Source organism: Scytonema sp. NUACC21 (assembly GCF_054684315.1).
Window position 1 is genome coordinate 1 of record NZ_BAAFZH010000095.1, and the last position, 57671, is coordinate 57671.

Annotated in this window: 55 protein-coding genes and 3 pseudogenes (1 of these 58 running past the window's edge); 43 read left to right on the forward strand and 15 right to left on the reverse strand. The window is 40.9% G+C overall.

Going from position 1 to position 57671, the window contains the following annotated elements:
* The 17 genes and pseudogenes from ACYRY3_RS27340 to ACYRY3_RS27420 all read left to right on the forward strand — a co-directional run.
* A pseudogene (locus ACYRY3_RS27340) lies at positions 1-288 on the forward strand (NAD-dependent epimerase); the annotation flags it as partial.
* A complete protein-coding gene (locus ACYRY3_RS27345) occupies positions 281-1477 on the forward strand; it encodes a DegT/DnrJ/EryC1/StrS family aminotransferase (RefSeq protein ID WP_460204788.1) in 1197 nt (398 codons plus the stop codon). The pseudogene ACYRY3_RS27340 and the gene ACYRY3_RS27345, both read left to right, overlap by 8 nt.
* A 26-nt stretch (positions 1478-1503) precedes the next feature.
* A complete protein-coding gene (locus ACYRY3_RS27350; protein WP_460204789.1) occupies positions 1504-3873 on the forward strand; it encodes a glycosyltransferase family protein in 2370 nt (789 codons plus the stop codon).
* A 2-nt stretch (positions 3874-3875) separates the two neighbouring features.
* On the forward strand, positions 3876-4769 hold the full coding sequence (locus ACYRY3_RS27355; RefSeq protein WP_460204790.1) for a glycosyltransferase family 2 protein: 894 nt from the start codon (positions 3876-3878) through the stop codon (positions 4767-4769).
* A gap of 50 nt (positions 4770-4819) precedes the next feature.
* Positions 4820-5779, forward strand: coding sequence for a glycosyltransferase family 2 protein (locus ACYRY3_RS27360; protein ID WP_460204791.1), 960 nt, complete (start codon positions 4820-4822; stop codon positions 5777-5779).
* A 217-nt stretch (positions 5780-5996) separates the two neighbouring features.
* Complete coding sequence (locus ACYRY3_RS27365) at positions 5997-6728, forward strand: FkbM family methyltransferase (protein ID WP_460204793.1); 732 nt, start codon at positions 5997-5999, stop codon at positions 6726-6728.
* A gap of 3 nt (positions 6729-6731) precedes the next feature.
* Positions 6732-7880 carry a glycosyltransferase family 4 protein gene (locus ACYRY3_RS27370; protein WP_460204794.1) on the forward strand — a complete coding sequence of 383 codons (1149 nt, stop codon included), beginning with the start codon at positions 6732-6734 and terminating at the stop codon, positions 7878-7880.
* 50 nt (positions 7881-7930) lie between these two features.
* Complete coding sequence (locus tag ACYRY3_RS27375; RefSeq protein WP_460204796.1) at positions 7931-9046, forward strand: glycosyltransferase family protein; 1116 nt, start codon at positions 7931-7933, stop codon at positions 9044-9046.
* A 16-nt stretch (positions 9047-9062) separates the two neighbouring features.
* On the forward strand, positions 9063-10742 hold the full coding sequence (locus ACYRY3_RS27380; protein ID WP_460204797.1) for a right-handed parallel beta-helix repeat-containing protein: 1680 nt from the start codon (positions 9063-9065) through the stop codon (positions 10740-10742).
* A gap of 32 nt (positions 10743-10774) precedes the next feature.
* Positions 10775-12004 carry a glycosyltransferase family 4 protein gene (locus ACYRY3_RS27385; protein ID WP_460204798.1) on the forward strand — a complete coding sequence of 410 codons (1230 nt, stop codon included), beginning with the start codon at positions 10775-10777 and terminating at the stop codon, positions 12002-12004.
* Positions 11991-13322 carry a hypothetical protein gene (locus tag ACYRY3_RS27390; protein WP_460204799.1) on the forward strand — a complete coding sequence of 444 codons (1332 nt, stop codon included), beginning with the start codon at positions 11991-11993 and terminating at the stop codon, positions 13320-13322. Before ACYRY3_RS27385 ends, ACYRY3_RS27390 begins: the two co-directional genes overlap by 14 nt.
* A gap of 42 nt (positions 13323-13364) precedes the next feature.
* Complete coding sequence (locus ACYRY3_RS27395) at positions 13365-14093, forward strand: class I SAM-dependent methyltransferase (protein ID WP_460204800.1); 729 nt, start codon at positions 13365-13367, stop codon at positions 14091-14093.
* 55 nt (positions 14094-14148) lie between these two features.
* Entirely contained in the window at positions 14149-15306 is a 1158-nt protein-coding gene (locus ACYRY3_RS27400; protein WP_460204801.1) for a glycosyltransferase family 4 protein, read from the forward strand.
* A 7-nt stretch (positions 15307-15313) separates the two neighbouring features.
* On the forward strand, positions 15314-16498 hold the full coding sequence (locus ACYRY3_RS27405) for a glycosyltransferase family 4 protein (protein WP_460204802.1): 1185 nt from the start codon (positions 15314-15316) through the stop codon (positions 16496-16498).
* A 417-nt stretch (positions 16499-16915) separates the two neighbouring features.
* Entirely contained in the window at positions 16916-18121 is a 1206-nt protein-coding gene (locus ACYRY3_RS27410; protein ID WP_460204803.1) for a glycosyltransferase, read from the forward strand.
* A gap of 46 nt (positions 18122-18167) precedes the next feature.
* Entirely contained in the window at positions 18168-18779 is a 612-nt protein-coding gene (locus tag ACYRY3_RS27415) for a YdcF family protein (protein WP_460204804.1), read from the forward strand.
* Positions 18751-18993: pseudogene (locus ACYRY3_RS27420) on the forward strand (LbetaH domain-containing protein); the annotation flags it as partial. The gene ACYRY3_RS27415 and the pseudogene ACYRY3_RS27420, both read left to right, overlap by 29 nt.
* Here ACYRY3_RS27420 and ACYRY3_RS27425 read toward each other — a convergent pair.
* Positions 18993-19106, reverse strand: a pseudogene (locus tag ACYRY3_RS27425) (NAD(P)-binding domain-containing protein); the annotation flags it as partial. The pseudogenes ACYRY3_RS27420 and ACYRY3_RS27425 sit on opposite strands and share 1 nt — an antisense overlap.
* 301 nt (positions 19107-19407) lie before the next feature.
* Positions 19408-20589: a class I SAM-dependent methyltransferase gene (locus ACYRY3_RS27430; protein WP_460204805.1), complete on the reverse strand. Its 1182-nt coding sequence runs from the start codon at positions 20587-20589 to the stop codon at positions 19408-19410.
* A gap of 75 nt (positions 20590-20664) precedes the next feature.
* Here ACYRY3_RS27430 and ACYRY3_RS27435 point away from each other — a divergent pair, with 75 nt between their 5' ends.
* Both ACYRY3_RS27435 and ACYRY3_RS27440 read left to right on the forward strand, forming a co-directional pair.
* Positions 20665-21129 (forward strand): EamA family transporter, encoded by a 465-nt coding sequence (locus tag ACYRY3_RS27435; RefSeq protein WP_460204806.1) that lies wholly within the window; start codon positions 20665-20667, stop codon positions 21127-21129.
* A 369-nt stretch (positions 21130-21498) separates the two neighbouring features.
* On the forward strand, positions 21499-21957 hold the full coding sequence (locus ACYRY3_RS27440; protein WP_460204808.1) for a hypothetical protein: 459 nt from the start codon (positions 21499-21501) through the stop codon (positions 21955-21957).
* Between the two features lie 250 nt (positions 21958-22207).
* Here ACYRY3_RS27440 and ACYRY3_RS27445 read toward each other — a convergent pair whose 3' ends face one another.
* The gene (locus ACYRY3_RS27445) at positions 22208-23392 is read right to left on the reverse strand and encodes an NAD(P)H-quinone oxidoreductase subunit H (protein ID WP_460204809.1); all 1185 of its coding nucleotides are present in this window, start codon (positions 23390-23392) and stop codon (positions 22208-22210) included.
* A 423-nt stretch (positions 23393-23815) separates the two neighbouring features.
* On the opposite strand from ACYRY3_RS27445, the gene rsmH reads away from it, so the two are divergent.
* Entirely contained in the window at positions 23816-24718 is a 903-nt protein-coding gene (gene rsmH / locus ACYRY3_RS27450) for a 16S rRNA (cytosine(1402)-N(4))-methyltransferase RsmH (RefSeq protein ID WP_460204811.1), read from the forward strand.
* Positions 24719-24922: 204 nt separating this feature from the next.
* Here rsmH and ACYRY3_RS27455 read toward each other — a convergent pair whose 3' ends face one another.
* A complete protein-coding gene (locus tag ACYRY3_RS27455) occupies positions 24923-26758 on the reverse strand; it encodes an ABC transporter ATP-binding protein (RefSeq protein WP_460204813.1) in 1836 nt (611 codons plus the stop codon).
* 144 nt (positions 26759-26902) lie between these two features.
* On the opposite strand from ACYRY3_RS27455, the gene ACYRY3_RS27460 reads away from it, so the two are divergent.
* Positions 26903-27346 (forward strand): retroviral-like aspartic protease family protein, encoded by a 444-nt coding sequence (locus ACYRY3_RS27460; RefSeq protein ID WP_460204815.1) that lies wholly within the window; start codon positions 26903-26905, stop codon positions 27344-27346.
* Between the two features lie 107 nt (positions 27347-27453).
* Here the strand turns inward: ACYRY3_RS27460 and ACYRY3_RS27465 are convergent, their stop codons facing one another.
* The gene (locus tag ACYRY3_RS27465) at positions 27454-27633 is read right to left on the reverse strand and encodes a hypothetical protein (protein ID WP_460204817.1); all 180 of its coding nucleotides are present in this window, start codon (positions 27631-27633) and stop codon (positions 27454-27456) included.
* 148 nt (positions 27634-27781) lie between these two features.
* On the opposite strand from ACYRY3_RS27465, the gene ACYRY3_RS27470 reads away from it, so the two are divergent.
* From ACYRY3_RS27470 to ACYRY3_RS27480, 3 genes are all read left to right on the forward strand, one after another.
* A complete protein-coding gene (locus ACYRY3_RS27470) occupies positions 27782-28621 on the forward strand; it encodes an alpha/beta fold hydrolase (RefSeq protein ID WP_460204979.1) in 840 nt (279 codons plus the stop codon).
* A gap of 162 nt (positions 28622-28783) precedes the next feature.
* On the forward strand, positions 28784-30517 hold the full coding sequence (locus tag ACYRY3_RS27475) for a serine/threonine protein kinase (RefSeq protein WP_460204981.1): 1734 nt from the start codon (positions 28784-28786) through the stop codon (positions 30515-30517).
* A gap of 399 nt (positions 30518-30916) precedes the next feature.
* On the forward strand, positions 30917-31849 hold the full coding sequence (locus ACYRY3_RS27480; protein ID WP_460204818.1) for a DUF4351 domain-containing protein: 933 nt from the start codon (positions 30917-30919) through the stop codon (positions 31847-31849).
* 111 nt (positions 31850-31960) lie between these two features.
* On the opposite strand, the gene ACYRY3_RS27485 is transcribed toward ACYRY3_RS27480, so the two are convergent.
* Positions 31961-33460, reverse strand: coding sequence for a glycosyl hydrolase family 57 (locus tag ACYRY3_RS27485; protein ID WP_460204819.1), 1500 nt, complete (start codon positions 33458-33460; stop codon positions 31961-31963).
* Positions 33461-33837: 377 nt separating this feature from the next.
* On the opposite strand from ACYRY3_RS27485, the gene ACYRY3_RS27490 reads away from it, so the two are divergent.
* Positions 33838-34353, forward strand: coding sequence for a hypothetical protein (locus tag ACYRY3_RS27490; RefSeq protein WP_460204821.1), 516 nt, complete (start codon positions 33838-33840; stop codon positions 34351-34353).
* 391 nt (positions 34354-34744) lie between these two features.
* The gene (locus ACYRY3_RS27495) at positions 34745-35101 is read left to right on the forward strand and encodes a Spx/MgsR family RNA polymerase-binding regulatory protein (protein ID WP_460204822.1); all 357 of its coding nucleotides are present in this window, start codon (positions 34745-34747) and stop codon (positions 35099-35101) included.
* Positions 35102-35113: 12 nt separating this feature from the next.
* Here ACYRY3_RS27495 and ACYRY3_RS27500 read toward each other — a convergent pair whose 3' ends face one another.
* Positions 35114-35839 (reverse strand): carbonic anhydrase, encoded by a 726-nt coding sequence (locus tag ACYRY3_RS27500; RefSeq protein ID WP_460204824.1) that lies wholly within the window; start codon positions 35837-35839, stop codon positions 35114-35116.
* A gap of 291 nt (positions 35840-36130) precedes the next feature.
* Positions 36131-37339 carry a NupC/NupG family nucleoside CNT transporter gene (locus ACYRY3_RS27505; protein WP_460204825.1) on the reverse strand — a complete coding sequence of 403 codons (1209 nt, stop codon included), beginning with the start codon at positions 37337-37339 and terminating at the stop codon, positions 36131-36133.
* A gap of 180 nt (positions 37340-37519) precedes the next feature.
* Here ACYRY3_RS27505 and ACYRY3_RS27510 point away from each other — a divergent pair, with 180 nt between their 5' ends.
* Positions 37520-37969: a nucleoside 2-deoxyribosyltransferase domain-containing protein gene (locus ACYRY3_RS27510; protein WP_460204826.1), complete on the forward strand. Its 450-nt coding sequence runs from the start codon at positions 37520-37522 to the stop codon at positions 37967-37969.
* Positions 37970-37985: 16 nt separating this feature from the next.
* Here ACYRY3_RS27510 and ACYRY3_RS27515 read toward each other — a convergent pair whose 3' ends face one another.
* Positions 37986-38453, reverse strand: a complete 468-nt coding sequence (locus ACYRY3_RS27515; RefSeq protein ID WP_460204827.1) for a hypothetical protein — start codon at positions 38451-38453, stop codon at positions 37986-37988.
* Positions 38454-39122: 669 nt separating this feature from the next.
* Between ACYRY3_RS27515 and ACYRY3_RS27520 the strand changes: the two genes are divergently transcribed.
* Together ACYRY3_RS27520 and ACYRY3_RS27525 are read left to right on the forward strand one after the other, a co-directional pair.
* Entirely contained in the window at positions 39123-40844 is a 1722-nt protein-coding gene (locus tag ACYRY3_RS27520) for a protein kinase domain-containing protein (protein WP_460204982.1), read from the forward strand.
* A 190-nt stretch (positions 40845-41034) separates the two neighbouring features.
* Positions 41035-41331 carry a Nif11-like leader peptide family natural product precursor gene (locus ACYRY3_RS27525; RefSeq protein WP_460204828.1) on the forward strand — a complete coding sequence of 99 codons (297 nt, stop codon included), beginning with the start codon at positions 41035-41037 and terminating at the stop codon, positions 41329-41331.
* A 218-nt stretch (positions 41332-41549) separates the two neighbouring features.
* Here the strand turns inward: ACYRY3_RS27525 and ACYRY3_RS27530 are convergent, their stop codons facing one another.
* A complete protein-coding gene (locus ACYRY3_RS27530; RefSeq protein ID WP_460204829.1) occupies positions 41550-42125 on the reverse strand; it encodes a DUF924 family protein in 576 nt (191 codons plus the stop codon).
* A gap of 5 nt (positions 42126-42130) precedes the next feature.
* Positions 42131-42688 (reverse strand): SRPBCC family protein, encoded by a 558-nt coding sequence (locus tag ACYRY3_RS27535; protein ID WP_460204831.1) that lies wholly within the window; start codon positions 42686-42688, stop codon positions 42131-42133.
* A 560-nt stretch (positions 42689-43248) separates the two neighbouring features.
* Here ACYRY3_RS27535 and ACYRY3_RS27540 point away from each other — a divergent pair.
* The 3 genes from ACYRY3_RS27540 (at position 43249) to ACYRY3_RS27550 (ending at position 47818) form a co-directional block, all read left to right on the forward strand.
* On the forward strand, positions 43249-43443 hold the full coding sequence (locus tag ACYRY3_RS27540) for a hypothetical protein (protein WP_460204832.1): 195 nt from the start codon (positions 43249-43251) through the stop codon (positions 43441-43443).
* A 435-nt stretch (positions 43444-43878) separates the two neighbouring features.
* Complete coding sequence (locus tag ACYRY3_RS27545) at positions 43879-46854, forward strand: response regulator (protein WP_460204833.1); 2976 nt, start codon at positions 43879-43881, stop codon at positions 46852-46854.
* A 412-nt stretch (positions 46855-47266) separates the two neighbouring features.
* The gene (locus tag ACYRY3_RS27550; protein WP_460204835.1) at positions 47267-47818 is read left to right on the forward strand and encodes a hypothetical protein; all 552 of its coding nucleotides are present in this window, start codon (positions 47267-47269) and stop codon (positions 47816-47818) included.
* 28 nt (positions 47819-47846) lie between these two features.
* Here the strand turns inward: ACYRY3_RS27550 and ACYRY3_RS27555 are convergent, their stop codons facing one another.
* Positions 47847-48149, reverse strand: coding sequence for an antibiotic biosynthesis monooxygenase family protein (locus ACYRY3_RS27555; protein ID WP_460204836.1), 303 nt, complete (start codon positions 48147-48149; stop codon positions 47847-47849).
* Positions 48150-48181: 32 nt separating this feature from the next.
* Between ACYRY3_RS27555 and ACYRY3_RS27560 the strand changes: the two genes are divergently transcribed.
* Both ACYRY3_RS27560 and ACYRY3_RS27565 read left to right on the forward strand, forming a co-directional pair.
* Entirely contained in the window at positions 48182-48370 is a 189-nt protein-coding gene (locus ACYRY3_RS27560; protein WP_460204837.1) for a hypothetical protein, read from the forward strand.
* Entirely contained in the window at positions 48309-48668 is a 360-nt protein-coding gene (locus ACYRY3_RS27565) for a hypothetical protein (protein ID WP_460204839.1), read from the forward strand. Before ACYRY3_RS27560 ends, ACYRY3_RS27565 begins: the two co-directional genes overlap by 62 nt.
* A gap of 37 nt (positions 48669-48705) precedes the next feature.
* Here the strand turns inward: ACYRY3_RS27565 and murG are convergent, their stop codons facing one another.
* Positions 48706-49779 (reverse strand): undecaprenyldiphospho-muramoylpentapeptide beta-N-acetylglucosaminyltransferase, encoded by a 1074-nt coding sequence (murG, locus tag ACYRY3_RS27570; RefSeq protein WP_460204841.1) that lies wholly within the window; start codon positions 49777-49779, stop codon positions 48706-48708.
* Between the two features lie 86 nt (positions 49780-49865).
* Between murG and ACYRY3_RS27575 the strand changes: the two genes are divergently transcribed.
* The 5 genes from ACYRY3_RS27575 (at position 49866) to ACYRY3_RS27595 (ending at position 53728) form a co-directional block, all read left to right on the forward strand.
* Positions 49866-50672, forward strand: coding sequence for a Cif family virulence factor (locus ACYRY3_RS27575; RefSeq protein ID WP_460204842.1), 807 nt, complete (start codon positions 49866-49868; stop codon positions 50670-50672).
* An 82-nt stretch (positions 50673-50754) separates the two neighbouring features.
* Entirely contained in the window at positions 50755-51525 is a 771-nt protein-coding gene (locus tag ACYRY3_RS27580) for an SDR family oxidoreductase (RefSeq protein ID WP_460204843.1), read from the forward strand.
* Between the two features lie 189 nt (positions 51526-51714).
* Positions 51715-52488 carry a ZIP family metal transporter gene (locus ACYRY3_RS27585; RefSeq protein WP_460204846.1) on the forward strand — a complete coding sequence of 258 codons (774 nt, stop codon included), beginning with the start codon at positions 51715-51717 and terminating at the stop codon, positions 52486-52488.
* A 101-nt stretch (positions 52489-52589) separates the two neighbouring features.
* The gene (locus ACYRY3_RS27590) at positions 52590-52991 is read left to right on the forward strand and encodes a VOC family protein (protein WP_460204847.1); all 402 of its coding nucleotides are present in this window, start codon (positions 52590-52592) and stop codon (positions 52989-52991) included.
* A 20-nt stretch (positions 52992-53011) separates the two neighbouring features.
* Positions 53012-53728, forward strand: coding sequence for an SDR family oxidoreductase (locus ACYRY3_RS27595; RefSeq protein WP_460204848.1), 717 nt, complete (start codon positions 53012-53014; stop codon positions 53726-53728).
* A 447-nt stretch (positions 53729-54175) separates the two neighbouring features.
* On the opposite strand, the gene ACYRY3_RS27600 is transcribed toward ACYRY3_RS27595, so the two are convergent.
* The gene (locus tag ACYRY3_RS27600; protein WP_460204849.1) at positions 54176-54874 is read right to left on the reverse strand and encodes an HAD family hydrolase; all 699 of its coding nucleotides are present in this window, start codon (positions 54872-54874) and stop codon (positions 54176-54178) included.
* A gap of 158 nt (positions 54875-55032) precedes the next feature.
* On the opposite strand from ACYRY3_RS27600, the gene ACYRY3_RS27605 reads away from it, so the two are divergent.
* From ACYRY3_RS27605 to ACYRY3_RS27620, 4 genes are all read left to right on the forward strand, one after another.
* Positions 55033-55632: a MiaE family protein gene (locus ACYRY3_RS27605; RefSeq protein ID WP_460204983.1), complete on the forward strand. Its 600-nt coding sequence runs from the start codon at positions 55033-55035 to the stop codon at positions 55630-55632.
* Between the two features lie 123 nt (positions 55633-55755).
* Positions 55756-56244 (forward strand): GNAT family N-acetyltransferase, encoded by a 489-nt coding sequence (locus ACYRY3_RS27610; protein ID WP_460204851.1) that lies wholly within the window; start codon positions 55756-55758, stop codon positions 56242-56244.
* Between the two features lie 165 nt (positions 56245-56409).
* Positions 56410-56610 carry an NblA/ycf18 family protein gene (locus ACYRY3_RS27615; RefSeq protein ID WP_460204852.1) on the forward strand — a complete coding sequence of 67 codons (201 nt, stop codon included), beginning with the start codon at positions 56410-56412 and terminating at the stop codon, positions 56608-56610.
* A gap of 117 nt (positions 56611-56727) precedes the next feature.
* On the forward strand, positions 56728-56976 hold the full coding sequence (locus ACYRY3_RS27620; RefSeq protein ID WP_460204853.1) for a hypothetical protein: 249 nt from the start codon (positions 56728-56730) through the stop codon (positions 56974-56976).
* A 6-nt stretch (positions 56977-56982) separates the two neighbouring features.
* Here the strand turns inward: ACYRY3_RS27620 and ACYRY3_RS27625 are convergent, their stop codons facing one another.
* A protein-coding gene (locus ACYRY3_RS27625) for a DUF3120 domain-containing protein (protein WP_460204854.1) crosses the window boundary here: on the reverse strand, positions 56983-57671 show its 3' portion. It continues 67 nt past the right edge of the window; only the last 689 of its 756 coding nucleotides appear in the window; its start codon lies beyond the right edge, outside the window — the gene reads right to left on this strand; the stop codon is at positions 56983-56985.

Below are 57671 nucleotides of genomic sequence, written 5' to 3' on the forward strand. Positions count from 1 at the left end.
TTAGCTGCTAAAGCCGATGTGACGGATGAGGTATTTAATGTTGCCAGTGGTGTTGAAACTAGCCTGAATGACCTGGCTCATAGTTTGGCTAAAGTGATGGGATCTGATTTGAAGCCAGAGTACGGCCCGGAACGGAAAGTCAACCCAGTACAGCGCCGACTTGCAGACACAAGCAAAGCTAAGAAATTACTTGGCTTTGAGACACAGGTGTCTCTGGAAGAAGGATTGGCTCGTTTGGTTAGTTGGTGGCAAGAACAAAAGCTGACAAAGGAAACAAGCAATGTCTGAGAAAATGCACAATATCCCAATCGCCAAACCGTGGATGGGTGAAGAAGAAGCTGAGGCAGCTAAGCGTCCGATTCTGTCCGGTTGGGTGACCCAAGGACCGGAAGTTGCTGCATTTGAGCGGGAGTTTGCAGCATATGTGGGGGCAAAGTATGCTTGTGCTGTTTCTAATTGCACCACCGCACTGCACCTCGCACTCTTAGCCGTGGGTGTTCGACCTGGGGATGAGGTGATTACTGTCAGCCATTCCTATATTGCTACCGCTAACAGTATTCGTTACTGCGGTGCGATTCCCGTGTTTGTAGATATTGAGCCGCAGACATACAATATTAATCCGTTGTTAATTGAGTCGGCAATTGGCGATCGCACCCGCGCCATTCTCATCGTCCATCAGATGGGAATGCCGTGCGACCTCAAAGCTATCTCAGACATTGCCCGTCGCTATGAGTTACCAGTCATAGAAGATGCAGCTTGTGGGATAGGTAGTGAAATTCTTTGGGATGGACAATGGGAGAAAATTGGCAAACCTCATGGGGATATTGCGTGTTTCTCCTTCCACCCCCGCAAAGTCATGACCACTGGTGATGGTGGGATGATGACTGCAAACAATCCTGCATGGGATAAACAGTTTCGCTTATGGCGACAACATGGGATGAGCGTTCCTGACACAGTGCGTCATGGTGCGAAACAAGTGATTTTCGAGTCTTACCCCATGTTGGGTTACAACTATCGCATGACTGATATCCAAGCTGCGGTAGGGCGCGAACAACTGAAGCGGTTACCGGAAATTGTTGAACGCCGTCGCTTTTTAGCACGGCGATATCAGGAATTGTTAGCAGATGTGCCAGGATTAAAATTACCGACTGAGCCTGCATGGGCTAGGAGTAATTGGCAAAGTTACTGCGTGCGGTTACCTGAAAAATGCGACCAAATAAAGGTCATGCAGGGGATGTTGGATGCAGGTATTTCGACACGACGCGGGATTATGTGCGCTCATCGCGAACCAGCATATCAACAAGAAGCTTGGTCTTGTGGAGTAGAGACGGAAAGTTGTGACTGTCAACCAGGACATTGTCAGCGCTTAGTTGAAAGCGAACAAGCACAAGACCGTGCGATCGTTCTGCCACTGTTTCACCAGATGACCGCGCAAGAACAGGATCGGGTGGTGGCAGTTTTGAAAAGTCAGGTTTGAGATAGCTCTTTGAGCAGAACTAGTGTATGGAAAATCTTACTAAGCCAAAACTTGTGTTTTTTCAATGGAAACATGGAGACACAGCTAAATTCGTGCAGTTGCACATGCAATTACACGTAAAGTGTCTGGCAAACTTCTTTGAAGTCACTGTCATTAATCAGGATTGTGACTACCAAGAAATTTGCGATCGATACCAACCAGACATAACACTTTTTGAAAGCGGTGTTAAGCATATTAACTCTGAAAGAATTCAAATTAAAAATACTTCTGCTTATCCAGAAATACCTAAGGTGGGATTTCATAACGGAGATTCGTGGTGCGATTGTCGCGCAGGCTTTCTCTCAGATATGGAGCATTGGGGTATCGAAACATTCTTTTCCCTTTGCGTGACTACCCCTGAGCACACACCAGATATAGCAGACCATCTCTTTGTCTGGCCGAACTTTATAGACCCTGATATGTGTAGGGATTATAAAGAATCTAAAGTAATACCAGTACTTTTTACTGGGCATATGTATGATTTGTATCCGTGGCGACAAAAAATCCATAAAATTATTTCTCAGCATTATCCCTCGCTAAGTTGTCCGCATTATGGATATGGAAACCGCCCTACATCCAGAATGATGTATGGTGAGCGGTATGCTCGCACGATAAACGCTTCTTGGTTTGTCCCAACATGCGGGACAGTCGTAAAGGAAGTTGTTCGCAAGCATTTTGAGATACCGGCATCGAAGTCCTGTCTTGTTACAGAAAAAAGCCCAGCACTGGAAGCAGCCGGATTCATAGATATGCAAAATTGTGTATTTGTTGATGAACATGACGTATTGGATAAGTTAGATTATCTTTTTCAAAACCCAGATGAGTACGAGAAAATCATCAATGCTGGTTATGAATTAGTTCATTCTCGCCATACTTTAAAACAACGCAATCAAATTTTTCAATGGTTCAATCTTTCTAAGAAAATTCAACCCAATCAAAAAATTGTTCAAATCAATCCCTTCCAGCCACTCATAATTCTGGACAAAGCATCTGGAATTAACAATTCCTACATTACTTGTGATGGATTAGTCGTAGACCTTCTCAGACAGGGCGATAAAAAACTTTGGGCAGGGAAGTATGAAGAGGCAGAAACTTTATATATTCGCTGTTTAAATTATACACTCTGGATGCCCGAACCTAAATTACGATTGGGTTTGTGTAATCTTTATAAAGGAAAACCCGAGATAGCCTTAGATTGGATTGTACAACCAATTAAAAATTCTCTTGAGGTTTACAAAGCCTTAGATCCCGATCCCGTTGAGTGGGCTTATTTTATTATTTGCCTCCTGTGTCAGGGAAAATTAAATGAAGCTATAAGCCGTGCTAGCCAATTTCCATTACTTCATCATCCCGAACTCGAACGTACTAGATGGATTACTAATATTTTGAAAACTTCAGGTAATACATATATATTGCCACCAAGTAATCCATTAAAGTCACGCTATAGCCTTCATCAACTACCAAATAAAAATTTAGATGAATGGGTTGAAAACATTTCTCTAATTTTGGAAAAATGCCAACAGTCTAAATTAGCTGGCGTTTTGAAGAAATACATTTCTTCAGAAATTAGATATTTGAAACAACCAAATACTTCTAAAAATATCATAAAAAGATTGAATGAAAACATTTTTAGAAGGAATGTTTTCAGTAAAAATTGGAGTTATTTTGAGAATCAAGATAAACTCCGTCCTCAAAGTATTGTTGCTTTAGAGAAATTCAGTTTTAGATTAAAATTACAAGGCATTCAATGTTTACATCATCTAGAATCCCAATTTGGATATTTTTTGCCTTACCGTTTTTCAAAAATGCGAAATGATGACTTTTTTGCTGCCATTAAAAAGATGGCACGAGAAGAAAATATAAACACAGCGCTAATTATTGGAGCTTCTTCTGGAGAAGGAAGCACAGAGGCTTTCTTAACAGGTATTAAAGAAAACAAGAATAATACAGTTGTCTTCTGTATTAATGCTTCAACACCAGGATTTCTAAAACTGCAACAGCGCTATGCTCGCGATGCCCGTGTTAATTTTTACGATGTTTCGTATTCTGTGAAAGAGTCTTCCTCTGGAGCGATCGACCATATCATTCAAACAATCCAGAACGAAAATGGCATCAATGGTTTTGATACTTTATTAATTAACAATTATCCCCTCAGTTTTGATGTTGAGCTAAAGGATTACTTTGGAGCAAAGTTTATTATGCTTGATGCTATCAACACCTATTTGAATCTAAGAAACCATCATACATTAATTGCAAATTCCAACTATGTACCTGTTATTAATAATCCTACCCTGCGTAATGGATTTGCTATTTTTCAAAAAGTTAATAGTGAAGTAATTCATTCTCCAATATATTGAAAATGACTAAATCTATATCTAAGACTGCTAAACAATGCCCAGTCTCAGTAGTAATCCCCACATACAATCGTTCCAAAATGATTGTCACAACCATAAGTGAAATTTTGGACTGCGATCCAGTTCCAGATGAAATCATTGTCCATATTGACGGGAATGATGAAGAAAGCGAGCAAGAAATCAAGAAGCATTTTAGCAATGTCAAGATTTTAAAAAGTCAGATTAACATCGGTCCCGGCGGTGGGAGAAATCGACTGATCGAAGCTGCTCAAAATGAAATTGTCGCAAGTTTTGATGATGATTCTTATCCTCTCGACCAAGATTACTTTGCTCGTCTTTTACAGGTTTTCCAAGAATACCCTGATACTTCTGTAGTTGCTGCAGCAATTTATTACCAAAACCAATCCATTGAAGATGACACTCAATCTACACGTTTGGTTGCTACCTTTGAAGGTTGTGGTTGTGCATACAAAAAAACTGATTTTTTGAAAACCGATGGTTATATGCAATTACAATGGGCTTACGGGGCTGAAGAAGTGGATATTGCCATACAGCTACACGCCCAAGAGCGAAAAATATTGCAAACAGATTGGTTGAGAGTCTACCACAACACCTACCGCCAGCATCATAAAAATAATCAAATTAATGCTGCCAATATTTCCAATATTGCTTTGTTAGCGTATGTACGCTACCCATTAAGTATGTGGGGAAGAGCAGTTTTGCAGGTTTTTAACAGAGTTCTTTATTCTATTAAGATGCAGCGATATGCAGGAATTATACTAGGATTGCTGTCAATTCCAAAGCAGATTTGGTCTTATAGAAAGTATCGCAAACCCGTACCGCGTAAAGCTTTAGAAAAATATTTTAACCTCCGCAAAAACACTTTAATAATAGAGTAGCAAAATTGAAAAAATAACTTCTGAGTAAAATTTTCTAACTAGATAAAAACATGAAATTTCATGCTTTACTTCCCGTTCGAGATGAAGGCGATATTATCCAGCAGTGCTTAGAACATCTCTTGACATGGGCTGATTCCGTGTACGTATTTGATACCGGTAGTGTAGATGATACATGGGAAATAGTGCTGGATGTTGCCTCCAAAGACAAGCGTGTAATACCCATTCGCAAACAACCTGTTTACTTTTCTGAAACCAGGCTTCGTGGGTATATGTTTAATTTTGCCCGCCAATTTATGCAGGATGGGGATTGGTTTTTGCGAGTGGATGCAGATGAATTTCACCACATTCTGCCGCCAGAATTTGTGAAAACCCATCTGCGAAAACACGAAACTATTGTGTATCACCAGTACTATGATTTCCAACTAACACAAGCAGAGGTGGAAGCATGGGAACGTGGTGAAGAAACCCTAGCAGATAGGAAAAGACCAATTGAAGAACGTCGTCGGTATTTCATTCCTAGCTATTACAGCGAACCCCGATTATGTCGATACCGTCGCACGATGCAATGGCCCATTACCTGCTCTTTTCCCATTAATGCTGGCTTTTTAGCCAAAGAACGACTACCAATCCGCCACTATCCAAACCGCGATCCAATCCAGCTCAAGCGTCGCTGTACCTTGCGGGCAATCATGATGGCTGATGAAATCAACAGAAAAAACTGGACACAGCCAGAACAACATCACTGGTCACAAGCTGATTGGCAGAAGTTTATCACATCTAATGATGCACCCAAGCTACAATATTGGGAAACAGGCACAGACTTACCAGTATATAAATTCACCAATCATTTAAGACCACCTCATATCCGCTTGATACAACGTTTAGTTCATACTTTCCTGCTGTCTGTTTTGGATAAAACTCGTCCATCTTTTCCCGATGATGGTCAACCCCAAGCAATTCCGCTAGAAATAAATCAGCTACTTCTCAAGGAATTATGTCAAATACAATAGATATTTCCGGGAATTAATGATGCGTCGTCTGCGATCGCTGTAGAAACAGACGCTTCAAACAGCGTATCTCTACATTCTTTATCGGAGATGTCTAATAGTGTTTTAATGAAAGTTTAATTCTGGTAATAAAATTAGGTTTTTACAAAAGTGAATGCTGATGAACAAGAGAGTTGTAAGAGAAATTGTTAGTCGAACTAGAAGAGTAATACCTAAGTCCGTGCGCCAGCAAATTTCTCGTTTAGATATTGCCTTTGGAGAAGCTGAATCTGAATTATTCCCTAGTATCTATTTGTCCCTTAAGTATCTAAGAGATTGGGGATATTGCCCTAAAACCATTATTGATGTCGGTGCTTATCACGGTGAATGGACTCAAATGGTGAAGAAAGTATTTCCGACTGCAAAAGTCTTGATGGTTGAACCTCAAGAAAATAAAAAAGAAATACTAGAGTTTGTTTGTAAAAGTTACAAAAATGAAGTTTTTTTAGAAACTGCACTACTTGGTGCTTCAGAAGGAAAGGAAGTCCATTTTATAGAAATGGAAACAGGGAGTTCAGTTTTTGAAGAAAACAATACTTATGCTTCAAAAAAGAAAGTCACTAAAAAAACAATCACTTTGGATAAAATTGTTGAGACCAGTTATGATTGGGAAAAAATTGACTTTTTAAAGCTGGACGTTCAAGGATATGAGTTAGAAGTCCTTGCTGGAGCCACAGCGTGTTTAAAAAGTTGTGATTTTGTTCTGATGGAAGCTTCTCTGATTCCAGTGAACACGGGCTGTCCGCTGATTGCTGACGTCATTCGTTTTATGGATGAGAAAAATTTCCGTCTTCTAGATTTTTGTTCTCAAACACGTCGTAGAGATAAGGCTTTGTGGCAAACAGATTTATTGTTTATCCGAAGTGATTCTCCATATTTACCAATACCTGAAAATAATCGCGACAACTGGTAAAAAATGCTACATACTAGACCTATAAAGGTGTATTTAGCCTGTACAGGCGTGGGTATCATCAATCGGGGTATTGAAACGTTTGCTCGTGAATGTTTCGATGGGCTAAAGGGAACTGAAGGATTGCATATTGAACTCTTTAAAGGTGCAGGTCCTGAAAAACCTTATGAGAACAGGCTATGGAACATTCCTCGTAACAGCCATGTTGCAAATTTCCTAGGTAAATGCATTCGCCGCAACGGCTATGTCGTTGAGCAACTGTCTTCTTTCCTGCCATTAGTCCGTCATATCAAGAAAGGTAAACCAGACATCATATTTTACAGCGAAGCCAATCTCGGCTACCAACTTTACTGGTGGCGTCAGCAGATTGGAGTCCCTTACAAATTATTATTTTCCAATGGTGGTCCTTGTGGTCCACCATTTTCTAGAACAGATCGCGTACATCAAGTAGCACCATTTTACCGAGATATCTCTCTAAAGGCAGGAGAAGCAGAGTCAAAACACTTGTTGGTTCCCTACGGAATTAATGTTCCTGATGGACTCCCTTTGTACGGCCAAGCACGCGATCGGAGACGGGAAAAGCTTGGGTTACCTATAAATCGCCAAATTGTTTTGAGTGTGGGCTGGATTAGTGCTACCCACAAGCGCATGGACTACACTGTCAAGGAAATTGCTTCCTTACCCGAGCCAAGACCGTATTTAGTCATGTTGGGTCATATTGATGAAACTAGTCAGGCAATCATCGACCTGGCACGCACTCATTTGGGTGACAATGGCTTTACAGCCCTTTCTGTACCTTACGAACAGGTAAGGGAATATTATGAAGCCGCTGATATATTCACACTGGCATCCCTACAGGAGGGCTTTGGGCGCGTCTATTTGGAAGCACTGATTCACGGTTTGCCCTGTGTAGTTCATGACCACCCCGTGATGAAGTATGTACTGGGAGACCAAGGAACCTTTGCCGATTTATCCCAACCTGGTTCTATGGCTGTAGCGATCGCAAATCTTCAAAAGCAACCGCAGCGACCTGAACTCATGATTCAAAGACGGGAATACGTGCGGAAAAACTTTAGTTGGAAAAGCTTAGCTCCAGCTTATATGGAGATGTTTCGCAATTGTCTTTTAGAAAGTAGCAAAGTGGTTAGTCATTGAGGTATTAACTGACAATTTGCCAACTGTGGGCTCAGGTCATTGAAAAATTTATGGTAAAAAGCTTTTTGTTTTTAGCTGCAAATAATCCTTGGACTTACGGTCTGATAGAAGCTTTAGCGCAAAAGCACGCTATTCATGCTAATGAATTTTATGATTGGCAAACTTACTCTTTTGTTCAACCTGCTTGGCCCAACCGAACTCCCCCACCTTCACTCACTAGGTCAATGAAAGTGTTGCCTACTGGTTATGCAGGTAAACTAGAAAAGTTTTTCCGATTTTACTTACAACAGTTAGTTCAGAAGTGGTGTCAGCAACTCAAACACATTTCCGGTGAATATCCTTGGGTTGTAGCTCCCTATCCTCATCTCACACCTTGGGTGCGTAAAGTTCCTTCAGAAAGATTAATCTACTATAACTTTGATGATTATCTTCTAGCGCAGCCTCACCGTAAAGAGCAAGAAAGGGAATTAATTGAAAGAGCCACAATAACCCTGTGTGCTTCCTACTACCAATTTATGAGTTTTCAAAAGCGTTATCCTCATAGAGCCTCTTGTATTCATTATTATCCACATGGAGTTGTAGATTATTTTCTCAATCCCCAACCTGAAAAGCCACCTGAACCAATGACTGTTGGTTATGTAGGCAATTTAATTACACGGGTAGATTGGCAATTAGTTTACAAAGTCGCGCAAGCTTGCCCAGAAGTCACTTTCGTTTTTGTGGGTCGTGTGGATTATCAAAATATCAACTACCAAGAGGATTGGCAAGCTGCTCGTGCTGCAGTACTGGCGTTACCTAATGTTCGTCACATCCAAGAAGTACCAAACGAGCAAGTAGCACAATACTATTGGTCTTTTACAATCAATTGGATTCCCTATACTTTAGAAGATCGGTTTAATGTGGCATCCTGTCCTACCAAAATTATGGATGGCATTGCCAGCGGTCGCTCAATTTTAAGTACTGACATACCGGAATGTCGTTTATACCCTGAGTGGATTACGATTTTTCATTCAACAGAAGATGCGATCGCTCAGATTCGCAAGCATTTAGCCTTATCCGACAAGCCAGAGGCTTACGACAAAAGATTAAAACAAATGGAGTTTGCCCATCAGCATACTTGGCAAGCCCGCGTTCAAACCCTTGAAAATTTTCTATTACAGAATTAAATTCTTTCTCCAATTTATGGAACGCCGTACTTTTTTAAGTTCTGTTATTTTAGGGCTTTTGACTAGTAGCATACCATCTTTAACATCCCTTTTTCTAACAAAAAAAGCTCGGGCAAACCCACCTACAATTAAGTTGGCACAAAATCAACCTATACTAACAAATTTTATTAATGTAAAAGACTTTGGAACTCTTATAAGCGGTATTACCAATGACCCTACGACTATTGCAACTAATACGGCAACTATTCAAGCGGCAATTGATACAGTTGGAAGAAGCGGCGGTGGTTCTGTTTACATTCCTGCAGGAATATACCAAATTTCTCCACCCGATCTAAATGCTGAAATAGCAGCTTCAATTGTTATAAAATATGATAATATTACGATTATCGGTGATGGAATTGGAAAAACTATTCTCCAAAGTAGGGGAGACTGGTCTGTTCATGGCGGACAAGTGATTCGCGGAATGGGCATCCTGATTAAAGGAAGTACTGATGTTAATCAACCACGAAAAAACATTACAATCAAAAATTTAGAATTAAGTGGCGGTACAAATGGATTTACAGGAAATCGTGATTGGCCAGCCAACCCAATAACAGGTGATGGATGGGATATTACTCATAAAGGAATAGCTTTAGATTTTAATAAAGCTTTAGATAACATCACTATTGACTCTGTTTACGTACATGATTTTAGAGGAGAGGTCATTTACGCTGGTGGGGCTTGGGTTGGAAAAGTTACCATATCAAATACAAAGCTACGAAGTTCTAATGCTTCAATGCTGAGTTTAGATGCAGATTTAACTGTAACTAACTGCGAATTTGAACAGACAGCAAATGCTTGGGTGGAAAACGCTCCTATTTCACCAAATAAGTCTTATTATTTTGATAAATGTATTTTTAAAGATTCTACCGCTGCTGGTCTTGTTATAGCTCAAGGAAGGTTTCCAGAAAATAATAATGTCAAAATTACTAACTGTTTGTTTTATAATTCACCTGCTGGTGTTTGTCCTTTTGGAGGAAGTATTAATATATTAGTAGAAAATAATAAGTTTATTGATTGTCATAATGCTTTATTCACCAGTGGAGAGAATCGTAACATCAAATTTTATTCTAATGAGGTGATTGCAGAAAAAGCATCGGTTATTTCTCTAAATATTTGGGGAGACATAAAAAATCTCCATGCCAAAAATAATCATCAAACTTCTACTTACCAAAGTAATACCAATACACCATGTGTAGTCTACTTTGACAAGTTACAAAATGTGGTTATAGAGGACAATATATTTGAAAATTGCCGGACTCCCGAGCAATCTTCTGGTTTGAGTTATGAACGTCCTTTATTCCGAAATAATAAATACATAAACGCTGAAAGACGAGAGCTACAAGGAGTTATTAATTTCAGACAATCACCACCATATATCGTTGAACCAAAATTTGAAGAGATGGTGGTGAGAAACGAAACTGGTAATCCAGTCATAGAAGTGAGTATGAGCACAGATTATTATGTTGATGGACAGGAGGTTTTAATTGTCGGTGGTGAAAGTTACGCCCAAATTAAGTTTCCTAAATACTCTAGTACCCTTGAATTAAAATGCGATCGATATCTCCGAGGTCAGAGCGAAGAAATAAGACTAAGATTTAATAAATTAGCACGTAAATGGTACGAGATATCTTATTTAAATAGACTATTATGCTGATGTTGAATAATTCAATTATTACACCATGAAAAATGTCTAAAAAAACTTCACATTGGCTCTGCTGCCAAATAGGTGCTCGCGAACATTATGCTATACCGCGAGCATTGTATAAAGCTGGATTGCTAACCCACTTAATAACAGATGCTTGGGTCTCACCTAATTCCTCACTAAATTTACTGCCTAAACCTGTTTTTGTTAATTTACGCGAACGTTTTCATATAGATTTAAACCAAGCTTCTGTTTGCTCCTTTACCACCTCCTTGATTCGCTTTGAAATTACTCAGAAAATACAAAAGAACTCTGGATGGCAACGAATCATCCAACGTAATAACTGGTTTCAACAAAAAACACTAAAGCTACTTAAAAGCATAGCTCCTCAAACAAACTCTCCTCCTACCCTATTTGCTTACAGTTATGCTGCTTTAGAAATCTTCCGTTTTGCTAAAAGCCAAGGCTGGAATACTGTACTTGGTCAAATAGATCCAGGTCCAGTAGAAGAACAAGTCGTAATGGAGGAGCATAGAAAATATCCTAACTATGAATCTAGTTGGCAAACGGCACCACCAAAATATTGGGCTAACTGGCAACAAGAATGCTCATTAGCAGACAGAATTATAGTGAACTCACTTTGGTCGAGTCAAGCCTTACAAAAGATAGGTATTCCAAAGCACAAGATTGACGTTATTCCCCTTGCTTACGAACAACCTGGGGAGGCAAGCCATTTTGTACGTACATATCCAGAAACTTTTTCAGAGGAACGACCCTTGAGAGTATTGTTTCTCGGACAAGTCCTTTTGCGAAAGGGGATTGCCCCTCTTTTAGAAGCAGCTCAACTCTTAGGCGATCGACCCATAGAATTTTGGGTGGTTGGTTCTCAAGGGATTGCAAAACCCCAACAGCATCTTCCACGGGTACATTGGTTTGGTGCGGTACCCAGAAGTTTAACCTCTCAATACTATCAGCAAGCAGATGTGTTTCTGTTTCCCACCCTTTCTGATGGTTTTGGGCTAACTCAGCTAGAAGCGCAGGCTTGGAAATTACCAATTATTGCTTCTCAATTTTGCGGCACTGTAGTAAAAAATTATGTCAATGGTCTGCTTTTGGAGGAAGTCACTGGGGAAGAGATTTCCATGACCCTTCAATTGTGTCTCCACAATCCTCAACTGCTTAAAATGCTTTCTCAGCAATCCGCCAATCTCAATTCATTCAGCCTGTCACAGCTACAATGCCACCTTCAAACCTTATCTTATGCCGTTGTTTGACTACCAAGTGTTGGCCTTTACCCAAATAGTACTAATAGCAATTGGCGCTATTTGGATGCTGCGACGTAACGATGAACTTCCCTTATTGCTCAATTCCTTGCTTTTTTATGTGAGTTCATACCGCTACTGGGCAGTAACAAATGGTTTCAATAAATGGATTAACCTTTCCAGTTATGGACTTGCACCTGTCACTAATGACTCTGCTACCGATGCACTTCAGTATATAGTATTGGGGCAAATTTGCACCGCGATCGCTTATATGATGAGGCAGAAGTGCAAAATGCCAGTCGTTAACAAACAAAATATCAGCTTCAGTCCTTTCTTTCATTGGATACGTCCCAAAGTCATTTTGTTTGGTCTGTTTTGCTTACCTCTAGTTGTTCTTGCTCGCAACAGTGTTCAGGATCAGCTGAATGCAGGACGTTCGGCTGCTTTTGAAGTGAGTAGTTACTTACAGCAGTTTCCAATGGTACTCATTGGTATTGCCACCTTGCTACTCGCCCTGTGGAAAGTTGGAGGAATGCCTTCCTTGAAAGATAAAATTGCAACACTTTTGATTTTCGTAGGTGTTACCAACTTCACTTTTAATATTAGCGGTCGCTTTCTCTTCCTTGGATGGTTGGCAACCTCTGGTATTATCCTCTCCTCTTCCTTTAAACCCAGAAATCGATTCATTGTTTTAATTCTGGCTGCAACCGTTGCTATTGGCGTGTTTGCACTGGCGGGGACATTAAGAGGAGGTGACGAAATAGATAAAGATGCTGCATGGTATCGCTTCTTTTCTGCAGAAGATGCCAATATGTTGGATGGGTTTGCTTTATTAAAGGATGCATTTCCTCGCATTGTCCCCTTCCGTTTGGGAATGGCTCATTTAGAAGTTCTGATGCGCCCCATCCCCAGAGCCATCTGGCCGGAAAAACCTGTGGGTGGTGGCTACCTAGCAGCCGTTGGTTTAGTCGATCCAAAGTCAGGGGCTACACTTGGTTTTTCTCCCACGTTCTACGGAGACTTCTACAGTGAGGGCGGTATTTTCGGTATTTTAATCTTTGGAGTGCTTTACGGTGCGGGTTTTGCTGCCGTTGTCCAACGCAGTGCTTGGATGCATCCTTTCGCGGGAATTCTTGTTCGTTCTATCCTGTGTTCCTCAATCGTACCATTACTGCGAGGCGGCGACTTGCCCGGAATATACGCTTGGATAGGAATGTCCTTCTGGCCGTGTTTTTTACTCCTGTGGCTCCAATGGAAAGAGTTTAGATGGTGGTTGCCCTTTTTTCCAAACTATTCTTCCAGGTCTAAGCCAAACGATTTGCTGCAATAAAACCTAAATCTTCTAATTTTTTATAAAAGGTCTTGAAAACATATGAAACGCTGGTACGAAATTTCTAAAGATCCAAACGCACCTAAAGTTTATCATGCCCGACAAAGTGATTTGGTAGTAGCAAGGTCTACAAACTTAGTGACCGATCGTATCAGTTATTTATGCGAGCTAGCTAAAGGCAAAGATGTGCTTGACATCGGTATTGTAGAACATACCCGTGAAGCAGTACACAGTTCTGAATGGCTGCACAAATCTTTATCTAATGTAGCCAAGACGTGTTTGGGGATAGATATTCTTGAAGATGAAGTGAATTACATCCGTTCTCTTGGATTTAATGTTCTTTGTGCTGACCTTACAAAAGAGCCTTTAGAAGAAAAATTTGATATTATTATCTGCGGAGAAGTTTTAGAACATTTAGATGCACCAGGGAATTTTTTATCTAATATGGCTAAAATGCTCAAGCCAAATGGGCGAGTTGTTATCTCTGTACCCAACCCCTGGTATATTAACGTTGTATTGAAGAATATGTTTCATGGTTCTCCATACGTTGATAATGCAGATCATGTATCTTGGTTTGACCCTTGTACTCTCTGTGAAATGGGTCAACGTCAAGGTTTAGTACTAGATAAATTTGCAGGTGTTGCAGTACAAAGTTTGTCTAATTTTAGAACCAAATTATTTTTCGGCTTACAACCATTACTTATAAAATTAGGGTTGCGACCGGAGATGTTTGCTAAGACAATGATTTATGAGTTTATCTTAGCTGATTAATTTGTCATAAAAATAGCAACATTGCACTTGCTTCTACTTTCAAAGTAACGAAATAATGCGTAAGCGTATACTACTGATAAGTTCTAATTCCAGCGATCGCGGTGGTGGTGAGCGCTACTTAGTTTATCTCACTCAAGGTTTGCACCTTCTGAATTACGACGTACATATTTTGTTATCAACTGTAAACTATATGGATGGTTGGGCAAAAGCCCTAACTGCAGAAGGAGCAACAGTACATCGTAAAAATCTTTTAGGATTGAGGAACAGACCATTAAGAATTCTCCAATCCATCACCGATAAAAAACAACAATTAGGAATTGCCAAAACCTGTCAAGAAATTGCACCAACTGCTATTTTAGTCAATCAGCAATACGATGAAGACGGATTAGATTATCTTGCTGGTGCATTAATGGCAAATGTTGCACCTGTAGGCGGTACAATGCATATGCCCATGACCGCAAATAAGCATCAACGTCCTTTAGGTCAACTGCGAGGTAAATTACTTCAACGATGGTATCAAAAACACCCCTATTCTCTAATTCTTGTTTCAACGGGCAGCCAAAAAGAATTTGAAAACTACTACAGCCATCCACGCCCTACCAAGGTTGTCAATTATGGCTGTCCGTTTTCAGCACTCGCCACATCTCATCCACCTCTTCCCAGCAGTTGGGAAGAACCCCTACCAATTATTGGTTTTTCAGGTCAGTTTGTCTTCCAAAAAAATCTTGAATTATTGGTTAAGGCATGGATATGGACTCTAAAACAGGGAACTCAAAGCCGTTTATTACTTATAGGTGATGGGCCCGAACGGAATAATTTGGAGCAATATTTACGTGCTTATGCCCCTGAGAACACATGGCATATTACGGGCTGGCAAGAACATCCAGAGGCTTACTTACCTATCTTAGATATTTACGCCATGACAAGCCATTTTGAGGGTTTGCCATTAGCGCTGCTTGAAGCAGTGGGGCAAAAACTGCCTGCAGTAGTGACTAATTTTAATGGCGCTTCTGATGTTGCTGAACGTGCCACATGGGTAAGTGTTGTCACTCATGCTAGCCCTGAGATGTTTGGTCGTGCATTAATAGAATCTATCGGTAAACTTTCTTGGCTCAAACACGAAGCCACCAAAGGAAAGCAAGAATTTCAAGAATATTTCTCCTTAAAAAGAATGGCAAGTCAAACTCTAGCTGCCCTGGGAAAGCTTGGGTAATAAGTCAATGCATATTGTTGTAATTTTTATAAACATTGGTAGCTATCATGCTGCTAGATTGCGTGCTGCTTACGATGCTTGTCAGCAAAAAGGTTGGAATTTGACAGCAGTTCAAGCAACGGATGATACTCTAGAACATCCTTGGGGAGATTTAAAACGTGAAATAACATTTCCTTTAAAAACTCTAGTACCCAGAGTTACAACCCCGAACTATACAGAAGATGATGCTGCGCGTATACTGCCCTCTTTCTTAGATAATCTCCGACCAGATGTCGTTGTCATTCCTGGTTGGGGATTTTCTATATCCCGTGCTGCACTAGCATGGTGTCAAAGCCGCAGCGTATCTGCCATTTTAATGAGTGAAACAAAATGGGATGATGAACCACGGCAATGGTGGAAAGAGCAACTAAAATTTTGGCTCTATATTAGAAAGTATGATGCTGTCCTTGTGGGTGGTGAACTACACCGCGACTATCTGATTAAGTTAGGGTTTCCTGGTAAGCGGATTTTTCTAGGTTATGATGCGGTTGATAACGATTATTTTGCAAAACAAGCCCAAGCAGCAAGACTCCATCCAGCTGCAGCAAGGCAAAGACAACCTGGAATTCCTACCAAACCTTATTTTATTGTTGTTACCCGTTTGCTTCAACGCAAAAATGTATACCGTCTTGTAGAAGCTTTTGCTGCTTATCATCAGCAAATTGGCTCTAAACAAGCTTGGGATTTGGTTATTTGTGGTAGTGGAGAAGAAGAGGCATCTATTCGTCATCTTCTGATTGAAAAAAACTTGGAGGAGTCTATTCATTTACCAGGTTTTATCCCTTATCAAGCAATAGGAGATTGGTATGGATTAGCTAATGCTTTTATTCACCCAGCTTTGCAAGAACCTTGGGGTTTAGTAGTGAACGAAGCCTGTGCTGCTGGACTGCCAATTTTATGTAGCCGTACTGTAGGGGCTGCTTATGAACTTGTTTGTGATGGTCAAAATGGTTTACTTTTCGATCCATACAGTCTGCAAGACATGACTCGTGCATTATTAGCCATACACTACCTAGACTTAAATTCAAGATTTAAAATGGGTCAGTTAAGTCAAAAAATAGTAGATAAGTGTAGCCCTCAACAATTTGCATGGGGTCTTTTAAAAGCAATTAATACAACACTAAAAGATGAACGTTTATGTAACGCTAGCTAGCTTTTTGTAGAATTTTCAATTTCTAAGGAAATTTTCGGTGTTGCTGAATTAACACATGAATTTCACAATGACCATTGATGTAGAGATTGAGCAGGACTAGTCTCTACAAGAATTTTCTGAAAATTGAAAAACGTATTACAACTATAAATCAATACGATTCAGTTAAGGCTAATGTGTAAAAAATAATGTCTGTGTAGAGACGCGCCATGGCGCGTCTCTACATTGTGTTACCGATCCGGATTTTGGTGTTATCTGAACCGTATTGAACTATAAATCACTACGAAATTCAGCAATTCCAAATTTTTTACTTAATGTTTGCCATGTTTGTAGCCGAGTTCTATGAAGAACTCGGTTTTTTTTATTGATTTCTATTTGACTTTCTTATTCATCTTAACTATCACTCAAGTATCGTTTGCCATGAAAATCTTAATTTTTACGCCTTATCTCGGCTCTAATTATGGTGGAACTTCTAAAGCTGTCAAAGAACTAGTTGAAGCAGTTTCCAGGTTTGAAACTAGAGTAGATTTAGTAACAACCAATGCTAATCATTCTGAGAAATTATCTGTTCCTATTAATAAATGGATAGAATGTAAAAATTATAGGATTAAGTATTTTCGTTGCTGGAATCGTAATGATTTTATTATCAGCTTACCTTTAATGTTGTGGTTGATTAAGCACGTTAAAGATTATGATATTGTCCATACAAATACAGTCTTTGCACCAATTATTTCTTTCGTTCATTGGCTCTGTCGATTGTATCAAATCCCATATATTATTACTCCTCATGGAATGCTAGAGCCTTGGGCTTTATCCTATAAAGCTTGGAAAAAGAAATTATACTACAATTTCTTTGAGAAACCAGTCTTTCAAAGCTCTAGTGCTATCCAGGTCATTGCCAATTCTGAAGCCACTAATGTGAAGTCCCTTGGATTAAAAAATGTGGCGATCGTTCCTAATGGAATTCACCGTCAAGAATTTATAAACCAACCAGATCCGGAAGTTTTTTATCAAGAATTTCCTGCGACCAGAAATCAAACTCTGATTTTATTTCTCGGTCGGATTGACCCTAAAAAAGGTTTAGATTTACTTGCACCTGCCTTTGCCAAAGTTCATAAACTGTTTCCGCAAACTCATTTACTCGTAGCAGGTCCTGATATTATCGGATTTTTGCCTAAAGTAGAAAATTATTTTATACAAGCAGGGTGTATAGATGCTGTTACCTTTACGGGTATGTTAACAGGAAAGTTAAAATCAGCTGCCCTGGCGGCTGCTAGCTTGTATGTTGCTCCTTCTTATTCAGAGGGCTTTAGTATGTCTGTGTTAGAGGGTATGGCTTCAGGATTGCCTTGTGTGATTACGACTGGTTGTAATTTTCCAGAAGCTAAAATTGCGAAAGCAGCGCATATTGTTGATATCAATGCTGATGCCATTGCTGATGGGTTAATTCAATGCTTGAATTATCCTCAAAAAGCCGAGGCTATGGGTAAACGTGCCCGTGATTTTATTTTTCAAAACTATACATGGGAAGGCGCTGCTAAAAAATTGCTCCAACTGTATAAATCTATTCTTGATAAGAAGATTACATTTGATTTTCCGGCAGATTATCAAGAAATAACTCGTTAACGTAGAGTAAAAAGCAGTAATAAATCATGATAAAAGTGACCTGCTAGTGAAAAAGAATCAACGTAAATTCAAAAAGTATTGGATTTTCGCTTTAACAAGTTTTGCCCTCACGCTACTGTTAGTTATTCCCTTACGTTTGACGATCGCTAGATATTATGCTCCTTTACCTCAAGCATTCTTTACCTTGGGTGGCGATCCTGCTAGAGAACAAGTGACTGCCAATCTCGCCAAGTGGTATCCATCTCTAGAAATTTGGGTATCTTCTCCTCCTAATGCAGAAAAAACACGGGAAGTTTTTCAATCTCTAGGTATTCCCAGTACAAAATTACATATTGACTACCGCGCTGTTGATACCGTAACGAATTTTACTTCTCTTATTGAGGACTTCAAAAAACGACACCTTCAACATATTTACCTGATTACCTCTAATTATCATATGCCCAGGGCTAAGGCGATCGCGACTATCATTTTTGGTAGCCAAGGTATCACCTTCACTCCAGTCTCTGTACCATCCAATCAACCTACAGAATCTTCCTTTCGGATTTTTCGCGATGTTCTTCGCTCCCTAATCTGGATTTTTACAGGTTCTACAGGAGCCAGTCTTGGATCTTCTCTTAGTTGCTTACCGTATGCGTTTAGATCGATACTCCCTTGGTAGTTATACCCCTGGTGCTTCTTACTGGAAACAACTGTTGTGGTATTTTCTAGGTTCGCCCTTGGTAGAAAGCCGTGTGATACCTTTCTCTACCATAAAAGTTTGGGTGCTTCGTTCTTTTGGAGCACAAATCGGTCAAGGTGTTCGCTTTAAGCCTGGAGTGCGAATAAAGTTTCCTTGGCGTTTAAGTGTTGGTGATATTGTTTGGATTGGGGAAGGTTCTAACTTTTCTGGGGTGCGGTTGTAAGCAATAACCTGTGTTCCAGCCTCTAACAACCTTTGAGCCATTGGTAGTCCCATCAATCCAGTCCCCAGAAATGCTACCTTCATTTTTCACCGTCCGTTATCAGATTGTTTAGTTTTAATAAGAATAATTTAGTTCTTTCAGCAATAGAAAATGGTTAGCAGTTAGTCGTTTTTCACCAACCACTAACCACTTACGACTAACCTCCTGCAGCAAAAGTAACCATAATCATGACTGAAAGTAAAATACCGGGGGTCAGAAGTACGACTAACATTAATAGGTCATGGGGAGACATAAAAATTACCCTCCTGATTGTTCTGTTTTCAATGCAATCACTGCTATGGTAGACCAACTATCACCAACACATTGTTAACAGCGCTTAATTTTTCAGATTGGCATTTGCTCTGGTACAATAAATCCTTTCAGACTCTGTACTGCTTCTTTCTGAGTGAGCCCTTTACTTTGAACTAAAACGCCAAAGCCACCCAGCCCTAGAGGGTCTAAAAGCTGATGCAGTGAATCTCTCCGACCCAGTAACTGTGACAATGGTTGCTCTGTATAGGACAGGCTGGCAATCCGTTCTCCCAATCCCAATGCCATCAAAAACAACGCCTGCTCGGTAAACCCAACTTTATCTAAACCACACCGCTCACCCCATCTTTCCAAAGCAGTAAAGTCGATATGAGCCGTGATATCTTGTTGCCCAACGTTGATATACGGGTCATTGTGTCGGTGATGTTGGTAGTAACATTGTAAGGTACCTTGCGATCGCCTTGGGTTATAGTAACGGTGGGCTGTGTAGCCATAGTCAATGGTTAGAAGATAACCGCGCTGCAAGCGGTCTGTTACTGCACCCAACCAATCCAAAGCAGCCAAGTTAATTTCACTACGGTATCCATCCGGATAACCATTTTTTATATCTATGTCTACTAATTCAAAATATTCTACAAGCCGGTGGGTAGAAGGGGCATCTGTGACTTCTACAAATGATGGTAAAAAAGTGGATGGTGATGAGGTGGTGACATAAACTTCTAGCAGCTGTCCCTGTTCCAGAACAAACTGATGCACGGGCAAAGCATCTACCAACTCGTTGGAAAAAAAGCAGCCAGAAATAGAGTGGCTTGGTATTTCCTCCAGATTGCACCAACACACGGGAAATTCTTGCAGGCGTTGCTGTTGTTGCTGTTTGAGACCCGGAGATTTCTCAATAATGATATAATGCAAGACATTAAAAAAATCATGATGTTGCTGCTGAATGTGTTTGAGAATATCTACAGCCAGCAGTCCTTGACCAGCCCCCATTTCTACTAAGGAAAACGGCACAGGTCGATCTAAAATTTCCCACATTTGGACAAATTGCTCTGCTAGCAATTCACCAAAATCCGAGCCAAGATGAACCGAAGTGAAAAAATCACCTTTTTTACCGATGTCTATCGCCTTAGTTGAATAGTAACCGAAATCGGGGTGATAGAGCACTAAGTCCATATATTCAGCAAAAGTTATTCGCTTTTGGGGATTTGCCGCAATTCGATGTGCGATCGCTTCACACAAAGCTGGATTAGATTTCATAGGATAAAAAAGTTACGCTTAATTGTAATAATGGTAGTTTAAGATGATGAAAAATATTTTTGAAAAGAATAATCAATGTTTCCAACAAATAATTGGCTCTTTTTTACTCTGTCCTCTCTAGCTTTATATGGTTTGTGGGGGTTTTTTAGTAAGTTAGCAACCAACTATATTGAACCAAAAACTGCTCTTGTTTATGAGGTCATTGGCGCTGTTCTTGTTGGTCTGGTATTATTAAGCAGTCAAAGCGTTAGGATACAGGCAGACGCCTGGGGCATTTTCTACGGTATTCTAGTTGGCGTTTCTGGAACATTGGCAACATTTTGTTTCTTTATTGCTCTCACTAAAGGTTCAAGTTCAATTACTTTACCACTGACTTCGTTATATCCTATAGTCACGATACTCCTATCGGTTTTTCTTCTTCAAGAATCTCTGTCTTTAAAACAGGGTATTGGTATTTTACTAGCTCTAGTTGCTTTAAAACAGGGTATTGGTATTTTACTAGCTCTAGTTGCGATCGTTCTGTGTTCTTTGACAGATTAGGGGTGTAGAATGAAGGCTATAAAAACAAAATTTTATTGAGGTGCAATCATAAACCTCTTGCATAAAGAATAATTTTTCTCACGCAAAGCCGCAAAGAAAAGTAGACAAAACCTGACTTTGATAAGAGAGTTACTCAAAAAATGCCATTTTAGAGTACATCATTCTTCACCGTTCTAACGAACCGTTAAGTGAGACCCGCAAGAAAAAGAAGCTTCGCGAAAATCCAGTTGCTCTTTGGAGTTAAAACTCCATCTGAATGAGATCTATCGCGTATGGAAAAACAAATATAGTTCATTGTACCAATATAGTATGCGCTAAAGCGCAACTACAAACCAAAGGAAAGTCAACCGAAAATTGGGCAGAAAAAGTATGCGTAAAAATTCTTGGCGCATTCTACTATTAGTAATACTTTCTACATTGCTTGTTGGATGTCTTAACTTTGGCAATAACTACAGTCATGAAGATGGGCACAAGCCTCCATTAAAAGAAATAGGAAATTGGTTGGGTTTACCTCTACCTAATAATTATTCGGATTTAAAATATAAGATTATTGCTGATACTCCCGATCGAAATGTTGAAATTGCTGTCAAGGTTCCAGAAGAGTTTTTTCTACATTTGGTTAAAAGTCAGAATTTAGTGAATTATGACCAATTTAAAGATAAGCTGTCTTACGATCTAAAACCAAGAGAGTTATCAAATACAGATTCTGATTCTATCCTCAAAAAACCTCAACCAAATACAACCGTATGGATAACGCAAAATCAAGTTTATCCTAGATATTTATGGTATCAAAATTCAACGCTATATCTTGTACATTTTTCACAATAGAGCAATCCAAATCTGAACTCAAAAAGTAACTATTTTCCCTTTACTAAGTCAACGTAAATCACAATCTCCACACCCAGAACTAACAGAAGTAAAAGTTCTATTAACCCAAGAAGATTAACAGCTAAAGGAGGCTTTGACACAAGCAAGCTGTGAATTTCCAATTCCCTCCCCAATCCATTGGGGAGGGTTAGGGTGGGGTAAAACCTCTTGTGAGATCTGTCTGGTTTCTACAAAATAGTATTGACAGATTCTAGCGGTCTACAGACCCCATGATGACATCAATGCTACCTAGAATAACAACGACATCTGCCACCTTCACACCTCGTAGCAGATGAGGCAGAATTTGGAGGTTGTTAAAATCAGCAGGACGAATCTTCCAACGCCAAGGGAAGACGTTATCATCACCAATAAGATAGATTCCCAGTTCACCTTTACCGCTTTCTACGCGGCTGTAGATTTCACCTTTGGGAATCTTGAAAGTGGGAGCAATTTTCTTACTAATGTACTGATAATCAAAACCATCCCACTCCGATTTTTTCCCAGCCGCCAAACGTTTGGCTTCTAGGTTTTCGTAGGGTCCACCAGGAAGCCCTTTTACAGCTTGCCTAATAATCTTGACGGATTCGCGCATTTCCCGCATCCGTACCAAGTAACGAGCTAGACAATCACCAGCAGTTTCCCACTGTACGTCCCAGTCAAAATCATCGTAACATTCGTAGTGGTCAACCTTCCGCAAGTCCCACTTAACACCAGAAGCACGTAACATTGGACCAGAAAGTCCCCAGTTAAGTGCCTCCTCACGAGTAATGGTACCAACACCCTCAACACGGCGTCGGAAGATAGGGTTATTGGTCACTAAACGTTCGTACTCGTCAATTTTGGGCTCGAAATAGTCGCAGAAGTCCAAGCACTTGTCAACCCAACCGTATGGTAAGTCAACTGCGACGCCACCAATACGGAAGTAGTTGTTATTGACCATGCGGTAACCTGTGGCTGCTTCCCACAAGTCATAAATCAATTCTCGTTCTCGGAATTGATAGAAGAAGGGAGTTTGAGCACCCACGTCAGCTAGAAATGGGCCGAACCACAGCAGGTGATTGGCAATGCGGTTCAACTCTAGCATGATAACGCGGATGTAGCTAGCGCGTTTGGGAACGGGAATGTCTGCCAGTTTTTCTGGGGCGTTAACAGTAACAGCCTCATTAAACATTCCCGCTGCATAGTCCCACCGACTGACATAGGGAACGTACATGATATTAGTGCGGTTCTCCGCAATTTTTTCCATTCCCCGGTGCAAGTAGCCAATTACTGGTTCACAATCAACGACGTCCTCGCCATCTAGAGTGACAATCAGTCTTAACACCCCGTGCATGGACGGGTGGTGGGGACCCATATTCAGCACCATTGGTTCGGTGCGGGTTTCGATTCTTGCCATAGATTCAGTGTGTTCTCCGGTCTGGGAAAAATTTTAAATCGAACCACTTTCGTTGCAACAGAGAAGTCCAAGCTGAGGCTTAAGCCTTTAGGGCAGGTCTCAGAACTTCAGTTAAGCACTCCACACAGCGCGGTTGTTGGGGAGAGGGTGACAGTTAGAGTTTTTACTTGATTTTTCATTTTGTTGCACTTCTTCATTAATTATATAAAGATGGGGCCAAAGAACAGTTTGTTGCTGGAATTTCTTTATCCCTAAAGATGTGAATTGGCAGCATAGATAAAGACAATCCAAACCACACCTAATCCGTTCTCAGCATCTCTAATTCGACTCAGGCTGTCTTCATGTTTGTTGCCCTGGGGTTAGGCGCAGGGTATCTTCCTGTCGGCAGCTAGCGCAAGAAGCCAACCAAGGTAAAATGTCATTATGATCGATTCCGAACTACCGCTTGATGTCGAAGAAACTCCATTCTCACACATTCCCGTTTTGAGTCGGGAAGTGATTGAGGGTTTAGCAGTGCGTCCCAACGGGCATTACTTGGACGCGACAGTTGGCGGTGGAGGTCACAGTCGGCTGATTTTAGAATCTGCACCTGATGTAAGATTAACAGCTATTGACCAGGATGAAGATGCACTAGCTGCGGCAAAAAAGGAATTAGCAGCCTTTGAAGAACGAGTGCAATTTATACGTACTAACTTTGCCGCCTACCAATTTCCTCAAAACAATTTTGATGGTATAATAGCAGACTTGGGTGTGAGTTCTCACCATTTGGATACCCCAGAACGTGGCTTTAGTTTTCGCCGCGAAGCTAATCTGGATATGCGAATGGATAGGAGACAATCCCTAACGGCGGCTGATGTGATTAATTACTGGGATGAAGCCGAATTAGCAAATATCTTCTTTAAATACGGAGAGGAACGTCTATCGCGACGGATTGCCAGACATATTGTTGAAAAACGCCCATTTCAAACGACAACAGAATTAGCTTCGGCGATCGCATCTTCTGTTCCTGCTAAATACCGACATGGTAGAATCCACCCAGCAACCCGTGTTTTTCAAGCCTTGCGAATTGCTGTGAATGATGAATTAAAAGTGCTGGAAACTTTCTTAAGCAAAGCACCAAATGCCCTTACACCAGGTGGCAGAATTGCAGTTATTAGTTTTCACAGCTTAGAAGACCGTATAGTAAAGCATACTTTGAGAGATTCACCTCTGTTGCAGGTATTAACTAAGAAACCCATAACTGCACAAGAAGAGGAAATTAACAACAACCCCCGCGCCCGTTCTGCAAAATTAAGAATAGCGCAAAGAATTCAAGAGCAAACTTAGTGAAGATTCGTCCTTAGTCATTTGTCGTTGGTCATTCGTCAGAAGTAGTAGGGTGGGCACTGCCCACCAGCAGCAAACGTGCGTCATAGCCCTATCTAAATACTATAAAAATCGGTTATTTTAGAGTGAAAAAGTAGTAAAAAAGCCATAACGGTATAAGAGAAAATGAGCTTTTATTCGTGCCATTCGATCAAATGCCCTAATCTATTGATATCCTGCAGCTTGTAAAGAAAACAGTGTTGCGTATCGCCCACCCAATCGTAACAATTCCTCGTGAGTTCCCTGTTCTATAACTTCCCCAGCTTCAATGACAACAATTTTATCAGCCATTCGGACTGTAGAAAAGCGGTGAGATATGAGGAAGACCATTTGATTGTTGGTAAGAGTGCGAAAGCGATCGAAAATTTCAAATTCAGCTTGAGGGTCCATTGCGGATGTTGGTTCATCTAAAACCAAGATATCTGCCCGAGTTCGCATAAAAGCACGAGAAAGAGCAATTTTTTGCCACTGACCACCAGAAAGTTCCTGTCCCTTGCTAAACCATTTGCCAAGCTGAGTCTGAAAACTTTCAGGCAAATGTTCAATAAAAGGCAGGGACATACCTTTTTCTGCTGCTGTTTCCCAACGAGTCCTGTCTTCAATATTGTCTACATCTCCCACACCGATATTCTCACCTACTGTAAATTGGTAGCGAACAAAGTTCTGGAAAATTACCCCGATACGCCGCCGCAGCACATCAACATCCCATTCTTCCAAGTCCAAGCCATCCAGTAAAATTCTCCCTGAATCTGGAGTGTAGAGTCGGGTAAGGAGTTTAATGAGTGTCGTCTTACCGGAACCATTTTCACCAACAATGGCTAATTTTTCTCCTGGTTTTAAGTGTAAGGAAACATTTTTCAGTGCAGGTCGCAAACTTCCAGGATATGTAAAGGATACGTTCTCAAAACGAATACCATCTTGGGGATTGAAACCTTTGGTTGCTTTGCCTCTTGGTTCAGGCACTCCCTCTTCTAAGAAATCATAGAGATTGGAAAGATATAAATTATCTTCGTACATTCCCCCAATGGAGGTGAGGGCACCAGAAAATGTAGATTGTCCTTGACGAAAAACGGTGAGATACATTGTCATATCACCCAAGGAAATTCTACCGACAACCGTTTCCATCACAATCCAGGCATAAGCCGCGTAAAAAGCAGCCGTACTCAGCAAACTCAGGAGGTAGCCCCAAAATCCGCGTCGCAGCGTTAAGTCGCGGTCTTCACCAAAGAGTCGATTAAAGAGATTGCGATAACGTTGCAGCAGCATTTCCCCTAGCTGGTAAAGTTTTACTTCTTTGGCAAAGTCTTCCCTAGCAAGTAGTGTTTCTAAATAATGCTGCTGTCGGGTTTCTGGCGCACGCCAACTAAAGAGGCGAAAGGCTTCCCCCGCAAATTTTGTTTCAGCGAAAAATGCTGGCATAGCTGCCACAATCAGCATTAACAATGCCCATATTGAGAACTTGACTAGCAAAATGCCATAAGTGATAAGCGATAAAGCACTTTGTACCAAGCCAAAGGTGCGGGTGACTAGAGAGAGGGGACGAGTCGATGCTTCTCGCCTAGCATTGGTCATTTTGTCGTAAAAGTCTGAGTCCTCAAATTGAGTGAGTTCCAGTGAGAGTGCTTTTTCTAAGATAAGAACGTTTACCCGTTGACCGAGAAGCATCCTTAGCAAGGATTGACAGACGGTAAGACCTCTTTGACTCGCTGCTAGTAACGCGACAGCAATTGCCTCTAATGCTACGTACATCAAGGGGTGATTAATATTGACAAAAACGTTACTATCTGCATAGGCAGAATTTCGCGTTTCTATAACAGCATCCACAATTAACTTGCCAATATATGCTACAGCAGCTGGTAAAAGACCCGCGACTAAAGTTAAACTCGCAAGGATGATGGTAAGAGAATGGCTGGTTGTCCATACCAAGCTCACCGCCCGTCCACTGTACCGAAATACTGCAAGGGATTGGCGCAGAGCGTTTTGTTTTTTACGTGTCCTCATTATTTTTTTATAACTTAAAATTACCCCCGCCATCGCACCTAAAGAATTGGTTACAGTCAGACCTTGACTTTAGTTTTGCAAGGTTAAACTCATCTTATAAACAACTAGAGCCTTGGCTTTAGATGATTGGAGTGGTTAGAAGTCATGCAAATAAAAGATACAAACGGAATGGGTAAAGTCTTTACTACCTTGACTGTAATCAATCGAGCCGACCAAATTCGCGCTGAAGATGGCACGATTGCACCCGAGCAAGTGCGATCTGTCATTCTGAAAAATGTGTTAGTGGATACTGGCGCGACAACCTTATGTTTACCTCCACAAGTAGTAGCCCAGTTAGGACTAAAGTTACTTCGAGAAGTTGATGTTGCAACTGCAATGGGCATTGGTAAAGCTAGAATTTTCCAAGATGCCAAAATATCTCTGAGTGGGCGCGAAGGGACTTTTGAGTGTTTAGAATTACCAGGAGGCTCAGATGCATTGTTAGGCGTCATTCCTTTAGAAGCTTTGGGATTGGAAATTGACTTGCAAAATCAAACTTTGAAGGTATTACCTATTAGCCCCTCAGAAACTTATCTAACCATTTTGTAACACTCAAGCTGTATAACAATTCAAGATACGCAACTAAATAAAAGCAATCGCACGTCAAACATTACTAATGTGTGCGATCGCTATCAAAGGTATAATAAATACAACAGTTATTCTTGAGATGTATTATCCCAGCTATTCGTTTCTGGAGAAGGGCTATGACTAGGTACTAGATCATTTTGATTTTCGGTTTCTTTAGAAGAAGATGTATTGCTATCACTAGTGCTTTCTGGGTCGGAACAGCATAGGGCATGAGCAGAGTCAGAAATAAGCTGTAGCCCCCTGACCATTTTTATACCTTCTTGCGTAGGCAATTAATTATGGCTACCCAATTTTGCTGTTCATATCACTAGCTAAGTTAGCAGAAAAAATTTACTAGATATAACAGAATATTAAGAAATGAAGAGAAATACCGTCTCAAAGAGTGGTGAATTTGCCATGAAACCTGTACGTAAAACTTTGTCAACGCCGGATATTGAACTTTCTTACTTGGAATGGAACCAAGGTCAAAAACCTTTACTCCTGTTGCACGGCTTAGCAGACCATGCCTTAGTTTGGTCTAGCTTGGGAGATGAGCTAGCAACAGATTACCATATCATTGCGCCAGATATGCGCGGTCATGGAGAAAGTAGCAAACCGGAAAAAGATTATAGTTTTGAGAGTGCGATCGCGGACTTAGAAGCACTCATGGATAAAATGGGATGGTCATCAGCTCGTGTTGTGGCTCACTCTTGGACGGGAAAACTAGCTGTTATTTGGGCAAGGCTGAATCCCCAGCGCATACAAAGTATGGTCTTAGTAGACCCAATTTTCATCTGGAAAATCCCTAGTGTATTCAAAGTTACATTTCCCTTCTTGTACCGCTTTTTGTCGTTTGTAAAAGGGATGGGTCCGTTTGCCAGTTATGAGGAAGCAGAACAACAAGCCCGTCAATTGTACGAATTCCAACGATGGAACCCTTTACAACAGCTAGTTTTTAAAGCAGGTCTTGAACAAAAACCTGATGGAAGTTGGGGTAGTAAATTTACAGTCGCAGCCCGCGATAGAATTTTTGAGGAAGTGATGCGAGTTCCTGGTTTTACAATCCCAATCCATACCCCCACCTTGTTTATACAACCAGAAAAAGGTCTTAACCGCAAAGATTGGCAACTCAAACCCTACAAAACTTATCTAAAAAATGTACAGATACGCACAGTTCCCGGCAATCATTGGCCGTTCCTAGACCAGCCTGAGGCATTTAACCAAACTGTAAAAGCGTTTCTACAGGAACGTCAATAATTTTCTCACCCAAAGCCAAAGTCGCCAAAACGCTAAGAAACACTTTGTTAAGAGTGCGTCTTGGCGTGGGACATTGCAACTTTAATTACCGTAGATCTGTCATTAGATAGACAACTTCCAGTCGCTACCATAGAGTATCGGTACGCTTACCCATTGTTTGTCATGAGCCTGTGTATAAACCCTACCTGCCCTAAACCCAACCATCCCGATAATGATGAAAACCGCTTCTGTCAAAGTTGTGGTTCCCAGCTTGAATTACTTGGGCGCTATCGGGTAATGCGTCTATTGAGCGATAAAACTGGTTTTGGCAAAGTTTATGAGGCTTATGAACAGGACATACCAAAAATCCTCAAGGTTCTTAAAGAAGAACTCTCAGGGGACGCAAAAGCAGTAGAACTATTCCAGCAAGAGGCTGCTGTGTTGGGACAGTTGCAGCATCCCGGCATTCCTAACGAGGATAGCTACTTCCAGTATCAAACCAGACTCGGTTTGCGTTTACACTGCATTGCGATGGAAAAAATCGAGGGTCCAAACTTAGAACAGTGGCTTAAGCAGCAGCAAAACAGACCCATATCTCAAGACCAAGCCATAGCTTGGTTGAAACAATTGGCAGAGATTTTGATTTTGGTACATGGCAAACAGTATCTGCATCGAGATATTAAGCCATCTAACATCATGATTCGACCCGATGGGCAGTTGGTACTTATTGATTTTGGCACGGCTAGAGAAGTGACAAGAACTTACTTAGCCAAACTCAGTGGTGGGGCTGGAGGTATCACGGCAATTATGTCTTCTGGTTATAGCGCCCCAGAACAATTGAATGGTTTGGCTGTCCCCCAATCAGATTTTTTTGCCTTGGGGCGCACTTTTGTGTTTTTGCTGACAGGACAAAACCCCATAACATTATACGACTCTCATCACAATGAATTGCACTGGCGCGATCGCACTGTTGGCATTTCACCACTCCTGTTAAACGTTATTGATTGGTTGATGGCAAGGGAAGTCGGTCAACGTCCTGCCAATGCCCGAGAAATACTGAAACGCCTGACCGAAATAGAACAGCAATTAAGTGGACGTACTGCTGCAACTGTGAACGTAGTGGGAAGTTTAGACACACAAAGATTGACACCCCCAGACACGACAACTTTACCACCGCAACCTAATTGCGTCCCCCCACAACAAAAACCATCAGAAAAACTGCCATTACTTTCTCTGTTAGCAGCCCTGTTGGTAGTACTGGGATTTCTTGGTGTCGTTGCTTTGGCAACAAGGTCTCCACAGTTTGCTTACAGTCCAGATTACGGACAAGCACCACAAAGAAAAGGAAAAGTTGACTACTTCCCCTATGAGGAAGGTAGAGACAGCCAAGGTAGAATTGCTGAATTTAACGTAGCTGTTCTTTCTGTAGAATATAAATGGCTTTTGGGCAGTGATTTTCAGGTGAAATATAACGACCAAATCATTAATCTTGATGCTTTGAGGTCAAATTTAGAGCAAGAAGGTATACACAGAATCATGGAAAATCCAACAGAAATCATTTCTGTGGGAACTGCTTCTTGTGAAGGTGTTGTAGCAGTTGAAGAACGTCGAGCTTTTGAGCGTTCAAAGCAGATACAGCTTTTAGCCAAAAAGATATTTAGCAATACCTCTAGCGTCAAAGGTTATCGTTTATTAAATTTAGGTCAATTTCGTCGAAGTGACTGTCAGGTAAGCCAGGATTTAACTGCATACCAAAGAAGCATTATTATCATTGGCGTGAGAAAACAATCAGAGGGAGTTATTCTGGACGAAGCACTCAGAGATAGATTGGAAAAGAAACCGTTTGCTGACTTTAAGCTAGAGGATTATTCTCTAGGTTCTCCAGAAAAATTTAAAACAATTCCTAGTAACTTATAGACACAATCGTAGGGTGGGCACTGCCCACCAAAATTAATTGACAAACTGCAAGAAAATTTGAGATTGAAATTCTTCTCCGCGATTCTCGTACTAGAGCTTTCACATTAATAAAATATAAAGTATTCGTAGTTATGCTTGAGATTATGCATTTTAGCTAGCAACCTAAAAATATCTTAAATTTCATTTATTTGAGCTACTTAAAATTCCTATTTAGAGAAAATCTGATAGAATGACCACTTAACATATCTGACATCATCCTGCACCATTCTTAATCAGATCTGAAAAAGCAGGTACGGGTGCAAGACATACAACCTCTAACCCTTGATTTCGCATTCAGAAATCAGGTTTTTGGCATGGGTGCAACATCTGAAGTATCAAAACATCCATTCTTAACAGCCAATGACCCGCTTTATACACGATAAGTTTGCCAAAGATTATCTAGAAGAGTTACTCAAAAATTACGGGGAAGTCAAGTCTTCAAAAAAAGTTTCAGGAGAGATTAAAGAAATAGATGTGTTATTCATTCCGACTCAACCCCAAAGTTCCAATATACAAATATTAGGGCTGCTGGGTAGATTTGCCGAATTTCCAATGATGTTAGAACCATTCCGCAATGCAGCTTCTGAAGATGAAATCTGTGACTGCTTGATAAAATTATTGGAAGCAAAGGCGGAAATGCGACGAGACGCAAAGTCGGAGAACACTAAACTTCAACAAGAGCAAATTCCCAAATTGTGGATTCTCACTCCCACAGCATCTGCCAAAATATTACCGAGCTTTAACGTTACCCAACAAGCAGAATGGTTACCAGGAATTTACTTTTTAGCAGATGCGTTAAGGACAGCAATTGTAGCCATACATCAGCTACCGCCAACACCAGAAACGCTGTGGTTAAGACTGTTGGGTAGGGGCAGGGTACAAGAGCAAGCAATTATTGAACTGCAAGGGTTACCCGGTGATAATCCATATCAGAAAGCAACGCTAGAATTAATTTACAACTTACGAGAAAATTTGAGAGTTAATCAAAATATAGATGAAGACGATCGGGAGTTGATTATGAGATTAGAGCCACTTTATCAACGAAATCGGGAACAAGCCAAGCAAGAAGGACGACTTGAAGGACTACTCGAAGGACGGCAAGAGGGATTACTCGAAGGAGAACAACGCTTAGTTATACGTCAGCTAAATCGAATTTTTGGTGAAATTGATTCATCATTAACTCAGCAAATTAGAGAATTATCGCTAGAGCAACTTGAAGCATTGGGAGAAGTCTTATTAGATTTTTCTGAAGTGGCTGATTTACAAAGGTGGTTAAATCAACTTGAAACTTAGAAAGTCTTAGATTCCGGGCTGTTTCAAGAAGCCTGGAATCTTATTAAGCAACTTAAACTTCTGGCTAGGTTTTCAAGTAATACCGATTCAAAATTAGACTATGATGAACTACTACGCGCCTACCACTGCTTCACCACGTCGGTAGAGTTCGCGAGCATAGTCAGTCCACATTCCTTGTCCCCAATAACGAAAACAACTCGTTTGCAACAATAAGTTATATAACAACGCTTTCTGGTAATCCGAGCTTTGAGTCACGGAAGGATCTTGTTGTACGAGGGGGTCATATTTCTCATGAAATAAAACGCTCAGTTTCTTCATGGGATCTAAAACATTTTCATAACCTTGAATCCAACTTAGATGATTTGTCCAAGAGGCACCATCCATATGGAATTGATGGTCTGTTTCTTTTAACTGCGCGATCGCCTTTTCCACTGCTTCCGGTGTAGCATTATCTGGATTAACCTGCTGCCAAATTTTATGTTGCTGTACAGCTTGACAGGTTGGAAACTCATTTGGATTAGCACCCGCAGCTTCTATCAATTCCAAATATTCAGTTCCGTTGAGTGCAACCGTCCCTGAGTGATTTCCTCCCGAATCACGAATTTCCTGATACACCCTAAAAACATCACGCGGGTATTCATTCATCATGACGCCGCCATTTTCCCCATCAGCAATTTGAGTCACTAAAGACGGAACTTTCATGTTTCCAATTTGCTGCTGACCTCTGCCTTTCGCTTCATAATATGGTTGCATCTGAGCAACTAATTTTGTATCCGAACCTTTGGTTTTAATTAATGCCGTGATGCCAATCGTTTCACCATAAGAATTACGAGCTACCAAACGGTTTGGGATATATTTGTCATCATGGTTCAGCCCAGAACCATCCAATCGTTCTACCGAATGTTCTTGCACCATTAACCAGCGATACCCACATTCTTTCAAAGCTTTAATATACTCAAACAACGTATCCGGATGGTTGGGTAAGTGCATTTCTGGAGGAGAAAAGCCTTTGACTCGCGCTAGGGCATCATAACCAAAAATAGCTGCAAAGTCATGTTGCCATGCTTGAATGTGAAGTTTAATGTCGGGAATAGGAGTAGAAGGAACAACTGCATGGCTCCACATTGTTCCCAGCCACTCTACATAAGGTTGATAGTGGCGATCGCAGGTAATCCGTTTGAGATTGTTTAGGATATCCACCCTACCCATTTGTCGAAATCCCCATAACAAATTACCCGAGTAGTCGAGCATAATCCGAGGATTGCAACCTTCAGCAATCAGTTGGGGAATAAAATCTCCCATACGGCTGTAGCACCATGCAAAAGGTTCTGCGTTGTGGTTATCTCCTTCATGAGGGTGTTCAAACATATACTGGAGATTGCTAATGAGATCGACCGTAGCACCTGCAGGGATAGTGGGTTGATGCATGTGAAGGGCGCAAGCAAAGCCAGACGAAATATCTTCCAATTTAAGATTTGTCGTCGTTAAAAATACAGGCTCATTCTGTTGAACAACTGAGCTAATTTCTGCTTCCCAACCAGAAATATTTGGTAATCCTGCTCTTAATTCTTCCAAAACTGGTAGGTTGGCAGATGTTGCTGTTGTTGGCATGGGAGTTCCCCTTATACTGCGGTTTTGTCACTCCCTCCTATTTTGGCTTAATGCAGAAATGTTCAGCATTGACTGAAAGAATATTTAATTATGTTAGGCTTATGCCAACGTTTGGGTTGAGGAGTGAAAGACAACGATTCTATTAAATGTTGGGTTTCGTTCCTCAAACGCCACTTGCTTCAATGGGGGGAACCCCCACAACGCAGTGGCTCCCCAACCTACTGTATCTTAATATTTAATTTATAAATAATCTCTGATGCTTTAATTTCAAATTGATTCCAAAAGATATTAAATTGTTCTCCAATCTGAGAAGATTGATTATAATTAAGTTCATTCCAGGAAAAATAAATTCTGCTAAGAGTTATCAGGATAAAAATGTGACTCAAGATTACTCAACAAAATGGTGGGCAGTGTTTACGTGTATTGCTTTTCTTGAAGCAGTATTGCTCATGATGTTGCTTTCCGGACAAGCTTCTATACAGCTGCTTATAGCAATTGTTATTATCGCGATACTACTATTTTTAATACCCCGTCTTGATGAAGTCATTTCATTAACTTTCGATAGAGGCAAGATAGATGCAAAATTCAGTACTCTCGGTAAGAAAATAGCAACAACTAAAACCAAAACTGATAAGTTGATTTTGCTATCAATGCCTAAATCAATGTATGAGAATCTCAAAAAAATTGATGCTGGGAATCTTGGCCCATACAAAATGACTGAGCGTTTAGAAAGAGAACTCTATCACCTTCGGGATATAGGGTATGTAGAGGTAGATAGAATGCGTGATATTCCCTATGAAGGTAATAATCTTTCGGAATTTGTCATGATTACGGATTCTGGTAAACAATTTCTCGACCTGCGTGAAAGTATTGAAAAAGAAGGTAATAGTTAATGGCTAAACCAGTTACCCAACCATAGGGGAAAGCCAGCTGAGGACGGGCAGGATACCCATCCCACAAGATGGCTACAATATAGAGAATTTTGCAGGGGTGGGCTAATCATAGTGCGATCGCTCTTAGGTACTAGATTCCTGAGAAAAGGTTATTGAAAGAAAAAACCTGCAAGCAAAAGGGGTACAAGTAGAAGGACAGATACAATCAAAAGGAGAGTACCGGGGTCAATTTTGATTTCTGGGTCACGCATCTTAAAACCTTGTGAAAAAAACTGGTAGAGCATATCTAATATTATCTAGGTATTTTGCTACCTACCGTTACAACCAATGGGATAATTACCACATACGCTTGTTTCCGTATTTAGGTATTAGATAAGACTCTATCGGTTCTATGTCAATTCAAGTATATGGAATTCCAAACTGCGGCACCTGCAAAAAAGCTTTGAAGTGGCTGCAGGATAATGGTGTAGCCTGTGAATTCATTAATACAAAAGACCATCCGCCTAGCCGTGAGGCGATCGAAAACTGGGTCAATTGTTTAGGTGCTCAGTCCATGCGAAATACATCCGGTCAATCCTACCGGGCTTTAAGTAATGAAAAGAAGACATGGAAGGATGAGCGGTGGATTGAAGCCTTTGCTAACGACGCCATGCTCCTCAAGCGCCCCCTAATTGTTAAGGATGGCAAGGCAGTGTTAGTAGGTTTCAAAGAGAATGAGGAAGTAGTAAGAGCAAAACTGGGCATTTGACCTACCCTATTATCAACCTGCCTCAACAGCCTCACAGCAACTGCATTTTGTCACCCCAACTCCATCCATAAGTTTCTCCAAATCAATCAGAGGAACTCGACCCCCGTGAGCCAAAGAGGATGAGGGATGCAACAGCCATTGTTTTGTTGAGACTTGTAGGTCTTTGATCAAGCCACTACTAATATTCAGTACCCAGCCATGAACTGTCGGTGCTTTTTGTTCGTAGAGTGCCTTACGCATTATTGAAGTTTGGAAGAGATTTTTTACCTGTGCAAGAACGTTGATTTCCGCCAACCGATTTAGACGTTCTTCTTTTGTTGGTAAGGAATCAATACCCTCTTTTTGTTGTAAATAGAGTTCTCTAATCGGATTCACCCAGTTGTCAATAATTCCGGTTGTTTTTCCTTCTAATGCTGCTTTAATTCCACCACAACCGTAATGACCGCAAACAATAATGTGCTCAATTTCAAGATAGTTGATTGCATACTCTAAAACAGCTAAAAAGTTAATATCGGTGAGAGATACTTGATTGGCAATATTGCGATGGACAAATAACTCTCCAGGTTCCGTGCGAGTAAAATTTGTTAGCGGCAAGCGACTGTCAGAACAACCAATGTAGAGATAGGGCGGTTTTTGTCCCCTTGCTAACTCTTGAAAGTAAGTGGGCTCAAGAGCTAGTTTTTCCGCTACCCAAGCCTGATTGTTTTTGAGGAGTTCATCAATGCTGTGGTATTTCATTAAGCTTTGAAGAGTTTAAGATTTCAGATAAGTAAGCGGGCGAAATAAAATATAACTATATTTGGTCATCATTTTTCCTTAACAAATGACTAAAGACAAAGGACTAAAGACGACCTTCACGCATTACACCCATTTGTACTGACCAACTTATTTCGCTTACTAAATAGTTTGAAATAGGCAAAGGCGTTGAAACAATATGCAGCTACGAAAATTAGTATTTAGATAACAAACTTAACTTATCTTTAATTACCATAGATTTATATCTATCAAAGTACTGTTTGCAGATAACAATTAAACCAACATCCCAGCAATACAAGCAGTCATAAAACCTGCAAGCAAGCCCCCAATCATTGAGCTAACACCCATACGAGCAAGGTCTTGCTGGCGGTTTGGTGCCATTCCGGTAAGCCCACCAATGGTAATGGCAATGGAACCAATGTTAGCAAAATTACAGAGTGCATAAGTAGCAATGATGATTCCACGTTGAGAAATTTGACCTTTGTCAATCAATGTCTTCAAATCCAGGTAAGCAATAAACTCATTCAGAATAGTCTTTTTACCTAATAACGCTCCTACTTGACCGCAATCAGCTAACGGTACACCCATGAGCCAAGCCACGGGAGCCATAATAAACCCTAAAAGCCATTCTAACGAGAGCTGCACCAACCCAACCCGTGTTCCCAACCATCCCAGTAATGCATTCACTACAGCTAACAAACCCAAAAAGGCGATAATCATCACGCCCACATTAACCGCGAGTCGCATCCCATCAATTGCCCCTGCAGTTGCGGCATCGATAGCGTTAACGTAGTTTGTCTTGACTTCCATCCTCACCTGTCCGGCTGTATCGGGTACTTCTGTCTCTGGATAAAGTAGCTTAGATACAATCAAAGATGTGGGGGCAGTCATAAAAAAAGCAGCTATTAGATGTTCTGTTGGTATACCAAATGACAAGTATGCTCCCAGCGTTCCACCTGCCACTGTGGCAAAACCACCAGTCATAACTGCAAAAAGTTCCGATTGTGTCATTGTTGCTACATAGGGTTTTACTATCAGTGGTGACTCAGTAGGTCCTAAAAAGACGTTGCCAGCACAAGATAAAGACTCAGCCCCTGAAGTTTTCATTGTCTTCATCATTACCCAAGCTAAGCCAGTGACTATCCACTGTAGAATGCCATAGTGATACAAGACACTAATGAACGCAGAAAAAAAGATGATTGTGGGCAGAACTTGAAACGCAAATAAATGGTCTTTATAACTGTCACCAAAAACGAATTTTGCGCCTACATCCGAAAATGCTAAAAAGCTGCTGACAACATCACCTAAAGATTTGAAGGCTGTTAAACCACTGGGAGTTTTTAAAATTAAGAGTGCAAAGACAAACTCCAATGCTAGCCCCCATGCCACTGTTTTCCAACGCACGGCACGGCGGTTAACAGAGAGGGCGTAAGATACTCCCATAAAAACCAGTAGTCCCAAAGCAGAAATTGCACGTTCCATTTTTTCTCCCAAGGATGCACCAACCCTTGGTCACAAAGTATACATAAAAAGTATTTATTGTGTATACCTTTTTAGTTAATTTCTGAAATTCTTTATTAAGACGTAGGGTGGGCATTGCCCACCAAAATCTACTTTGTAGTAATGTGGCAGCATTTGCGTTTAATGTGCAAAAAACCCAATATGATTAAATATATAGAAGCACCCGCAGAATTTAATGGTGAAGGAAAATCTATATTTTGTGCTGGTGGAATAACAAGTTGTCCGGATTGGCAATCACATATAGTGGAATTATTAAAGCCCTCACCTTGGATAATTTTAAATCCCAGGCAGGAAAATTTTCCCATTCACGATCCTAATGCTTCTCAACAGCAAATTGAATGGGAGTACAGGCATCTGCGACTCGCCACAGCAATTCTTTTTTGGTTTCCGAGTGAAACTCTCTGTCCAATTGTTCTCTACGAACTGGGTGCTTGGTCAATGACCAATAAACCTTTATTCGTCGGAGTTCATCCTAACTATGCTAGAAGACAAGATGTAGAAATTCAAACGGGTTTGGTACGTCCTGATATTCAAATTGTTTATTCTTTAGATGAATTAGCTAATCAAATCATAAATTTTAGTTTTGTATAGTTATAATACCGTTTCTCTATGAAGATGCATAGGAAGAACCCCACTGCCTACAGCACGGCTCATTCTGACTGACATTTTTGATTGGAATGTCTGTTTCCGCAGTCATAGAAGGTGTTTGAGTTTTCTCAACACGTGCTTTTTCTGCAATATTGTCAGCTTGACGACATTCTCCAGCGACTGACGATAAATTCGAGAAAGCCCCAAGACTGTTCCCATCTCTCATATCAGATAACGCCTGCCCCACACCGTCTAAGCAGGTGCTCATTGTTTCAATATCTGAATTTTTGCGTTTGAGTTGCTCGCGGAGAATTTGAATTTGTTGCTCGTTATCCTTAAGCTGGTTCCGTGCCTCCTGAAGCTGTTGTTGAGTATTTTGTAACTCAAATTTGACATTGTCTAAATCCTTCTGAGACGTGCATCCAAATATTGTCAAGAGCAGAGCCATACCAACTGTACCTAAACTTAGCCGAAAACAGTTTTTCATAATAGGGATGTCCTTATTCAGACATAAATTATTTTCTAACTCATAATGGCTGGTATAAAAAGCTCATTTTTCTACATTTGTGCAAAAGTAACTTTTGTGGGTTGCTGTACTTAGCTAATACACAAAAAGGTTTATATGTCTGTATGTCTTCTAGCTATTACCAGGATATAAATAGTAAAATTGCAATTAAGTATAACCTATTTTAGTGCTGTTTTTTAAAACTTCTGATTCTAGTAGCCCCATGTTACTCTGGCTCAACATAGCTGAAATGTGCGATCTTAATTGCTATGAATTTAACAAAATAAGCAAATAAAACTGTTTGCATAAAGTAGATTAACTTTTGACAAAGCTGCCAAATTGGCAACAAGGGTGTGGTAGATTTGATATTCATTTAATGTACTGGGTCGTTTTATTTATGACTGTTTAATAAACGGCACAAAACACTTGATTACAAGTGTCACCAACAGCACAAACCTATTATTAATTTTGATTCCCCATTGTTTAGAAAAATATGTTAGATAAAGTGTGAAGTATAAAGTCTAAAGTATGAAAAGTGGTAATTTATGAGCCTTTATTCTTCATTGTTCTTTTCATCCTTCATCCTTTATCTGTATCCTTTCTTTATGTGGGGGAGCTTTGCAGCAATCTTTTCACAATCAACGTTACAACATGATTGGTCAGTTACTGGCAGGACATTATAAAGTCCTTGAAGTATTAGGTGAGGGAGGCTTTGGGCAAACTTACATTGCTGAGGACATTCACCTCCCTGGAAACCCTAAATGTGTTCTTAAACATCTCAAAACGTCTAGTACCGATCCTGAAATTTTAGAAACTGCTCGCAGGCTGTTTCTAAAAGAAGCTGAAACTCTACAGAAGTTGGGTAATCACGACCAAATCCCCCGACTGTTTGCCTATTTTGAAGAGAACCAAGAATTTTATTTAGTACAAGAATTCGTTGATGGATATTCTCTTGGGAAGGAAATATGTTTTGGTCAAAGGTGGACAGAAAGCCAAGTTATCAAAATGCTCATTGAGGTATTGAGCATTTTGGAATTTGTCCACAGCCAAGGGGTTATTCATCGCGATATCAAACCAGACAATATCATTAGACGCGCTTCAGACAACAAATTAGTCCTGATAGACTTTGGAGCCATTAAACAACTGCGGAGTCAAACAGCAACTCGGACGGGACATCATAATATCACCCTGATTGTAGGAACTCGGGGATATATGCCCTCCGAACAAATCAGGCGTTTACCGCGTCCTAGCAGTGATATTTACGCATTGGGGATGATGGGTATTCAAGCTCTCACAGGGGTACCCCCGCACAAACTTCAAGATGACCCAAATACAGGGGAAACTTTGTGGCAGCACTTAGCGTGTGTCAGCCCAGGACTAGTTGCTGTCCTAACTAAGATGACGCACTACCACTTCAAAGATCGCTATCAAACAGCAACTGAGGCATTGCACGCACTTCGGGAATTAGCGGCTCAGTCTGACCAAGTGCCAGCAGCCGAAGCCACTGTGACAACCACTACTCTACACGAGCTGACTTTGGAGTGGGAGGAAGGAGAACAAGCTAGAAATCGTAAAATTACCGAGAAGCAGCACAGTAAAAAGCTCGGTAGGGTTCGTATTGGTCGCAATGCTGAAGAGTGCGATATTGTTTTAAGCGAGCCAACCGTGTCAGGGCTGCATATTGAAATCTTCTTTCATCAGGAAAGGCAAAGGTTTTATATACGGAACTTACGCCAGAGAAATCCTCCGATAGTTGATGGACAATTGCTTTTGGCGGGTGAAATGCCACTTTCTGTTGGCAGTCACATACGTTTGGGACAACAAAATCTTAGGGTGAGTGCGATCGCTTCCAAGGACTATCCGGCGGGGTACGTTCCCATAGAATTTGCTCTTGTACCAGTTGGATCGCCACAACCTAGTGTGCAAACTATACGGATACCAAAGGTTCGCAGGTCACAAGACAATCCCAAAGTCTTTTTGTCCTCCAATCGATCTACTGTTGCTTCAATACCTAGCAAAATGCCCCGAATACTGGGAGTAGGTTTTGCAGCTTGTGCTAGTTTGGTTGGTGGCTTGGTCTTTTTTAACGCTGACAACACTGGTGGAAGCCATGCAAGTAATGCACAACAGAGTTGGTTATCAGAACAACCCCAACTTTGCCGTATCATTTCCCCCCCAGGCGGCAGGTTTGTTGCTAAATTACGCCCTGAACCAGGCACAGAAGTTGGCGTCATGAAACAACTAAATCTGGGTGAGAAAGTTTTATTTCTTCGCTCTCGCGGTGACTTTACAGAAGTCCAACTGCCTGATGGCACTCAAGGCTGGCTTTTTGGCGATGAAATACGACCTTGCATTACAGCAAAAAAAAGATAAAGGATTAAGTATAAAGGATGAAAAATTTATACTTATCCTTTATACTTCATACTTTATACGATAACGTCTTGCAAATTTATCCTCGTGACAGTTCAATCCTTTGAAATTATATATATGAACCGGAATTATCCGGTGGGTAAATGTAGCTTTTTTACATGCTACAAATCATACTAATGGGAGATGAAATGTTATGGCACTAGAGCAAGTGAATGCTTTTTATGACCTTTTGATGTCGAATCAAGCAATTTACGAGCAATATTACCGTCAGTGCTGCGTTCGGGGTTTATTTGGTGTTTGGGATTGGGATAAAACGAAGATTGTTAATTTTGCTGCTACTCATGGTTTTTCTTTTACTGAAAGCGAACTAGATGCAGCTTTATTTGGTAGCGAACCAATTGTTTTTGAAGATTCAATAAATTTGTCAAAATATCAGCAGTTAAAAAATAGTGTTAATTATGAATTACCAAAAATAAAACATCCGGTGTAAAGGTGATTTTATTATCTGTTTAAGAATTTATTTGCTTGCCATTTCCTGCAAGTAAAATCTTTAAGAATCTTTAATAAGAAATTGATACAACAACAGGCAACGGTAGCAACAGACCGGGTAACGGACTATGTAGCAAATGGGCGATCGCAGTTGTCCCACAGATAAATCACCCGTTACATCTGTTATCCCATAAGTTGCCACCATCGCCACATTTGTTGTTAAAAAGAAGATCCTGACTGCTTCAAAAATTCTTTTTCCTCTGGTGTTGAGGTTCTACCCAAAATAGCATTGCGATGGGGAAAGCGCCCGAAACGTTCAATCACTTTCATATGGCGAATTGCATAATCAATAGAACTGACGCTATCAGGATCGTCTCTTAGTTGCTCAAACAGTTGTACTGCTTTACGCTGATGTTCCAAGTTTTCGCTGTGTTCAAAGGGGAGATAGATAAACCAGCGTTGAACGGGTAGCAATTTTTTATCATAACCTAGTGCGATCGCCTGTTGTGCGACTGAGAGTGCTTCCCAGTCCGTGGCAAAGGCTTCGGGAGTATCGCGAAAAACATTTCGAGGAAATTGATCGAGCAGCAAAATAAGTGCCAAACAGCTATCGGGAGTACTAATCCATTCGTCTAGCTGTCCCGATGCTGCTCTTTGGTAGTCAGTAAAAAACCGGATTCTCAGTTCTTCATCAAACTCAGGTTTTTTACTAAACCAAGCAGTTTTCGGTTTGCCATAACCTGGTTCATCAGGTTTGCCAAACCAAAAGTCTAAAATAGCTGTTGCCTGTGACATTACTTCTATTGACCTTTACAAAGCACTTGTCGCATTTTACGCATATTTGCGGGCAATTCAAAATTCATTGCTTGCTGAATAAAGATTGATGGTACGGGAATAGTCGGAGTCGCTTGGACGCCATAAGTCAGTAAGGTACCATCACCACAATCTTTTAGCTCTAAGTTAGCTGCAAAATCGTGAAAAGTCCCTTTTTCCAGGCGAAATTGTATTTTCTGCCCAATTTCTTCCACGACATTGAGATAAATCTCTACTTGAGCCGTAAAAAATAAAAAGGCTTTTTGTGCTGCTTGATACAGACGTTTGACCTCCCCTCGTTGTATTACTTCACTTCTAGTTATGTCAGGAAAATATTGCACCCAACGGGGATAATCGGTGATCTGCTGCCAAACTTGCGATCGCACTAGTGGCACGTACATTGAGGCAGTAACGGCACCACCCCATGCTGTATAGGAGCGTGTTTGCACCAAAATTTCACCTTGTATCAATAACCTTTGTTGATCTTGACTCCAAACCATATTTGAACCAGTGAGAACCGAATCTGAGATAACAGATGCACGCATATTACTTTCAGCCACTCCTCAAAACATCCACAATATAAGGGTTAAAGTTGATATTTAACTCAAGTGAGCCAAATACGCTAATTTTAGTTCCAATCCAATATACAAGTTTTCCGGAAATAGTCACGAGCTAGGCATTATTACCAAAACTTCATAAAAACTATGCCATACTTTTGTCAAATATTAATATTTATAGCATTCCCATTTCATAAAATTGGAATTTATTATCCATTGGCGTACTTACTGGGCTGCCATAACTCTTAAGAAGCTGTTTAAGATGTAGGGAATCCCTGATGAAACAGCACAATTGCCATCTTTCTGGTATTTTCTAGTTTCTTCAATTCAGATTGTGGGATTCAGTGAAAATACTGAGCTAATTTTTACTAAAAATTGCAACGGAAGAAATCGTCAATTTAACTTTATAGAAATAAAATTTTACAAGTATTCTAGTTATCCCACTTGTTTTGTTAAATTTTTCAACACGAAATGAAAAATATAAGGTAAAACAAGATAACACAAGAATGTGCAAGCAACAAGTGTACTAGCTGTTGTCACGGAGGACTATGAATTCATCTCAGTTAAATCGTAGATTAAACCAAGCTCTCGGCATTTTTCTTGGTGTTGCAATAGCTGTCTGGGTTCTCAGAGGTTTCGGCGCAATCACTTTTATTCCAGGTGGGGTTATTTGGCTATTGCTCTTAGGTGCAGTAGCTATGGGTATTCTAAGTTACGTCCAGAGAATTTGGTGGCGGTTTTAATTTGATGCTTCCCGTTTGCTCACCACCCGCTCAGCTTCAAACTTCAAAAACCAAAAACACATTCATTATTTTTGAATCTCAAATGTTCAGTAAGTCGGCACAAATAAGATTCACTAGTTATGGTCGTCCTTTGTAAAAGTGCCATTCGCCGACTTACGCCTTTTTCGCTCTAAAATTACCGATTTTTGTAGATAATCCTCTGGCTTAACATATTTCTGTTTATTCTCGTCAACTGAGTTAATATTTTCGCAGTTTTGAATGTGATTTTAATTTTAACAAAGTTTCTGGTATCTTCAGTTATCTCTGAAAAAATATTTATGAATTTTGAATTTCATTAAGGTATAATTGTTAATTTGCTTGGGCACAACAGTTGCACTCCGGTCAATAAAAAATTCAAAATTCATGCTATAAATAATTAGCAGGGATAAAGTCTACATGGAAAAGGATATTCAAAATATAGAAATTTTGTTGCTAGAAGACACACAAAAAGATAAAGATGAATTACTGGAAACCCTTAACAAAAAAGGTTACGGAATTCAAAGATTATCTTTCAAACAACAATCTGTTAACACTACTCTGCTTGAACAACCCGATATTATTGTCCTGGATATTATCATGTCGTCTACAGGAGGATATGAAATATGCCAACAGTTAAAGTCTAACGAAAAAACTCATAATATTCCAATAATTGTTATTAGCATTGTCAATGATATTGCAGAAAGATTAAGATTCTTAAAACTAGGAATTGCTGAATATATTACTAAACCAGTACATTTAGAAGAAATTTTATTACGTATAGAAAATCAAATTAACAATCAAAGATTGCAAAAACAGTTAAAAGAGCAAAATTTACAACTGCAAAATGAAATTAAAAATCGTCTAGAACGAGAGCTAGCACTAAAAGAAGCTCACCTCAATGCTTTCTTCAATAGCTCTCCTATAGGTATGAAAATTGTAGATTCTCAACTGCGATGCGTGCAAATCAATGAACTGCTTGCGGAGATGACTGGGTTACCCGTACTAGACCATATTGGCAGAACTATTCGTGAAGCCATTCCCCACATGGCATCGTTGATAGAAACAAAATATCAACAAGTCCTGACAACTGGTCAAGCTATTATTAACCAAGAAGTAAGTGTGACATTACCCCAGCAACCAGATGTGACGCGTTACTTCCTAGTATCTTACTTTCCTATTCCTGGGGAAAACGGTCAGTACTCCGGAGTAGGTACAGTGGCAGTAGAAATTTCTCAGCGAAAGCAGGCAGAAGTGGCTTTAAGGGAAAGTGCAGACAGGGAAAGAGCCATATCCCAAGTCATTCAAAGCATGCGTCAAACATTGGATCTGGAAACAATATTTACTTCAACAACACAAAAATTGCGGCAAGTGCTCAATTGCGATCGCGTGGTTGTGTATCGTTTTAATCCTGACTGGAGTGGTGAGTTTATTGCAGAGTCCGTGGGGCAAGGTTGGACTTCTATTATTGAAGAATATAGAAATGACCCCAACTTTACTAGGAATACTCTAGAGAACGAACGTTGTATCGTTCAAATGTTGGACAATCAAGCTAACCAAGTCTTGGATACTTATTTGCAAGAAACTCAGGGTGGTGCATACAGCAGTGGTGCAAGTTTCGTGTCTGTTCCAGATATTTACAAAGCTGAATATGACTCTTGTTACATCAACCTTTTAGAACGGTTTCAAGCCAAAGCTTATATTACTGTTCCCATATTCTGTGGCGATCAACTTTGGGGTTTACTCGCAAGTTATCAAAATTCCGGTTCTCGCGCATGGAAAACGGGAGAAATCAATATTGCCGTGCAAATTGGCAATCAGTTAGGAGTTGCACTACAGCAGGCAGAATTATTGGCGAAAACTCAACAGCAGTCAACAGCGTTGCAACAAGCTGTCATAGCCGCTGATGCTGCTAACCATGCCAAGAGTGAATTTCTAGCTAACATGAGTCATGAGTTACGTACCCCACTCAACGCTATCCTTGGCTTTACTCAACTGATGAGTCGCGATCGCACTCTGTCTTCAGAAAATCAGCAGAATTTAGAAATTATTAATCGTGCAGGGGAACACCTACTCAATTTAATTAACGACATTCTAGAAATGTCTAAAATCGAAGCAGGTAGAACAACATTAAACATCACCAATTTTGACTTACATCATTTATTAGATAACCTGCAACAAATGCTGCATTTGCGTGCAGTATCTAAAGCTATAGAACTCGTGTTTGAGCTAGATCTAAATCTTCCCCAGTACGTGCAAGGCGATGCCAGTAAACTGCGTCAAGTATTACTCAATCTGTTAGGAAATGCCATCAAGTTTACCAATAGTGGCACTGTGACACTACGAGTGTCTTTAGGACAAGAGGATAAGGTAAACCGAGAGGAATTGTCTGCCTTGTCCCCCCTCCTCTTCTTTGAGGTACAAGACACTGGTCCTGGAATTGCACCTCATGAAATAGACTTACTGTTTGAAGCCTTTGGGCAAACGGAAACTGGGAGAAAATCGCAACAAGGAACAGGGTTGGGTTTGGCGATTTGCCAGAAATACGTGCATCTTATGGGGGGTGAGATTAGCGTTTGCAGTACTGTAGGTGAGGGTAGTACATTTGCTTTTCACATTCAGATTGCACTCACCAACAACAGCGAAAATTCCACCATTCCAGTTCCAAATCGAGTTATTAGTTTAGCACCAAATCAACCCGAGTACCGTATCTTAGTGGTAGATGATGCGCTTGAGAGTCGTTTATTACTAGTGAAATTACTGTCAGCTGTTGGCTTTAGCGTCCGCGAAGCAGCAAATGGTGCTCAAGCTATCTTAGAGTGGGAGTCTTGGCAACCCCATATCATTTTAATGGATATGCGAATGCCAGTTATGGATGGCTACGAAGCGACGAGACAGATTAAGGCAAGGGAAAAGATAAGGGGACAGGGAAATAAGGAAGCCATTTCTCCCTTATCTTCCCCTACTCCCCGTACTGTGATTATCGCCTTTACTGCCAGCGCCTTTGAGGAACAAAGAACATCTATGATTCAGGCTGGTTGCGATGATTTTATTAAAAAGCCATTTCGAGAAGAATTGCTACTAGAACAACTCAGACAATATTTGGGTCTGCAGTATCTTTATGAAGAAGAAGACAAGTCTGTAGACGCTGAAGGAAACAAGTCACTAGAAGAAATTTTGTCGTCAAGTGAGGTACTTCTTGATTTATCTCAGATGTCTTGTGAGTGGCTAAGCGAGCTAAACCTTGCCGCCGCTCAATGTAGTGATGAGTTAATTTTGAACCTGATTGGGCAAATTCCAACAGAGTATGCGCGTTTAGCATTACTTTTGACGGGTTTAGCTCATGACTTCCAGTTTGAAAAAATCATGCAATTAACTGACTTAGCGCTGTCCTAAGACCTTATGCATCGTCCTACCCTTATGCATAAGTCGCATGGTAGATGTTTTCTCTTGCTATCTCCATTAAGTTGTAGATCTTATGGAAAAAATGAAAGTAATAGGAGTAGCTCGTGAATAGTGAAAGCGATGGCGATCGCGGTAGTGGCAGGCAGTAAAAATACTCAGTACGTCAGCACAAATAAAGTTAGCTCGTTTGACTCCTGCGTAGTGGTACTAACCCAATCTGTCCCCAGAAGCAGGTGTCGGCTCTGTGTTACAAACAATTAATTATCTTTGGATGGAGGGTAGCCTTTCAAACCAAATGTTATGCTTTGGTTTATATTATTCCTCTTATTACAGTGCTTTTCAGCTTAACACAGTGCTTAGCCCAAAGATAGTAAAAGTTCCGCAAAAATTGGCAGAGGAGCAAATGCAAAAAGAGCGTATGCATGATGTTCTTCTCCTACTGGCTCATTTAGTTAAAAGTGAGGAAGCCACCGTAAAGCTTATCTTAGATGCTCTCTACGATGTTGCTTCAGTTAACCTAATTAACAAAAAGCTTCAGAGTCGCTCCCTCAACGCTATTGCAAAATCAATTGCTAGAATGTCCAAACCAGTCTTTAGAATCTTTGCTTTGCGTTGGGTTCAAAAGAATTGTCCCCAATTGATTACTAACTGGTTGTACTTACAAGTGAGTTTCACAGTTTTACAAACAACACCAGCTCCCGCAGTCACAGTCCCAGAAGTTCCATTAAATTCTCTACCGCCAATAGAAAACACTAGCCGAGAAGAGATTAAGCGCCTCCGTTCCGAGGTGAGATATCTGGCTGGAATTGCAATGGGGGCGCTTGCTGCTCTAGCTAGCACTCTCGTTTGGGTAAACCGCAGCCCCCAAGCTAGAGCCATCTATTCTTGCAACACTTCTTCAACGGGTATTTGTGTTCCAGCAAATGCGGACTCTTTTGACGATCGCACCAGGTAGCCATCAGATAGCAGGGGTTGACAGATTATCAAATGCCGTTGCTTGCCACTATCTCGTAATGTTCTACAATCGGAAACGGGTCGTAAAAATGGTGCAACAAGCAACGCCATTTTTGATATTCTGATGATTGTCGAAAACCTACTGTATGGTCTTCTAGCTTCTCCCAACGCACAAGCAAAATGTATTGGTTTTCAACTTCTAAACACCGTTGCAGCTCGTGGCTTATATAACCCGACATTGAAGAAATTATTGATGATGCTGTCTTGAAAGCTGTCTCAAATTCAGCAGATTTCCCTAGTTTTACCTGAAGGATTGCAACTTCTAAAATCATATTTCTTTATAATACATAAGTAGAACACAAAAATGCAAGTACAAGGGAACCGGGAACCGGGACTGCATTTGGTGGCTAATTTTTGTCAAAGTGTCATGGAACCGGGAGGGAATGTTTATGTGTTATCGGGCAAAGGTGTTCAAATTCCTTATAACTGGGATGGCAGTATTGGGAGTCAGTTCCTTCACTCATCAACTGGCGTGGGCGCAAAGCAATCGTAGCTCCTATCCATCCCAAGGTACAGGCAATTATCTCAACTATCCTTCTGGAACTCGCGTCTATCCTAATGGCAGAATAACGACACCGACTGGAGGTACAATTTATCCTTCCAATACCATTGATAATGGCAATGGCTCCAAAACCTACTACTACCAAAATGGAACGCGTGTCATCATCAGGAAAGAAACAGTTAACAATGGTGGAGCATTTCTCAGTCCAAATAGCTCGAATGGAGGGTTGCCAACGAGCCCCAATCAAACGCTCCCGGCTCCAGGAAACTTCAATCGAGGGCTAAAATAGATAACCTCAATTTCTCATTTTTCATTTGTCAATGGTTCTACTTTTCTACCACATCACGCACCAGCTGCGCCAACTTGTTAGCACTATCGGGAACAGCGATCGCTTTTGCTGCATCCCCCATCTTTCTCAATTCTTCCGGATTGTGCAACAATTCCAAAACTTTTGTTTGTAATACCGATTCTGTTAACTCGGACTGTTTAAAAACCATCGCTGCATTAACCGAAGTAAAAACTTTGGCATTGTAAGTTTGATGGTCTTCCGCTGCAAAAGGATAAGGGATCAAAATCGCTGGTGTACCGCAAACCGCCATTTCTGTTAAACTACCCGCTCCAGAACGAGTAATTGCCAGATTTGCCCTTTGCAACAAAGCAGCCATATTACTATAGAATGGTAACGAAATATATTGCGGATGCTTTAAGCTTTCAGTTTCTGGGTCTTTGTCACCAGTCAAATGGACTACCCAAGCACCAGCATCAAACCAAGGATTTGCACACTGGCGCACCAGCTTATTGATAGCAACCGCGCCCTGGCTACCACCAAACACAACAATTAAAGGAACTTCTTCCGGAATCGATAAATCCAGTGATGCGACACTTGTCTCATCTAAAAATTGCGATCGCACTGGAGTACCCGTGTAAACAGTTTTGGCACGAGACAAATATTGACTGGCAGCTTCAAACCCTATAGCCACAGCATTACACCAAGGACCAAAAAATCGCGTGACTTTACCCGGTAAGGCATTGGATTCGTGAAGAATAACAGGCAAACCCAAAGAACGTGCGGCAATCACGGCAGGTCCTGCGATGTAACCACCTGTTGTGAAAACTCCCTGAAATTTTCCTTGTTGTAAGATTTTCCTAACTTGCAAAACCGAACCGATAAGTCTTCCCAATACCCTCAGCGACGCCAGCCCAAAACCTTGCTGAAATCCTTCTACTGAAATAGTATTCAAGGGATACTGTTTGGGAACTAGCTGTGTTTCTAACCGATCTGGAACACCAAGCCATTCTATTTGATAATCGCTCAATTGTTCGGCTAGTGCGATAGCGGGAAACAAGTGTCCGCCAGTTCCACTAGCAGCTATTAATAATCGTATAGGAGTGTGTACCATCAACCCTCGACCCCAAAGCGCCTATTGTAACTTAAGATTAAACAATTTCCGTCCCTACTGTAGATAAATTGTCGAACCTATCACCAATGCGTAACCTTGTTACCTCTCTACTCCAACGTAAATCACAAACCAGCCGCTTGCTAGCTATTTCCCTGCTGGCATTAGGATTACTAACTAGTTTGAAATGCGCTCAAGCAGGTACAGCCCAAAATGCACCTGCTGAACTCAAAAACCTACTTGCACAAGTAGATACTGCGGCAAACCGGGCTGATGTTAAAGGGGTTATCCAGTTATACAGCCCTAATTTCACTCACGGTGATGGCTTGACCCGTCAAAATATGGAAAAAGCTTTAACAGGTCTGTGGCAGCGATATCCAAAATTGAAATACACCACTCAACTCCAATCTTGGAAGCCAGAGGGCAATGGGATTGTTGCTGAAACGGTGACCAATATAACTGGCAGTCCCTCGCCTACAAGTGGTAACTTAGCTCTCAAAGCCACGATTAAGTCGCGCCAGCGCATTGTAGGTGGCAAAATTGTCCGTCAGGACATTTTATCTGAACGCACCCTTTTAACATCTGGTGCTAAACCACCCCAAATAGACTTAAAGCTACCCGAGCAAGTTAAAGTAAATCAGCAGTATAATCTAGACGCGGTTGTCCAAGAACCTCTCGGAGATGATTATCTGCTTGGCGCAGCCTTGGAAGAACCCATCAAGCCAGACAAGTACTTAACCCCCACAACAGTAGACTTGGAATTACTGTCTTCTGGCGGAATTTTTAAAATTGGACGGGCACCCTCTGTTCCTGGTAGCCAATGGATTTCTGCCGTCGTTATGCGGGGAGAAGGAACGACAATGATAACTCAGCGGTTGCAAGTCGTGAAAAAATAATCAATAGTCCTTTGTCCTTTGTCCTTCGTTATTACAAATGACTTTTGACAAATGACTCTTGACAAATGACTCGTAACTAAAAATGCTTTCTCTTGAGAATCAAATTGTATTAATTACTGGTGCAAGCAGCGGAATTGGTGCTGCTTGTGCCAAATTATTTGCTAATGCAGGTGCGAAACTTATTTTAGCTGCACGCCGATTGGAGCGCTTGCAGGAACTCGTAGAAACGTTAGATACCACTTCTGTAGAAGTTCATTTGTTACAATTAGATGTACGTGATGTCACTGCTGTAGAGTCTGCTATCTCTAGCTTACCTCCATCCTGGTATGACATTGATATCCTTATAAATAACGCAGGTTTGAGCCGTGGTTTGGATAAAGTCCACGAAGCCAGTATTCAAGACTGGGAGGAAATGATTGATACTAATGTTAAAGGTTTGCTTTACTTGACCCGTTATGTTGTTCCTGGAATGGTGAGTCGCGATCGCGGTCATGTGGTCAATATTGGTTCTATTGCCGGACATCAAACCTATCCTGGTGGAAACGTCTATTGTGCAACCAAAGCTGCTGTCAAAGCAATTACCGAAGGTTTGAAACAAGACTTGTTAGGAACCTCTATCCGCGTCAGTTCCGTTGACCCAGGGATGGTAGAAACAGAATTTAGCGAAGTCCGCTTTCACGGTGATACCGAACGTGCCAAAAAAGTTTACCAGGGCGTCACTCCCCTGACTCCAAATGATATTGCTGATGTCGTCCTTTTCTGCGTGACTCGACCAGCCCACGTCAATATTAATGAAGTTATATTAATGCCAGTTGACCAAGCTAGCGCGACTTTGGTGAATCGCAAGGTTTAGCAAGCTAGTCCTTGGTCATTTGTCATTTGTAAAGTTATCGCCCTACAAATTCAACGCAGGTTTTACAACCAGCGGAAAATTTTTCCCAGCCAGTTGCAACTCATAGTCATTATGAGTATGATTTAGATAAGAAACTCAGTTGAGGACTGGAAATGAGTTCTCAACAACTAGGTAGGAATAACTCCAGGTATGGAAAACCTTGTTATTGGTGCGATCGCCAGTTTAGGTGCGGGATTTGCGACATTTATCGGAGCCTTGCCGATTTTATTGCCCATTAATCTTACACAAAGAGTACAGGGAATCATGCTGGGGTTTGGTGGAGGAGTGATGTTAGCCGCAACATCGTTTTCGCTAATTTTACCTGGTACTGAGTCAGCGATTGCTCAAGGTTACTCTAAAGCAAGTGCTGCTTTCATAATGGTGGCAGGTATTTTGCTGGGGGGAGCCTTTTTACAATTGGCACATAGATTATTGCCACACGAACATTTTTTTAAAGGAAAAGAAAATGTCCGCAGCAATAACCTAAGAAGAATTTGGCTATTTATTGCTGCAATTACCATTCATAACTTTCCGGAGGGATTGGCAGTAGGAGTTAATTTTGGTAATAATAATATTCAAGACGGCATTCCTGTTGCTTTAGGCATTGGCTTGCAAAATCTTCCAGAAGGGTTAGTAGTCGCATTATCTTTAGTATCTGAAAAATATTCAGCAGGTTATGCTCTTTGGATTTCACTGCTAACAGGTTTAGTCGAACCAATTGGTGGTGTAATCGGTGCTGGTGTGGTGAGTATTGCGAATTTTGTCTTACCTTGGGCAATGGCATTTGCAGCAGGGGCAATGTTGTTTGTTATTAGTGATGAAATTATTCCCGAGTCTCATCAAAAAGGCTTGGAAAAAGAAGGAACTATTGGTGTGATGTTTGGTTTTGTTGTGATGATGTTTTTGGACATTGCTTTAGGGTAAGTAGTTAGTGGTTAGTCATTAGTAGTTAGTAGTGATTTGTGAGTAACTACTGTCTGGTAAGCAATCAGAAGTTTTATAAGCAATAAGAAAAGGAGCGGAATATGAATTTTAATTTTCTTCGCTTTGAACACATAAATATAGCTTGCAAAGATATAGATGCAAGCCGGAAGTTTTATCAAACCCTATTCCCCGATTGGTATGTGCGTGCTGAAGGTGTTTTCAATGGTAGACGCTGGATACATTTAGGTAATAGTCAGTTTTATCTGACCCTGAATGATGAACATGACCAAGAGCGGGTACACACGCCATATGAAGGCATTGGTATTAACCATGTTGGTTTTGTGATTCAGAATGGAGAAGACATGAAGCAACTGCTGGATAAAGAGGGCATTGAATACTACACAATGACAGCGCCTGAAACTAACCACAGGATTTATGTGAACGATCCCGATGGCAATGAAATTGAATTAGTGGAATATAACGCAGCCTACGCATTGAGATAAGAAGCAATAGTATAAAAACCATGACAACAACAGAGAAAATTGCAGTAGTCACAGGTGGAAATCGCGGTTTGGGATTTGAAGCTTCTCGTCAGTTAGCAAGAAAGGGATTTCGAGTTATTCTGACGAGTAGAGATGAAGAAAAAGGCAAAGTTGCTGCCGAAAGATTGCAGTCAGAGGGGTTAGATGTGATTTACCATCCTCTTGATATTACCAATAATGAAAGCAGCCAGACACTAGCCGAGTTTATTGACAAGCAATTTGGAAAACTTGATGTATTGGTCAATAATGCAGGAATATATATTGATGAAAAAGTAGGGGTAAACAGTGTTTTCAATACCAAAATTGACACTGTACAGCAAACAATGGAAACAAATGTTTACGGTGCTTTGCGAGTGACTCAGGCATTGATTCCATTGATGAAGAAACAGAACTACGGACGCGTAGTTAATGTGTCTTCTGGTATGGGACAACTTACGGATATGGGAGGAGGTTACACTGGCTATCGACTTTCTAAAACTGCATTGAATGCGTTAACGCGGATTTTTGCTAGTGAATTGCAAGGCACAAATATATTAGTCAATTCAGTTTGTCCCGGTTGGGTCAAAACTGATATGGGTGGTCCAGATGCAACTCGCACTCCAGAACAAGGAGTCGATACGATTGTGTGGTTGGCGACTCTTCCTAATGGTGGTGATACGGGTGGATTTTTCAGGGATAGACAACCAATAGATTGGTAACAAAGAAATTGGAATTATGAACAAATTAACCGCAAAGTACGCTCCTATTTGATTTTTGGCATAAACTTAGGTGGGGTTATGCCCTACCTAAACTAGTTAAAATTTTTTCTGAATAATTTAGGATTTCTATAGTTAAATATACCGATCGCTGATTGAGGAAAAATACTTGTTTTTTCAAGATACAACTCTATTTTGGTGGCTGGAAAACATTTCAACAACTAAAAACGTGACCATTCATACAATAAATATTTAACAAATGTTCTATGTTAACAAAACCCTTTACTTTTACACTTCCAGCGGAACTGTCCGCAAAAGAACCACCAGAGCGCCGGGGGTTTATCCGCGACCAAGTGCGATGAATGGTCATTAAACGAAATGGCGATCGCGTTACTCGTAGCTATTTCAACTGTATTGGTGAGTCCCTGCGCCCTGGTGATTTACTTATATTTAATACAAACCATTCCCTTCCAGCTTGCATAGCTCATCTAATAGTTCATTTGCTTCCTCTAAAGAATTCAACACTCGGTAAGTTAAACGGGTGATTTGAGGAGTCGGCGGTTCTAGATCGGGAACCATAATAGTACACATACCAGCGGAGAAAGCTGCTTCAACTCCAGCATAGGAGTCCTCAAAAACCACGCATTGGAAAGGAGGAATGTTAATTCTGCGACTTGCTTCCAGAAAAATATCAGGGGCTGGTTTGCCCTTAGGAACATCTTCGCTTGTGACTACTGTTACAAAGTATTGCTCGATACCAGCACTTTTCAAGCGTCGGATTGTTCTTACCAGAGATGTGCCGGTTGCTAATCCTAGAATTAATCCTAAATTGCTCAACTGATTCAGCAAATCCAATAAACCTGGTTTTAAAGGAAGACCTTCTTGGATTTCTCGTGAATCCCCGATCGCAATGCGTGCTGCTGTCACGGACTTAAAAGGAAAGGTTTCTCCATATCTTTTTTTAAGGACTTTTTCGCGCCATGATAGGTCTCGACCTACAAACTCTCTGTATAATTCATTGAATGATTTTTCGCTCATCACGTATCCATGATTTTCCAAAGCTTCCTTCCAAGCCCACCGAGCAATCCTCTCTGTGTCAAAAATCAAACCATCCATGTCAAAAATGGCGGCTTTGAACCCTTGCGGCATACCAAAGTCCTTATTACCGTGAAATTACTTATAGCAAAGTAGCTTCTTGACGAGCTTATCTATTGTATCCTAATAAGTATCTGTTCTTGAGAAACAAGAAATTAGCAAGCTTTTACGTCGTTATTTATATTGTTTATATAGCGTTTTGACCTATGACCGTGCTTTCATCTGAGTTTCCGACAATTAATGCCCTCAAGCAACCAACGAGTTCCGCTTGGGTTGAACAAGCCGTAGCAAATTTAGACACCATCCTCCTTGACCACTCCCAATGCGAGCGTAAAGCCGCAGGAGTCGCTTTGAACATGATATTTCGCTATCCTTCCAATGCCAAAATGGTGCGAGAACTAACCAAAATCGCCCGTGAAGAACTAGAGCATTTTGAACTCGTCAATCAATGGCTGGAGCGGCGGAATATTGCCCTGCGTCCCTTACAACCACCTCCTTATGGTGCGGGGTTAAAATCGCAAATTCGTCCCAAAGAACCAGATAGATTTTTAGACTCTTTGTTAGTTAGTGGTTTAATTGAAGCACGCAGTCACGAGCGCTTGGGATTGTTAGCAGCTCACTGCCCCGAACCGGAATTAGCAAAATTTTACCGTAGCTTAATGGCGTCTGAAGCTCGCCACTATGGTATATATTGGGTGCTGGCAGATACTTACTTTGACCGCGATCTTGTTAGGGAAAGGTTGGATGAATTGGCAGATGTCGAAAGCGAATTGTTAGTAAATTTACACCCAGAACCACGAATCCACAGCTAATAAGGTGGTCGGTATAAATTAAAGTTAGGCTTGTGAAGGTTGTCATCTGTCCATTGTCCTTAGTCATTGGCAAAGATAGAAGTTAATTTTTATACTGAACATAGCTGCTTTTATTTCCGCATAATGAGAAGTTACTATCGAGATTTTTTAATTCGTAGCTGGCAGGAGGGCGATCGCATTCCTGCGGCTGAAATCATTGGGACTGTCTTAGCAGAATACGGTTTGGGTTGGGAACCAGAGGGAGCAGATCGGGATGTGCTGCAAGTGGAAGAGTGTTACTTAGCAGTTGGGGGAGAATTTTGGGTAGTCGAACATCAAAACCAACTTGTGGGAACTGGAGCGTACTACCCAGTTAAGCGGGGGGACAAAGCAGTAGAGATCCGCAAGATGTATCTTCTACCCAGCGTTAGAGGTGTAGGGCTCGGGAAGCATTTGCTACAACAGCTAGAAGCGGCAATTATTGCCCGAGGCTTTCAGGAAATTTGGATTGAAACCGCTAGCGTATTAGTAGAAGCAGTGAAGCTTTATGAGAACAACGGGTATAAAAAGGCAACAGGTGTAGAAACAGCCCGTTGTGACAGGGTATATGTAAAGCCACTTCACAACAGATAAAACACTCTTATTGTGTTTCTGTATACAGAATTTTCACAAAATAATCGTTCTTAAGATGAGCCACACTTTAAACCTCTAGACAGGGCATGGTGCGGTCGGGGAAGGCTACTATCAAGATATAAATATTGAGATTTGTTAAACATTTCTTGACAAGATGGAATAAAGATGATGAGAAACTCTACCGAATTATCTATAGAACAGCAATTCAACCTAAGACTTTTTGCAGATTATGTACGGCAAATGTCGCGAGAACAAGCGCAGGATTTTCTAATCGAGCTGCACGAGCACATGATGCTTAAGGAAAATATGTACAAGTCTTTGGTGAAACAGGACTGGGGAATTGATACAGACTTTATGGCTGAATAGAGCAAGTGCATTTGGTTTGTAAACCCCCAAACTTGCAGTTTAGCTGAACTCAGAGACACCACTTCACTTGATTTGTTTGTAAAAAGTAACTTGAATTTTTAAACAAGGCAAATAACTATGAAAACTCAACAAGACCTTTCCGAGATGACACTATACCTGACTCAAACTTTAAAAGGATATGAGGTAATTCCAGCAAATTGGGGCTGGCATATTCACAAAGGAGATATGTACTGTGGATACCTAGAATATCAACAGACAGAAGGCTGGCAAGGTAGTGCTTTCAATACCTTCCCAACAAAAATAAAAGATCAACTGAAAAAGTTTGCAAAATTAGATTCTGCTTTCATGGTGCAAGCGATAGCTTAGATGCAGTCAGCAACCGATAATTGCAAACAATGTAAATGCCCCACTATTACTTGTTAATAGTGGGGTATAAGGGCTCGTAGATGAAGTAAACATTATGAAGAGTGTAGGTTGCTTGTAAGCTAGCGGTAGAATACCAACCGTCAGTAGCACTAAGACAAGCGCGATCGCCCAACCCTGTCCCCAAGGAGTTTGAACCTGCGCCACCGCACCTTGCAAAATCGGTGAGACATCCGCAGGTTCTACCTGCATAATTTCCCGCCAATAAGGTATTAAGTCTACTAAATAAAAATACATATCGGTCAGCACCGTACCGAATAGAGAACCCAAATAAAACCAGTTACCTATCTTGCCCCAATTCCGGCTCAAGCACCATAAAGCAAACGGCAAACCGATAGACTCCACAGGCAAATGCCAGAGTGGCTCCCAACGAAACCAGCCCCAGTATATTGAACCAGCCAGCCAGCTCCAGCTAAACCCCAACAGCAGATCGCCCCATGTGTGTGTAAAGGGACGTGACATTAATTTCAGACTCAGCCAGACCCATCCTCCTGTTAAAGTTAAACTCAGCCACGGCAGCATTCTCACCAGTGGCGCTTCGATAAAAACAGGCACAGACACTAGAAATACTGCTGCCGCAAATACCAACCATGCTGGTTGGGTGGCAACTTTCCACAATAACGGAATATCAGCACTTT

Bases quoted from the DNA above. Each gene is read 5' to 3' on its own strand.
- ACYRY3_RS27345 (WP_460204788.1), top strand. From the start codon at position 281: ATGTCTGAGAAAATGCACAATATCCCAATCGCCAAACCGTGGATGGGT.
- ACYRY3_RS27510 (WP_460204826.1), top strand. From the start codon at position 37,520: ATGATTAAATATATAGAAGCACCCGCAGAATTTAATGGTGAAGGAAAA.
- ACYRY3_RS27515 (WP_460204827.1), bottom strand. From the start codon at position 38,453: ATGAAAAACTGTTTTCGGCTAAGTTTAGGTACAGTTGGTATGGCTCTG.
- ACYRY3_RS27565 (WP_460204839.1), top strand. From the start codon at position 48,309: ATGGCAGTATTGGGAGTCAGTTCCTTCACTCATCAACTGGCGTGGGCG.
- ACYRY3_RS27585 (WP_460204846.1), top strand. From the start codon at position 51,715: ATGGAAAACCTTGTTATTGGTGCGATCGCCAGTTTAGGTGCGGGATTT.
- ACYRY3_RS27550 (WP_460204835.1), top strand. From the start codon at position 47,267: ATGCAAAAAGAGCGTATGCATGATGTTCTTCTCCTACTGGCTCATTTA.
- ACYRY3_RS27350 (WP_460204789.1), top strand. From the start codon at position 1,504: ATGGAAAATCTTACTAAGCCAAAACTTGTGTTTTTTCAATGGAAACAT.
- murG (WP_460204841.1), bottom strand. From the start codon at position 49,779: ATGGTACACACTCCTATACGATTATTAATAGCTGCTAGTGGAACTGGC.
- ACYRY3_RS27355 (WP_460204790.1), top strand. From the start codon at position 3,876: ATGACTAAATCTATATCTAAGACTGCTAAACAATGCCCAGTCTCAGTA.
- ACYRY3_RS27590 (WP_460204847.1), top strand. From the start codon at position 52,590: ATGAATTTTAATTTTCTTCGCTTTGAACACATAAATATAGCTTGCAAA.
- ACYRY3_RS27445 (WP_460204809.1), bottom strand. From the start codon at position 23,392: ATGGCAAGAATCGAAACCCGCACCGAACCAATGGTGCTGAATATGGGT.
- ACYRY3_RS27560 (WP_460204837.1), top strand. From the start codon at position 48,182: ATGCAAGTACAAGGGAACCGGGAACCGGGACTGCATTTGGTGGCTAAT.
- ACYRY3_RS27600 (WP_460204849.1), bottom strand. From the start codon at position 54,874: ATGCCGCAAGGGTTCAAAGCCGCCATTTTTGACATGGATGGTTTGATT.
- ACYRY3_RS27465 (WP_460204817.1), bottom strand. From the start codon at position 27,633: ATGGTCAGGGGGCTACAGCTTATTTCTGACTCTGCTCATGCCCTATGC.
- ACYRY3_RS27545 (WP_460204833.1), top strand. From the start codon at position 43,879: ATGGAAAAGGATATTCAAAATATAGAAATTTTGTTGCTAGAAGACACA.
- ACYRY3_RS27380 (WP_460204797.1), top strand. From the start codon at position 9,063: ATGGAACGCCGTACTTTTTTAAGTTCTGTTATTTTAGGGCTTTTGACT.
- ACYRY3_RS27620 (WP_460204853.1), top strand. From the start codon at position 56,728: ATGAAAACTCAACAAGACCTTTCCGAGATGACACTATACCTGACTCAA.
- ACYRY3_RS27455 (WP_460204813.1), bottom strand. From the start codon at position 26,758: ATGAGGACACGTAAAAAACAAAACGCTCTGCGCCAATCCCTTGCAGTA.
- ACYRY3_RS27385 (WP_460204798.1), top strand. From the start codon at position 10,775: ATGTCTAAAAAAACTTCACATTGGCTCTGCTGCCAAATAGGTGCTCGC.
- ACYRY3_RS27480 (WP_460204818.1), top strand. From the start codon at position 30,917: ATGACCCGCTTTATACACGATAAGTTTGCCAAAGATTATCTAGAAGAG.
- ACYRY3_RS27580 (WP_460204843.1), top strand. From the start codon at position 50,755: ATGCTTTCTCTTGAGAATCAAATTGTATTAATTACTGGTGCAAGCAGC.
- ACYRY3_RS27375 (WP_460204796.1), top strand. From the start codon at position 7,931: ATGGTAAAAAGCTTTTTGTTTTTAGCTGCAAATAATCCTTGGACTTAC.
- ACYRY3_RS27400 (WP_460204801.1), top strand. From the start codon at position 14,149: ATGCGTAAGCGTATACTACTGATAAGTTCTAATTCCAGCGATCGCGGT.
- ACYRY3_RS27540 (WP_460204832.1), top strand. From the start codon at position 43,249: ATGAATTCATCTCAGTTAAATCGTAGATTAAACCAAGCTCTCGGCATT.
- ACYRY3_RS27470 (WP_460204979.1), top strand. From the start codon at position 27,782: ATGAAACCTGTACGTAAAACTTTGTCAACGCCGGATATTGAACTTTCT.
- ACYRY3_RS27530 (WP_460204829.1), bottom strand. From the start codon at position 42,125: ATGTCACAGGCAACAGCTATTTTAGACTTTTGGTTTGGCAAACCTGAT.
- ACYRY3_RS27460 (WP_460204815.1), top strand. From the start codon at position 26,903: ATGCAAATAAAAGATACAAACGGAATGGGTAAAGTCTTTACTACCTTG.
- ACYRY3_RS27555 (WP_460204836.1), bottom strand. From the start codon at position 48,149: ATGATTTTAGAAGTTGCAATCCTTCAGGTAAAACTAGGGAAATCTGCT.
- ACYRY3_RS27505 (WP_460204825.1), bottom strand. From the start codon at position 37,339: ATGGAACGTGCAATTTCTGCTTTGGGACTACTGGTTTTTATGGGAGTA.
- ACYRY3_RS27575 (WP_460204842.1), top strand. From the start codon at position 49,866: ATGCGTAACCTTGTTACCTCTCTACTCCAACGTAAATCACAAACCAGC.
- ACYRY3_RS27430 (WP_460204805.1), bottom strand. From the start codon at position 20,589: ATGAAATCTAATCCAGCTTTGTGTGAAGCGATCGCACATCGAATTGCG.
- ACYRY3_RS27485 (WP_460204819.1), bottom strand. From the start codon at position 33,460: ATGCCAACAACAGCAACATCTGCCAACCTACCAGTTTTGGAAGAATTA.
- ACYRY3_RS27360 (WP_460204791.1), top strand. From the start codon at position 4,820: ATGAAATTTCATGCTTTACTTCCCGTTCGAGATGAAGGCGATATTATC.
- ACYRY3_RS27595 (WP_460204848.1), top strand. From the start codon at position 53,012: ATGACAACAACAGAGAAAATTGCAGTAGTCACAGGTGGAAATCGCGGT.
- ACYRY3_RS27440 (WP_460204808.1), top strand. From the start codon at position 21,499: ATGCGTAAAAATTCTTGGCGCATTCTACTATTAGTAATACTTTCTACA.
- ACYRY3_RS27475 (WP_460204981.1), top strand. From the start codon at position 28,784: ATGAGCCTGTGTATAAACCCTACCTGCCCTAAACCCAACCATCCCGAT.
- ACYRY3_RS27390 (WP_460204799.1), top strand. From the start codon at position 11,991: ATGCCGTTGTTTGACTACCAAGTGTTGGCCTTTACCCAAATAGTACTA.
- ACYRY3_RS27370 (WP_460204794.1), top strand. From the start codon at position 6,732: ATGCTACATACTAGACCTATAAAGGTGTATTTAGCCTGTACAGGCGTG.
- ACYRY3_RS27520 (WP_460204982.1), top strand. From the start codon at position 39,123: ATGATTGGTCAGTTACTGGCAGGACATTATAAAGTCCTTGAAGTATTA.
- ACYRY3_RS27610 (WP_460204851.1), top strand. From the start codon at position 55,756: ATGAGAAGTTACTATCGAGATTTTTTAATTCGTAGCTGGCAGGAGGGC.
- ACYRY3_RS27405 (WP_460204802.1), top strand. From the start codon at position 15,314: ATGCATATTGTTGTAATTTTTATAAACATTGGTAGCTATCATGCTGCT.
- ACYRY3_RS27500 (WP_460204824.1), bottom strand. From the start codon at position 35,839: ATGAAATACCACAGCATTGATGAACTCCTCAAAAACAATCAGGCTTGG.
- ACYRY3_RS27525 (WP_460204828.1), top strand. From the start codon at position 41,035: ATGGCACTAGAGCAAGTGAATGCTTTTTATGACCTTTTGATGTCGAAT.
- rsmH (WP_460204811.1), top strand. From the start codon at position 23,816: ATGATCGATTCCGAACTACCGCTTGATGTCGAAGAAACTCCATTCTCA.
- ACYRY3_RS27535 (WP_460204831.1), bottom strand. From the start codon at position 42,688: ATGCGTGCATCTGTTATCTCAGATTCGGTTCTCACTGGTTCAAATATG.
- ACYRY3_RS27435 (WP_460204806.1), top strand. From the start codon at position 20,665: ATGTTTCCAACAAATAATTGGCTCTTTTTTACTCTGTCCTCTCTAGCT.
- ACYRY3_RS27495 (WP_460204822.1), top strand. From the start codon at position 34,745: ATGTCAATTCAAGTATATGGAATTCCAAACTGCGGCACCTGCAAAAAA.
- ACYRY3_RS27615 (WP_460204852.1), top strand. From the start codon at position 56,410: ATGATGAGAAACTCTACCGAATTATCTATAGAACAGCAATTCAACCTA.
- ACYRY3_RS27395 (WP_460204800.1), top strand. From the start codon at position 13,365: ATGAAACGCTGGTACGAAATTTCTAAAGATCCAAACGCACCTAAAGTT.
- ACYRY3_RS27410 (WP_460204803.1), top strand. From the start codon at position 16,916: ATGAAAATCTTAATTTTTACGCCTTATCTCGGCTCTAATTATGGTGGA.